The 57,671-nt window shown below is 37.9% G+C and carries 59 protein-coding genes, 1 other RNA gene and 2 other annotated features (1 of these 62 running past the window's edge); of the genes, 6 read left to right on the top strand and 54 right to left on the bottom strand.

The features are described 5' to 3' along the window. From WBG45_RS08490 to gpr, 17 genes are all read right to left on the bottom strand, one after another. A protein-coding gene (locus tag WBG45_RS08490) for a sporulation protein YqfD (protein WP_424413702.1) crosses the window boundary here: on the bottom strand, nucleotides 1-214 show its 5' end (the start). The gene continues 905 nt to the left of window position 1, outside the view; the window shows 214 of its 1,119 coding nt (coding positions 1-214); its start codon is at nucleotides 212-214; its stop codon lies beyond the left edge, outside the window. Continuing rightward, nucleotides 214-456 (bottom strand): hypothetical protein, encoded by a 243-nt coding sequence (locus WBG45_RS08485; RefSeq protein WP_024534469.1) that lies wholly within the window; start codon nucleotides 454-456, stop codon nucleotides 214-216. Before WBG45_RS08485 ends, WBG45_RS08490 begins: the two co-directional genes overlap by 1 nt. A gap of 51 nt (nucleotides 457-507) precedes the next feature. Further along, nucleotides 508-951, bottom strand: coding sequence for a hypothetical protein (locus WBG45_RS08480; protein ID WP_424413699.1), 444 nt, complete (start codon nucleotides 949-951; stop codon nucleotides 508-510). Between the two features lie 35 nt (nucleotides 952-986). Then, nucleotides 987-1,997 carry a flotillin-like protein FloA gene (floA, locus tag WBG45_RS08475; RefSeq protein ID WP_024534467.1) on the bottom strand — a complete coding sequence of 337 codons (1,011 nt, stop codon included), beginning with the start codon at nucleotides 1,995-1,997 and terminating at the stop codon, nucleotides 987-989. A 3-nt stretch (nucleotides 1,998-2,000) separates the two neighbouring features. Beyond that, nucleotides 2,001-3,323 (bottom strand): NfeD family protein, encoded by a 1,323-nt coding sequence (locus WBG45_RS08470; RefSeq protein WP_424413698.1) that lies wholly within the window; start codon nucleotides 3,321-3,323, stop codon nucleotides 2,001-2,003. Between the two features lie 481 nt (nucleotides 3,324-3,804). Next, nucleotides 3,805-3,978 carry a 30S ribosomal protein S21 gene (gene rpsU / locus WBG45_RS08465; protein WP_016426884.1) on the bottom strand — a complete coding sequence of 58 codons (174 nt, stop codon included), beginning with the start codon at nucleotides 3,976-3,978 and terminating at the stop codon, nucleotides 3,805-3,807. Between the two features lie 101 nt (nucleotides 3,979-4,079). Beyond that, complete coding sequence (gene deoC, locus WBG45_RS08460) at nucleotides 4,080-4,751, bottom strand: deoxyribose-phosphate aldolase (RefSeq protein WP_424413697.1); 672 nt, start codon at nucleotides 4,749-4,751, stop codon at nucleotides 4,080-4,082. 109 nt (nucleotides 4,752-4,860) lie between these two features. Next, nucleotides 4,861-5,598: a 16S rRNA (uracil(1498)-N(3))-methyltransferase gene (locus WBG45_RS08455; protein ID WP_424413695.1), complete on the bottom strand. Its 738-nt coding sequence runs from the start codon at nucleotides 5,596-5,598 to the stop codon at nucleotides 4,861-4,863. Between the two features lie 5 nt (nucleotides 5,599-5,603). Continuing rightward, a complete protein-coding gene (prmA, locus tag WBG45_RS08450; RefSeq protein ID WP_424413693.1) occupies nucleotides 5,604-6,551 on the bottom strand; it encodes a 50S ribosomal protein L11 methyltransferase in 948 nt (315 codons plus the stop codon). Between the two features lie 13 nt (nucleotides 6,552-6,564). Next, nucleotides 6,565-7,689 (bottom strand): molecular chaperone DnaJ, encoded by a 1,125-nt coding sequence (gene dnaJ, locus WBG45_RS08445; protein ID WP_424413691.1) that lies wholly within the window; start codon nucleotides 7,687-7,689, stop codon nucleotides 6,565-6,567. Between the two features lie 206 nt (nucleotides 7,690-7,895). Next, nucleotides 7,896-9,728, bottom strand: a complete 1,833-nt coding sequence (gene dnaK / locus WBG45_RS08440) for a molecular chaperone DnaK (protein WP_424413689.1) — start codon at nucleotides 9,726-9,728, stop codon at nucleotides 7,896-7,898. A 35-nt stretch (nucleotides 9,729-9,763) separates the two neighbouring features. Continuing rightward, nucleotides 9,764-10,336 (bottom strand): nucleotide exchange factor GrpE, encoded by a 573-nt coding sequence (gene grpE, locus WBG45_RS08435; RefSeq protein ID WP_424413687.1) that lies wholly within the window; start codon nucleotides 10,334-10,336, stop codon nucleotides 9,764-9,766. 17 nt (nucleotides 10,337-10,353) lie between these two features. After that, nucleotides 10,354-11,388, bottom strand: a complete 1,035-nt coding sequence (hrcA, locus tag WBG45_RS08430) for a heat-inducible transcriptional repressor HrcA (RefSeq protein WP_024534459.1) — start codon at nucleotides 11,386-11,388, stop codon at nucleotides 10,354-10,356. 93 nt (nucleotides 11,389-11,481) lie between these two features. Continuing rightward, the gene (gene hemW / locus WBG45_RS08425) at nucleotides 11,482-12,621 is read right to left on the bottom strand and encodes a radical SAM family heme chaperone HemW (protein ID WP_424413684.1); all 1,140 of its coding nucleotides are present in this window, start codon (nucleotides 12,619-12,621) and stop codon (nucleotides 11,482-11,484) included. A gap of 68 nt (nucleotides 12,622-12,689) precedes the next feature. Continuing rightward, nucleotides 12,690-14,513 carry a translation elongation factor 4 gene (gene lepA, locus WBG45_RS08420; RefSeq protein ID WP_424413682.1) on the bottom strand — a complete coding sequence of 608 codons (1,824 nt, stop codon included), beginning with the start codon at nucleotides 14,511-14,513 and terminating at the stop codon, nucleotides 12,690-12,692. Nucleotides 14,514-14,575: 62 nt separating this feature from the next. Further along, nucleotides 14,576-15,391: a stage II sporulation protein P gene (spoIIP, locus tag WBG45_RS08415; protein WP_424413680.1), complete on the bottom strand. Its 816-nt coding sequence runs from the start codon at nucleotides 15,389-15,391 to the stop codon at nucleotides 14,576-14,578. A 32-nt stretch (nucleotides 15,392-15,423) separates the two neighbouring features. Next, entirely contained in the window at nucleotides 15,424-16,473 is a 1,050-nt protein-coding gene (gene gpr, locus WBG45_RS08410; protein WP_424413678.1) for a GPR endopeptidase, read from the bottom strand. Nucleotides 16,474-16,681: 208 nt separating this feature from the next. Between gpr and rpsT the strand changes: the two genes are divergently transcribed. Further along, nucleotides 16,682-16,930 (top strand): 30S ribosomal protein S20, encoded by a 249-nt coding sequence (gene rpsT, locus WBG45_RS08405; RefSeq protein ID WP_024534454.1) that lies wholly within the window; start codon nucleotides 16,682-16,684, stop codon nucleotides 16,928-16,930. Between the two features lie 433 nt (nucleotides 16,931-17,363). On the opposite strand, the gene WBG45_RS08400 is transcribed toward rpsT, so the two are convergent. Continuing rightward, the gene (locus WBG45_RS08400) at nucleotides 17,364-17,804 is read right to left on the bottom strand and encodes a cell wall hydrolase (RefSeq protein ID WP_424413675.1); all 441 of its coding nucleotides are present in this window, start codon (nucleotides 17,802-17,804) and stop codon (nucleotides 17,364-17,366) included. A gap of 654 nt (nucleotides 17,805-18,458) precedes the next feature. Next, complete coding sequence (holA, locus tag WBG45_RS08395) at nucleotides 18,459-19,469, bottom strand: DNA polymerase III subunit delta (protein WP_424413674.1); 1,011 nt, start codon at nucleotides 19,467-19,469, stop codon at nucleotides 18,459-18,461. Between the two features lie 167 nt (nucleotides 19,470-19,636). On the opposite strand from holA, the gene WBG45_RS08390 reads away from it, so the two are divergent. After that, nucleotides 19,637-19,771 carry a YqzM family protein gene (locus WBG45_RS08390; protein ID WP_024534451.1) on the top strand — a complete coding sequence of 45 codons (135 nt, stop codon included), beginning with the start codon at nucleotides 19,637-19,639 and terminating at the stop codon, nucleotides 19,769-19,771. Between the two features lie 74 nt (nucleotides 19,772-19,845). On the opposite strand, the gene WBG45_RS08385 is transcribed toward WBG45_RS08390, so the two are convergent. The 12 genes from WBG45_RS08385 to WBG45_RS08330 all read right to left on the bottom strand — a co-directional run bounded on the left by WBG45_RS08385 (nucleotide 19,846) and on the right by WBG45_RS08330 (nucleotide 29,381). Next, the gene (locus WBG45_RS08385) at nucleotides 19,846-21,930 is read right to left on the bottom strand and encodes a DNA internalization-related competence protein ComEC/Rec2 (protein WP_424413672.1); all 2,085 of its coding nucleotides are present in this window, start codon (nucleotides 21,928-21,930) and stop codon (nucleotides 19,846-19,848) included. Between the two features lie 212 nt (nucleotides 21,931-22,142). Further along, on the bottom strand, nucleotides 22,143-22,724 hold the full coding sequence (locus WBG45_RS08380; RefSeq protein ID WP_424413670.1) for a ComE operon protein 2: 582 nt from the start codon (nucleotides 22,722-22,724) through the stop codon (nucleotides 22,143-22,145). Between the two features lie 73 nt (nucleotides 22,725-22,797). Then, nucleotides 22,798-23,367: a helix-hairpin-helix domain-containing protein gene (locus WBG45_RS08375; RefSeq protein WP_424413668.1), complete on the bottom strand. Its 570-nt coding sequence runs from the start codon at nucleotides 23,365-23,367 to the stop codon at nucleotides 22,798-22,800. A 214-nt stretch (nucleotides 23,368-23,581) separates the two neighbouring features. Then, nucleotides 23,582-24,319: a class I SAM-dependent DNA methyltransferase gene (locus WBG45_RS08370; protein ID WP_424413666.1), complete on the bottom strand. Its 738-nt coding sequence runs from the start codon at nucleotides 24,317-24,319 to the stop codon at nucleotides 23,582-23,584. Next, the gene (gene rsfS / locus WBG45_RS08365; protein WP_024534446.1) at nucleotides 24,319-24,669 is read right to left on the bottom strand and encodes a ribosome silencing factor; all 351 of its coding nucleotides are present in this window, start codon (nucleotides 24,667-24,669) and stop codon (nucleotides 24,319-24,321) included. The genes WBG45_RS08370 and rsfS overlap by 1 nt, the downstream gene beginning before the upstream one ends. 4 nt (nucleotides 24,670-24,673) lie before the next feature. Continuing rightward, the gene (gene yqeK, locus WBG45_RS08360; RefSeq protein ID WP_424413664.1) at nucleotides 24,674-25,237 is read right to left on the bottom strand and encodes a bis(5'-nucleosyl)-tetraphosphatase (symmetrical) YqeK; all 564 of its coding nucleotides are present in this window, start codon (nucleotides 25,235-25,237) and stop codon (nucleotides 24,674-24,676) included. Next, a complete protein-coding gene (locus WBG45_RS08355; RefSeq protein ID WP_424413662.1) occupies nucleotides 25,230-25,796 on the bottom strand; it encodes a nicotinate-nucleotide adenylyltransferase in 567 nt (188 codons plus the stop codon). The genes yqeK and WBG45_RS08355 overlap by 8 nt, the downstream gene beginning before the upstream one ends. A gap of 2 nt (nucleotides 25,797-25,798) precedes the next feature. Next, entirely contained in the window at nucleotides 25,799-26,098 is a 300-nt protein-coding gene (gene yhbY, locus WBG45_RS08350; RefSeq protein ID WP_424413660.1) for a ribosome assembly RNA-binding protein YhbY, read from the bottom strand. Continuing rightward, a complete protein-coding gene (aroE, locus tag WBG45_RS08345; protein WP_424413658.1) occupies nucleotides 26,085-26,927 on the bottom strand; it encodes a shikimate dehydrogenase in 843 nt (280 codons plus the stop codon). Before aroE ends, yhbY begins: the two co-directional genes overlap by 14 nt. A 13-nt stretch (nucleotides 26,928-26,940) precedes the next feature. Next, entirely contained in the window at nucleotides 26,941-28,044 is a 1,104-nt protein-coding gene (gene yqeH, locus WBG45_RS08340) for a ribosome biogenesis GTPase YqeH (protein ID WP_424413656.1), read from the bottom strand. Further along, nucleotides 28,041-28,562, bottom strand: a complete 522-nt coding sequence (locus tag WBG45_RS08335; protein WP_424413654.1) for a YqeG family HAD IIIA-type phosphatase — start codon at nucleotides 28,560-28,562, stop codon at nucleotides 28,041-28,043. Before WBG45_RS08335 ends, yqeH begins: the two co-directional genes overlap by 4 nt. A gap of 36 nt (nucleotides 28,563-28,598) precedes the next feature. Then, the gene (locus tag WBG45_RS08330; protein WP_424413652.1) at nucleotides 28,599-29,381 is read right to left on the bottom strand and encodes a phosphatidylserine decarboxylase; all 783 of its coding nucleotides are present in this window, start codon (nucleotides 29,379-29,381) and stop codon (nucleotides 28,599-28,601) included. A gap of 91 nt (nucleotides 29,382-29,472) precedes the next feature. On the opposite strand from WBG45_RS08330, the gene pssA reads away from it, so the two are divergent. Together pssA and sigK are read left to right on the top strand one after the other, a co-directional pair. Beyond that, nucleotides 29,473-30,012 carry a CDP-diacylglycerol--serine O-phosphatidyltransferase gene (gene pssA, locus WBG45_RS08325; RefSeq protein WP_024534439.1) on the top strand — a complete coding sequence of 180 codons (540 nt, stop codon included), beginning with the start codon at nucleotides 29,473-29,475 and terminating at the stop codon, nucleotides 30,010-30,012. An 84-nt stretch (nucleotides 30,013-30,096) separates the two neighbouring features. Next, the gene (sigK, locus tag WBG45_RS08320; protein WP_424413650.1) at nucleotides 30,097-30,846 is read left to right on the top strand and encodes an RNA polymerase sporulation sigma factor SigK; all 750 of its coding nucleotides are present in this window, start codon (nucleotides 30,097-30,099) and stop codon (nucleotides 30,844-30,846) included. Nucleotides 30,847-30,854: 8 nt separating this feature from the next. Here sigK and mtnN read toward each other — a convergent pair whose 3' ends face one another. From mtnN to cymR, 19 genes are all read right to left on the bottom strand, one after another. Beyond that, complete coding sequence (gene mtnN / locus WBG45_RS08315) at nucleotides 30,855-31,547, bottom strand: 5'-methylthioadenosine/S-adenosylhomocysteine nucleosidase (protein ID WP_424413648.1); 693 nt, start codon at nucleotides 31,545-31,547, stop codon at nucleotides 30,855-30,857. A 144-nt stretch (nucleotides 31,548-31,691) separates the two neighbouring features. Then, the gene (locus WBG45_RS08310) at nucleotides 31,692-32,456 is read right to left on the bottom strand and encodes a YrrS family protein (protein ID WP_424413646.1); all 765 of its coding nucleotides are present in this window, start codon (nucleotides 32,454-32,456) and stop codon (nucleotides 31,692-31,694) included. A gap of 284 nt (nucleotides 32,457-32,740) precedes the next feature. Next, the gene (gene greA, locus WBG45_RS08305) at nucleotides 32,741-33,214 is read right to left on the bottom strand and encodes a transcription elongation factor GreA (protein WP_424413644.1); all 474 of its coding nucleotides are present in this window, start codon (nucleotides 33,212-33,214) and stop codon (nucleotides 32,741-32,743) included. Nucleotides 33,215-33,301: 87 nt separating this feature from the next. Beyond that, complete coding sequence (gene greA, locus WBG45_RS08300; RefSeq protein WP_024534434.1) at nucleotides 33,302-33,778, bottom strand: transcription elongation factor GreA; 477 nt, start codon at nucleotides 33,776-33,778, stop codon at nucleotides 33,302-33,304. Nucleotides 33,779-33,887: 109 nt separating this feature from the next. Next, nucleotides 33,888-34,526 carry a uridine kinase gene (udk, locus tag WBG45_RS08295; protein ID WP_424413642.1) on the bottom strand — a complete coding sequence of 213 codons (639 nt, stop codon included), beginning with the start codon at nucleotides 34,524-34,526 and terminating at the stop codon, nucleotides 33,888-33,890. Continuing rightward, nucleotides 34,523-35,800, bottom strand: coding sequence for a peptidase U32 family protein (locus WBG45_RS08290; RefSeq protein ID WP_424413640.1), 1,278 nt, complete (start codon nucleotides 35,798-35,800; stop codon nucleotides 34,523-34,525). Before WBG45_RS08290 ends, udk begins: the two co-directional genes overlap by 4 nt. Before the next feature lie 18 nt (nucleotides 35,801-35,818). Continuing rightward, nucleotides 35,819-36,748, bottom strand: coding sequence for a peptidase U32 family protein (locus tag WBG45_RS08285; RefSeq protein WP_424413638.1), 930 nt, complete (start codon nucleotides 36,746-36,748; stop codon nucleotides 35,819-35,821). 5 nt (nucleotides 36,749-36,753) lie between these two features. Continuing rightward, entirely contained in the window at nucleotides 36,754-37,389 is a 636-nt protein-coding gene (locus tag WBG45_RS08280) for an O-methyltransferase (protein WP_424413636.1), read from the bottom strand. Between the two features lie 104 nt (nucleotides 37,390-37,493). Beyond that, entirely contained in the window at nucleotides 37,494-38,612 is a 1,119-nt protein-coding gene (mltG, locus tag WBG45_RS08275) for an endolytic transglycosylase MltG (RefSeq protein ID WP_424413634.1), read from the bottom strand. Nucleotides 38,613-38,711: 99 nt separating this feature from the next. Continuing rightward, nucleotides 38,712-39,011 (bottom strand): DUF1292 domain-containing protein, encoded by a 300-nt coding sequence (locus tag WBG45_RS08270; RefSeq protein WP_024534428.1) that lies wholly within the window; start codon nucleotides 39,009-39,011, stop codon nucleotides 38,712-38,714. A 6-nt stretch (nucleotides 39,012-39,017) separates the two neighbouring features. Beyond that, the gene (gene ruvX / locus WBG45_RS08265) at nucleotides 39,018-39,443 is read right to left on the bottom strand and encodes a Holliday junction resolvase RuvX (RefSeq protein ID WP_424413632.1); all 426 of its coding nucleotides are present in this window, start codon (nucleotides 39,441-39,443) and stop codon (nucleotides 39,018-39,020) included. A gap of 3 nt (nucleotides 39,444-39,446) precedes the next feature. Then, the gene (locus WBG45_RS08260; RefSeq protein ID WP_024534426.1) at nucleotides 39,447-39,713 is read right to left on the bottom strand and encodes an IreB family regulatory phosphoprotein; all 267 of its coding nucleotides are present in this window, start codon (nucleotides 39,711-39,713) and stop codon (nucleotides 39,447-39,449) included. A 90-nt stretch (nucleotides 39,714-39,803) separates the two neighbouring features. Then, entirely contained in the window at nucleotides 39,804-42,431 is a 2,628-nt protein-coding gene (gene alaS, locus WBG45_RS08255; protein WP_424413630.1) for an alanine--tRNA ligase, read from the bottom strand. A 41-nt stretch (nucleotides 42,432-42,472) separates the two neighbouring features. Continuing rightward, nucleotides 42,473-42,682, bottom strand: a binding site (T-box leader). 104 nt (nucleotides 42,683-42,786) lie between these two features. Beyond that, a complete protein-coding gene (locus WBG45_RS08250; protein WP_424413858.1) occupies nucleotides 42,787-43,443 on the bottom strand; it encodes an HAD family hydrolase in 657 nt (218 codons plus the stop codon). A gap of 168 nt (nucleotides 43,444-43,611) precedes the next feature. Further along, nucleotides 43,612-46,035 carry an ATP-dependent RecD-like DNA helicase gene (locus WBG45_RS08245; protein WP_424413628.1) on the bottom strand — a complete coding sequence of 808 codons (2,424 nt, stop codon included), beginning with the start codon at nucleotides 46,033-46,035 and terminating at the stop codon, nucleotides 43,612-43,614. A 27-nt stretch (nucleotides 46,036-46,062) separates the two neighbouring features. Then, on the bottom strand, nucleotides 46,063-46,719 hold the full coding sequence (locus tag WBG45_RS08240) for a tetratricopeptide repeat protein (protein WP_424413627.1): 657 nt from the start codon (nucleotides 46,717-46,719) through the stop codon (nucleotides 46,063-46,065). 18 nt (nucleotides 46,720-46,737) lie between these two features. Further along, the gene (gene mnmA, locus WBG45_RS08235) at nucleotides 46,738-47,859 is read right to left on the bottom strand and encodes a tRNA 2-thiouridine(34) synthase MnmA (protein WP_424413626.1); all 1,122 of its coding nucleotides are present in this window, start codon (nucleotides 47,857-47,859) and stop codon (nucleotides 46,738-46,740) included. Between the two features lie 93 nt (nucleotides 47,860-47,952). Further along, nucleotides 47,953-49,095: a cysteine desulfurase family protein gene (locus WBG45_RS08230; protein WP_424413624.1), complete on the bottom strand. Its 1,143-nt coding sequence runs from the start codon at nucleotides 49,093-49,095 to the stop codon at nucleotides 47,953-47,955. A gap of 124 nt (nucleotides 49,096-49,219) precedes the next feature. After that, entirely contained in the window at nucleotides 49,220-49,639 is a 420-nt protein-coding gene (gene cymR, locus WBG45_RS08225; RefSeq protein WP_024534419.1) for a cysteine metabolism transcriptional regulator CymR, read from the bottom strand. Between the two features lie 135 nt (nucleotides 49,640-49,774). Here cymR and WBG45_RS08220 point away from each other — a divergent pair, with 135 nt between their 5' ends. Next, the gene (locus WBG45_RS08220) at nucleotides 49,775-51,064 is read left to right on the top strand and encodes a replication-associated recombination protein A (RefSeq protein ID WP_424413622.1); all 1,290 of its coding nucleotides are present in this window, start codon (nucleotides 49,775-49,777) and stop codon (nucleotides 51,062-51,064) included. A 451-nt stretch (nucleotides 51,065-51,515) separates the two neighbouring features. On the opposite strand, the gene WBG45_RS08215 is transcribed toward WBG45_RS08220, so the two are convergent. From WBG45_RS08215 to hisS, 4 genes are all read right to left on the bottom strand, one after another. Then, on the bottom strand, nucleotides 51,516-52,280 hold the full coding sequence (locus WBG45_RS08215) for a tRNA threonylcarbamoyladenosine dehydratase (protein WP_424413620.1): 765 nt from the start codon (nucleotides 52,278-52,280) through the stop codon (nucleotides 51,516-51,518). A 96-nt stretch (nucleotides 52,281-52,376) separates the two neighbouring features. Continuing rightward, a non-coding RNA gene (gene ssrS, locus WBG45_RS08210) (6S RNA) lies at nucleotides 52,377-52,561 on the bottom strand. A 58-nt stretch (nucleotides 52,562-52,619) separates the two neighbouring features. Continuing rightward, complete coding sequence (gene aspS / locus WBG45_RS08205) at nucleotides 52,620-54,392, bottom strand: aspartate--tRNA ligase (protein WP_424413618.1); 1,773 nt, start codon at nucleotides 54,390-54,392, stop codon at nucleotides 52,620-52,622. Next, nucleotides 54,389-55,681, bottom strand: a complete 1,293-nt coding sequence (hisS, locus tag WBG45_RS08200) for a histidine--tRNA ligase (protein ID WP_424413617.1) — start codon at nucleotides 55,679-55,681, stop codon at nucleotides 54,389-54,391. Before hisS ends, aspS begins: the two co-directional genes overlap by 4 nt. 57 nt (nucleotides 55,682-55,738) lie before the next feature. Continuing rightward, nucleotides 55,739-55,977 (bottom strand) — a binding site (T-box leader). 116 nt (nucleotides 55,978-56,093) lie between these two features. Here hisS and WBG45_RS08195 point away from each other — a divergent pair. Beyond that, the gene (locus WBG45_RS08195; RefSeq protein ID WP_424413615.1) at nucleotides 56,094-57,656 is read left to right on the top strand and encodes an SH3 domain-containing protein; all 1,563 of its coding nucleotides are present in this window, start codon (nucleotides 56,094-56,096) and stop codon (nucleotides 57,654-57,656) included. Nucleotides 57,657-57,671 lie beyond the last annotated feature (15 nt).

Here is a 57,671-nt window from a genome sequence, read left to right as displayed (position 1 = left end):
TATCCGGTCTTGTAATATGAATAGGCAACTTATATTGTTTCCGAATTCGCCGAACGATTGCCAAATCTTTTTCATAAATGGTAAACATTGCACCTGATTGATTAGTAGATAATTTTATTATGTAAACTTTGTTTTCTTTTAGTGAATGAATAAATGGATATAACCGATCATGCGTCTTAATATGGCAAGTGATTTTTCGTCCATTATTAGCCATCAATCCATATCCATTTTCCGCAACTCAAGTCGTTTCAAGTCTCGGACCTTTATCGTAATTTCTTCTACATTCATGGAGTTAATAAGCGTGTCTATAGATTCAATCGTCAGCGTATAACCATTTCCACTAAGTTGACATAATTTCGGACTTAAAAGTTTTAATTCAAAAGGTCCATTAACACGGATGTTGTCAAAGTTGTCAATATGTATGAATGGAGTCAGTTGAAGATGATTGTTTAACAAATAAAAGACCTCCTTACCATTAGCATATGCTGATAGTAAGAAGGTCATGAGTTATCGTTTAGATTTTGGAGGAGCTAAGATCTCCGAGAAAATAATCGCTTGACGCAATTGATTCTCCGTTGATGGTACGAGACTAGCAGGATCAGTTGATTTATTGTATACAGCATCCGCTGATTGATGTGTAGAGAGTCTTCCTGGACGTCTAGTAGCACGTTGATCATCTTTCAACTGTTGGTTAGACGGTGAATTTTTCACTTGCTCCATTTGACTAATAACATCAGGTTTTGAATTTGTACGTGGTGATTGTCTTTCAGAAATTTGTTTTTGCACATCACCGTAAATTTCCTTAGCATAATCTTCGAGTTTCTTCATTTTTTGTTGATTTTGCTGATTAGGCATGAAAGGTTTTGTTTTCCCGCCGCCGTCATCTGGATTTTTACGTTTGGCAATAGCACTAATGATAAAGGTGATGATCGCAAAAATGATAACTTCCACTTTAAATCCCTCCTTCAAGGGCTAGCGAATCAGGATTAATCTTTAGTTAGATCATTTTTTGATTTGTCGCCACCGATTTTACTAATTGAATCACGCATACTTGTATCAGCTTGTAGATTTTTGTAATTCATGTAATCCATTACTCCGATATTACCTTCACGTAATGCTTCAGCCATAGCAAGTGGAATTTCAGCTTCTGCTCCAACCACTTTTGCACGCATTTCTTGAACTTTAGCAATCATTTCTTGTTCAGTTGCTACAGCCATTGCACGACGTTCTTCTGCTTTAGCTTGAGCGATTTTTTTGTCAGCTTCTGCTTGTTCTGTTTGAAGTTCTGCACCAATGTTTTTACCGATATCCACGTCCGCGATATCGATGGATAAGATTTCAAAAGCAGTACCAGAATCTAGACCTTTAGATAAAACAGTTTGAGAAATCATATCTGGGTTTTCAAGAACTTTTTTATGGTTCACACTAGAACCGATTGTTGAGACAATTCCTTCACCAACACGGGCAACGATTGTCTCTTCACCAGCACCACCTACTAGTCGATCGATATTCGCTCGTACTGTAATACGTGCTTTTGCTTTCACTTCAATACCGTCCATTGCGACACCTGCAATAAATGGCGTTTCAATTACTTTCGGATTTACAGACATTTGAACCGCTTCTAATACGTCACGACCTGCTAAGTCAATCGCAGCCGCACGTTCAAATGGCAATTCGATATTCGCTCTATGAGCTGCAATCAATGCATTAACAACACGGTCAACATTACCACCAGCTAAATAGTGGCTTTCTAGTTGATTATTTGTAACAGTAATACCTGCTTTATGCGCTTTAATTAATGGGTTAACGATACGAGATGGAATAACTCGACGTAGCCTCATCCCCACTAATGTTAAGATGCTAATTTTAACTCCTGCTGCAATTGCAGAAATCCATAACGCGATTGGTACAAACGTTAAGAAAATCGACAAAAGAATAAATGCGGCAATAATGGCAACTACAATACCAATTGTGCCTCCTGTAATTCCTTCAATCATGTTTTATTCCTCCCCTTCTTTAAACTCACGAACCACAGTACGAGAGCCTTCAACCTTAATAATTTTCACTACTTTATTCGAATCAATATAGCCACCTTCAGTGACTGCATCAATTCGTTCACCATCTAACATAATCGTTCCCGAAGGACGAAGAGGTGTCATACTTACCGCCATTCTGCCAACTAATTCGTAACGGTTGATGTTGGATACATAGCCATGCTCTGTATCTGTCGCATCGGTCAAAATAATTTTGTTAAAAAACTTAAGATTCTTTCCAAAGAATTTCACTATAATCACCATTCCTACAATTGCGACTAATAACGCGATTAACACGGAAATTCCCATGTGAACCACATTGCCTCCCGCAAGAAGTATACTGCCAATAATTAACGCTAAGCCTATTATACCCGCAATTGCCCCTGGTAGGAAAAGTTCGGCTATAATAAATGCGACACCGATGATAAACATAATGATTGATTCATATCCCGCAAGACCTGCGACCATATGTCCAAAGAAAAATAACCCAATAGCAGTTAACCCCATCGTGCCAGCTATACCGAAACCTGGCGAATATAACTCCACAATTAACCCTAAACTTGCTATTGATAAAAGAATAGGCACAATAATAGGATTCGTCACAAAACGGGCTACTTTCTCCGCAAACGTTTCATTTAAAGAAGTAACTGTCGCCTCCGAAAGATCTAATTTGGTGATTAGTTCTTCGAATGAAGCTACTGTTCCCTCTGAATATCCGACTTTTGCCGCTTCATTCGCTGACATGGTTAAGAGCTTTCCATCTGGCGCACGATATTCAGGTAAATCTACTGATTTATCAGCCATGGCAAGGGCATATTCAGGATCTCGGTTAGATGACTCCGCTGCTGTTATCATTGCAGCAGACCATGCGCTAACCGCTTTATCTTCAGCCGCATTTCCTGCACCGTCTATAACTGCTGCAGCTCCGATACGTCCACTAGGAACCATGTAAATTTTATCGGCATGTAAGGCTATAAAAGCACCAGCTGATAATGCATCACTATTAATAAAAGCTATAGTGGTTAAAGATGTTTCATCCATTAACTTCGCAATATCACCAGCTGTATCAACAAACCCACCAGGCGTGTCGATATCTAATATAACAACATCAGCTCCCGCTTCTTCAGCTTCTTCAAAAGCTCGTTGCAAGAATGCATATAAGCCTTTTTCGACTTCATTTTTTATTGGAATACGGTAAACTTCTGATGCGCTAACGGGCAAGCTAGGCAAAATTAGTAGAACAGAAATTAAGAGCAATAAATAGCCACTTATAACCCGTGTCCACTTCATAACGATCCTCCTTATCTATGTGACAAATCGGCTTCCATTAGTATGTACGGATGAATAGACAAAAAGATTCATATTTAATTAAATTAAAATGATTTTATATATATAGAAGTTAAACTGCGGTTGAAAAAATAATACGAAGACTAGCGAAATTTGGTTGTTTCGATGATGATTTGTTGGTATTGGCCATCCCCGATGAAGTTATTAAATTCTCATGTATCCAATTACTTGATTATTTCTTTCATTCTCGTTAAGTTTTCTTTCAATCACATTCTCTCTTTTTAGACAAAATAAAATAAGCCAAGAAATCAATAGATTTCTCGGCTTACATATTGGCTTTCTTTAGTCATCAAGTAGTACGTGTTATGAACGTAGGGATTAAAGGAATTGATCACTAACGTTTACGCGCATCTTCTGATTTCTTATTACGCTTTACGCTTGGTTACCATGAAAATCGCGATTCAAGCTTTCGTAAAGTTAAAAATTAGAATTTACGCTTACGCGCAGCTTCTGATTTCTTTTTACGTTTTACACTTGGTTTTTCATAAAACTCGCGTTTTCTTACCTCTTGTATTGTTCCACTTTTAGAAACAGTACGTTTGAAGCGGCGAAGAGCATCTTCAAGCGATTCGTTTTTGCGAACGACAGTTTTTGACATCTCTTTTTCCCTCCCTCCGAACACACGTCATACATAACCTAGTGTTATGTACTCCAAAATTATATCGTATCATATCATTTAGGTCAATACATAATCACTAATTAATAGTCTGAATTAGAAGTTAAGCCTTGCATAATTTGAACGCCAGAGCTTGCACCAATTCTGGTAGCTCCTGCTTCGATCATTTTTTGAACATCTTCTAAACTACGAACGCCTCCAGATGCTTTCACACCTAAGTCTGGACCTACTACTTCACGCATTAGTGCAACGTCTTCGAATGTTGCTCCACCAGTTGAAAAACCAGTTGATGTTTTAACAAAATCTGCTCCAGCATCTTTAGAAAGTTGACTTGCTACTTTAATTTCTTCTTTTGTTAACAAACAAGTTTCTAAAATAACTTTTACAATTGCTTTTCCTTTTGCTGCATTTACTACTGCTTCGATGTCGCGTTTAACTAAATCAAGGTCTTGTGATTTTAGTGCTCCAACATTTAGTACCATGTCGATTTCGCCAGCGCCATTGTTGATTGCATCGGTTGTCTCAAATGCTTTCGTTTCAGGAGTTGATGCACCAAGTGGGAAACCAATAACTGTACATACTTTTACAGGAGTACCTGTTAAAAGTTCAGCAGAGATTTTTACCCAAGTTGGGTTTACACAAACAGATGCAAATGTATATTCTTTAGCTTCTGCACATATTTTTTCAACTTGCTCTTTTGTAGCATCTTGTTTTAATAATGTATGATCGATCATTGACGCAATATTTGTAGTCAAATGGGTTCACCCTTTCGGAAGTTGTCCGTACCTCTTCATTTTACCATGATTCACGTTTCTTTTCATTAAAAAAATCCAGTACACAAAGAATGCACTGGATAACTAGATTTTATTCAAATTGATAAGACATTGCTGAAAGCACATAAAGTGGTGCTGTCTCCGCTCTCAGTATTCTTGGCCCAAGAGAAATAGAATGGAAACCATTACTCATTAAAGCATCTATTTCTTTTCTAGATAGACCGCCTTCTGGACCGAATACGACAAGAATGGATTGTTTGTCCTCAATTTTCGATAACATTTCAACAAACCTAGTTCTTTTTTCAAGTTTTGCATCTTCTTCATCAGCCACAAACAATACATCATATTTCGAAGAGTGCTTAAGAAGCTCTTTAAAAGATAAAATATCATGGATATTAGGCACGACATTTCGATGTGATTGTTCTGCAGCTTCTTTTGCAATTTTTTGCAAGCGCTGTTGCTTCTTGCTTCCTTTTTGAGCATCCCATTTCACAATAGAACGTTCACCTTCAAAGAGAATCAATTCATGCATGCCAAGTTCAGTTGCTTTTTGCGTAATCAAGTCTAATTTTTCACCTTTTGGCAATCCACAACAAATGGTAATCTTTTTTGGCAATTCATTTGAACGTAAAGAATCAGATGATTTTTTTATACGGACATCTTGACCGTCAAAAGCATCAATAGTTGCCTCAAAAGCTTGACCTTCAGACACAGCAATTATCGTGTTGCCTACTTGCATGCGCATCACTTTTTGAATGTGTTTGGCGTCATCACCTGAAATAACTGAAATGCCATCACTAAATGGCTCGGGAATAAAATATCTTTGCATCGACCTTATTCCTTTTCCGGTTTTTTTGAAATAATGGTAACCCAGTCTTCCATCATCATTACTTCTACAATAATGAATCCTGCTGCTTCAAGTGATTGCTTAACATCCTCTTTTTTCGCTCCAATAATACCAGAAGTGATAAACATTCCGCCTTCTTTCACGACTTGGAATGCATCATTTGTAAATGACATGATGATTTCAGCAAGTATATTTGCAACTACAATGTCAGATTGTTGTTCTACACTATCAAGTAAGTTGCCATGAACAACATTTGCAATATGCTGGACTTTATTTAATTGGACATTAATTTCTGCAGAACGCACTGCTACTTCGTCTAAATCAAGTGCGTGCACATGTTTAGCTCCTAGTAATGCAGCTCCTATAGCCAATACACCTGAACCGGTACCCACGTCCGTTACGTAGTCATCTGATTTGACTGTCTTTTCAAGTGCTTGTAAACACATAACTGTCGTAGGATGAGTACCTGTTCCAAACGCCATTCCTGGATCAAGTTCAATAATTAGTTCATCAGTAGACACTGGCTCATAGGTTTCCCAAGTAGGTACAATTGTAAAACGTTCTGAAATTTTTACTGGGTGATAGTATTTTTTCCACGCAGTCGCCCAGTCTTCTTCGTTCACTTCACTAATAGCGATTTCATTTTCTCCAACGTTGATACCATAGTTGCTAAGGTTTTTGATCGCGAGCTTCACTTCTTCTACGGTTTCACCTAAAAAACTAGTAACAGGTAAATAAGCTTTAAGAATAACTCCTTTAGCTGGGAAATCATTTGGATCTAATGCATAAATTTCACCGAACATATCTTGACGTTCACGTGCAAATTCCATTGAATCCTCAATAACTACTCCACTCGCTCCTGCTTCGTGCAAAACATTCGAAACTGCTTCTACTGCTTCATGTGTCGTATGAATAGAAAGCTCTGACCATTTCACCTGCGTCAACCCCTTAATCACCTTTAATTGTGCGTTTAATTTTATCAAATAATGAACTACCTTGTTCTTCCGGAATATCGCCGCTTATTTCAGCAAAATCACGCAGTAGTTGTTTTTGTTTTTCGGTTAGTTTGGCTGGTGTCATCACTTTTACTACTACATGTTGATCACCTGTGCCGTATCCATGAACATTTTTTACACCTTTTCCTTTTAAACGGAAAGTCGTTCCAGATTGCGTACCCGCTGGAATTTTTAATTTCACTTTACCATTAACCGTAGGTACTTCAATTTCATCTCCTAATGATGCTTGTGGGAAAGTCAATTTCAATTCGAAATAAATGTCATCTCCGTCACGTTCAAAACGCTCATGAGCTTTTACGCGGAATACAACATACAGGTCGCCAGAAGGTCCACCATTTTTACCTGGTTCACCTTGTCCTGTAACACGCAATTGTTGTCCGTCATCCACACCTGCAGGAATGGTAACTTTGATTTTTTTGCGTTTTGTGACTTTACCTTGCCCATGACAAGTAACACATTTTTCTTTAATAAGTTTCCCTGAACCTTGACAATGATGACAAGCACGGCGATTAACCATACGGCCAAACGGTGTGTCTTGTGTCACGTTTAGTTGACCTGTCCCTTGACAGTGATGACATGTTTCAGGAGTTGTACCAGGTTTGGCACCATTTCCTTTACACGTTTCACACGTTTCATCTCTAGGAATTTCAATTTCTGTTTCTTTCCCAAAAACTGCATCCATAAAATCAATTGTCATGGAATATTGTAGGTCTTCGCCTTTACGTGGTGCATTTGGGTCACGTCTTCGAGAACCTCCACCACCAAAGAATGAACTAAAGATATCTTCAAAACCAAAACCATCAGCACCGCCACCACCGAATCCACCAAATCCTTGGTTCGGATTAGCATGACCGAATTGGTCGTATTGTGCTTTCTTTTGATCATCGCTAAGTACTTCATATGCTTCTGCGATTTCTTTAAATTTATCAACTGCATCCGCTTCTTTGTTGATATCGGGATGGAATTGTTTCGACAATTTTCGATAAGCTTTTTTTATTTCTTCTTTGGAAGCACTTTTCGTTAGTCCAAGTACCTCATAATAATCTCTTTTATTCATCCGTCACACTCCTGCTCAAACTTTCATTCATGTCGCTAACTAATTTAGTCGCAACCATTTGTTTTTATTTTTAATGTTGATACTACTGCGAGCCATAAATGCACGATACGTTATATTGTAACACGCAGTTATCTTCAATGCCAAAGACATTGAAAAAGCCAAAGCTGGAAATCCAGGCTTTGACTTTTCGGTTGTAATAGTAGAAATTACTTTTTAACTTCGTCGTCGTTAACTTCTTCAAATTCAGCGTCTACAACGCCATCATCTGTTTTTGAACCTTCAGCACCTTCAGCTGCCTGAGCTTCTGCTGCTGCTTGTTCGTACATTTTCATTGTCAACGCTTGAACGATTTCATTCAATTTGTCTTTTTTCGTACGAATGTCTTCTAAGTTTCCTGCTTCAAGTGCTGCTGATAATTCAGCTTTAGCATCTTCAGCTTGTTTTTGTTCTTCTTCAGTAACTTTACCTTCAAGATCTTTTAATGTTTTTTCAGTCATGAAGACCATTTGATCCGCTTCATTTTTCAATTCAGCTTCTTCTTTACGAGCTTTATCTGCATCAGCATTAGCTTCAGCTTCTTTAACCATGCGATCAATTTCTTCGTCAGTTAAAGCCGTGTTCGATTGAATCACGATATTTTGTTCTTTTTGAGTTCCTAAATCTTTCGCTTTAACAGTTACAATACCGTTTTTATCAATATCAAATGTTACCTCAATTTGTGGAACACCACGTTGTGCTGGTGGGATATCCGCTAATTGGAAGCGACCTAATGTTTTGTTATCAGTTGACATTGGACGTTCACCTTGAAGAACGTGAATGTCTACTGCTGGTTGGTTATCAGCAGCTGTTGAGAATGTTTGAGATTTAGATGTAGGAATTGTCGTGTTACGCTCGATTAATTTTGTAAACACGTTACCCATTGTTTCAATACCAAGTGAAAGTGGAGTTACGTCAAGAAGAACAACATCTTTAACATCTCCAGTTAATACTCCACCTTGAACTGCTGCACCCATTGCTACTACTTCATCAGGGTTAACACCACGATGTGGATCTTTACCTGTTTCTTTTTTGATTGCTTCTTGTACCGCTGGAATACGAGTAGATCCACCAACTAAAATTACTTTGTCGATTTGTGCAGGTGTTAAATCTGCATCTTTTAACGCTTGGCGAGTTGGTACCATTGTACGTTCAACCAAAGAAGCCGTTAATTCATCAAATTTCGTGCGGCTTAATGTAATTTCTAAGTGAAGGGGACCTGATTCACCAGCAGTGATAAATGGTAATGAAACTTGAGTTGAAGTTACACCTGAAAGGTCTTTTTTCGCTTTTTCAGCAGCATCTTTCAAACGTTGCATCGCCATTTTATCTTTAGATAAATCAACACCGTTATCTTTTTTAAATTCAGTTACGAAATAATCCATTAGTAATTGGTCAAAGTCATCTCCACCAAGACGGTTATCGCCGGCAGTTGATTTAACTTCAAATACACCATCACCAAGTTCTAAAATTGATACGTCAAACGTACCGCCACCAAGGTCATAAACTAAAATTGTTTGGTCTTGGTCCATTTTATCTAAACCATATGCAAGCGCAGCTGCAGTTGGTTCGTTGATGATACGTTCTACTTCAAGACCTGCAATACGACCAGCGTCTTTAGTTGCTTGACGTTCAGCATCGTTGAAATAAGCAGGAACAGTAATAACAGCTCTTGTTACTTTTTCACCTAAGTAATCTTCAGCGTAGCCTTTTAAGTATTGAAGAATCATAGCAGAAACTTCTTGAGGTGTGTATTCTTTATCTTCAGCTTTTACTTTATGGTCTGTACCCATATGACGTTTAACCGATTGAATTGTGTTTGGGTTTGTAATTGATTGACGCTTAGCTACTTCCCCTACTTGGCGTTCGCCATTTTTAAATGCTACAACAGATGGTGTTGTACGGTTACCTTCTGGATTTGGAATTACTTTTGGTTCTCCACCTTCAAGAACTGCTACACATGAATTTGTTGTTCCTAAGTCAATACCGATAATTTTACTCATTTATAATTTCCTCCTAATAGGTTTAAAAGTTTATGTTATTCGTTTACTTTAACCATTGAAGGTCGAAGTACACGATCTTTGTATTTATACCCTTTTTGTAGCTCTTGTAAAATCATACCTGATTCTTTCGTGTCGTCCGTTTCCGTCATGACTGCTTGATGAAGATTCGGATCAAACATTACATCGTTTGCTTCAATCACTTGCAAGCCTTCTCTTTCAGTTGCTTCCACGAGTGTCTTGTAAACCATATCTAAACCTTTACGAAGAGATTGTGATTCTTCCGACGCCGTTTCAACTTGCATGGCACGCTCGAAGTTATCGAGTACTGGCAATAAATTTGAAAGCAAGTTTTGTGCTTTATATTTATCCGCCGCTTCACGGTCTAAATGCGCTCTGCGTTTAAAGTTTTCATAATCAGCACGCAAACGTAAATGACGGTTTGTTTCCTCATCTAATTGTTGTTGTAGTAATTGAAGTTCATTTGGTTCTTCTGTACCCTGTTCAACAGTAACTTCTTCAATAGAAGAACTACCTTGTTCTTCTTTACTTGTTGCAGACTCCAGGTCTTCGTTGTTTAAAACTGCTTCTTTTTCTTCAGATTGCGACAAATTTAATTCCTCCTTCTTTATCGTGAACCACGCAATATCCGTGTTAACTCACGAGACAAATCGCCACTCATGACATCTAATAAAGTGACTACTCGTCGATAATCCATTCTAGTTGGTCCAATAATTGCAATCGAACCCATTTGTTCTTCCCCTATTGAATAGGATGCTGTAATAACACTACAGTCTTCCATTTCCAAAAGGGTATTTTCAGAACCAATACGAATATGAATACCCGCTTGATTCGGTGAAAACAAAGTTGAAATTTGGTTTGCTTGATCCATCATCGTAATTAATCCACGTGCTTTATGCATGTCTTTAAATTCAGGATGATGCAACAGTTTGGATTTGCCGCCGTAGAATACTTTTTCTTCCTGAGGACTTGTAATTGCTGCCCCAAATGAAGACATGAGTTCACCGTATCGACCGATATGTTGTTTTAATAAAGCGGCCGTTTCTTTTTCAAGAGCACGTTGAAGTTCATGTAAGTGAACACCGGTCAGCTGTTCATTTAAAATGTTAACCATTTTTTCAATATCAGATGCGGTTAACCCTTGTGGTAATTGGAATAACCGATTTTCAACATGACCTGAGTCTGTAATGATGATGGCAACAGCCGAATCATTCGACAATGGCACAATCGAAAATCGTTTGACGCGATGCTTACGCACATCAGGACCAAGGAGAATTGACGTGTAACTCGTTAAATCGGACAATATTTTGGCCGTTTTCTGAATTACTTGTTCGGTCTCTGTAATTCTCTCTTGAAAAACTGATTGAATTTGTTGCATGTCTTCGGATGATGCAAGTTGAGGCGTAAGTAAATGATCAACATAAAATCGATATCCTTTTTCAGATGGAATTCGACCTGACGACGTATGCGTTTTTTCCAAATAACCCATCTCTTCTAAATCCGCCATTTCATTACGAATAGTAGCTGGACTAAATGAAACTTCCTCTTTTTTGGAAAGTTGCCTTGATCCTACAGGCTGAGCAGTTTGAATAAAATCATCTACTGTTACTTGTAGAATTAGCAATTGTCGGTTCGTTAACATATTTATCACCTCTGTTAGCACTCATCTCTTGCGAGTGCTAATACTATACATAAATTATCAAATCCATAGACAAAAGTCAACGAATACGATTACTTATTCAATTAAAAAAGATTGAAAAATTTCATTCCCAATAAATCTTCCTCTTTTAGTTAACGCAACCGCTTCATTTGTAGTCTGCATAGAACCATTATTCAAATACTTCGAAAGGACTTGTCCATAGACATCTTCGATGGATACACCGAATTTTTCTTGAAAATGATGCTTATTGACTCCATCCACTTTTCGCAAGCCTAAGAACATTTCTTCTTCCATGCTTTCTATAGGAGAAACTTCGTGAGTTGAATTAATAGGGAAATCTCCAGATGTAACTGCGTCCATATACTTTTTGATTGGTCCGATATTGGCATAACGATTGCCTCTAGCATAGCCGTGCGCACCGGCACCGAAACCAGCGTAAGAAACATTGTCCCAATACAAGTTATTGTGCATGGAATGATATCCTGGCTGCGCAAAATTACTGATTTCATATTGATGAATGCCTTTAGATTCCATTGCATCCATTAATACTTCATACATATCCGCTTCTAAATCTTCTCCAGGTAAAATCAATTTGCCTTTCGTCATTAAATTATAGAAAACCGTTTTCGGTTCTACTATTAATGAATAGGCGGAGTAGTGAGGCAAATCAAGTTCGAGTGCTTTTTCTAATGTATGTTTCCACTGTTCCATCGTTTGACCCGGTAAACCATACATTAAATCGATACTGATATTCGTAAATCCTATATCTTTTGCCATTTGAATGGTTTTGTAAACATGTTCATTTGAATGAGTACGTCCTAAACGATTTAAAATGTCTTCATCAAAACTTTGAACACCTAAACTTAAGCGATTGATTCCGTTGTTTTTCATGACGACTAATTTTTCATAGGTTAACTCATCAGGATTTGCTTCGCTCGTAAATTCTTGAAGATGGAGTTGGGGTAGATGCTGCTTTATAAGCTCAAAAAGACGTTGTAGTTGTGGGGCACTCAGTGCAGTAGGTGTACCTCCACCTAGAAAAATAGTTTCAATATGTAAGTGATCGCGATACTTTTCAACAAACATTTCCATTTCCATTCCAAGCGTTTCAATATATTCGTCTACGGGTTGATTTTTAAAGAACACTTTATTGAAATCGCAGTAATGACAAATTTGATGACAAAAAGGAATGTGAATGTATGCTCCCTTGATCATTTAAATTCCTTCTTTCTTATAGAAAAAGGAGGCCAACTAGTAGCCCCCAATTCATAACTATATGAGTATCAATCTTCGTCCATTTTCAAGACAGCCATAAATGCTTCTTGAGGAACTTCAACTGACCCAACTTGTTTCATTCGCTTCTTACCTTCTTTTTGTTTATCAAGAAGTTTACGTTTACGTGAAATATCTCCACCATAACATTTAGCAAGAACATTTTTTCGAATAGCGCTTATTGTCGAACGTGCAACAATTTTTTGACCAATAGCAGCTTGGATTGGCACTTCAAACTGTTGTCTCGGAATCAATTTCTTTAATTTCTCAACAATAATTTTCCCACGCTCATAAGCAAAGTCATTATGCACGATGAAACTTAAAGCATCCACTTGTTCTGCATTTAACAAGATATCCATCTTCACAAGTTTAGAAGGTTTGTATCCGATTAATTCATAATCAAATGAAGCATAGCCTTTTGTACCTGACTTCAATTGATCGAAGAAATCATAAACCACTTCTGAAAGAGGAATTTCATAAATAATGCTCACTCGCGTTTTATCAATATAATCCATCGTCATGAAATTGCCGCGTTTCTTTTGACAAAGTTCCATTACGACACCAACGTAATCATTCGGTACCATAATAGTTGATTTCACATATGGTTCTTCAATACGGTCAATTTTTTGTGGTTCAGGCATCATAGATGGGTTGTCCACTTTTTTAATTTCACCGTCTGTCATATGAACATCGTAAATAACACTTGGTGCGGTTGTGATTAAGTCGATATTGAATTCACGTTCTAAACGTTCTTGGATGATTTCCATATGAAGAAGTCCTAAGAATCCACAACGGTAACCAAAACCAAGAGCTTGAGACGATTCAGGCTCAAATTGCAAAGCTGCATCATTTAGTTCAAGCTTTTCAAGTGCATCTCGTAAGTCATTATATTTAGATGTATCGATTGGGTATAAACCACAGTAAACCATTGGATTCAGTCTTCGATATCCCGGTAATGATTCTGTTGCAGGGTTTACGGCACTAGTAATGGTATCCCCAACACGTGTATCCCCTACATTTTTAATTGCAGCAGTTAAGAATCCTACGTCTCCCACTGTTAATTCGTCACGAAGAGTTGCTTTTGGTGTAAACACACCCGCTTCAATTACTTCGAATTCCTTACCAGTAGCCATCATAAGGATTTTGTCTCCAGGACGAACCGTACCTTCCATTACACGAATATAAGCAATTACTCCGCGGTATGGATCATAAAGAGAATCAAAAATAAGTGCTTTTAATGGTGCCTCAGGGTCACCCGTTGGTGCAGGCACTTTTTCAACAATTTGCTCTAGAATGTCTTCGATACCAATCCCAGCTTTAGCTGATGCTAGTACGGCTTCAGAAGCATCTAAACCGATCACTTCTTCAATTTCTGCACGGACACGCTCTGGATCAGCTGCGGGTAAATCAATTTTATTAATGACAGGTAAAATTTCTAAGTCATTATCTAAAGCCAAATAAACGTTAGCTAATGTTTGTGCTTCGATACCTTGGGCAGCATCAACGACTAGAATAGCCCCTTCACAAGCAGCCAAACTTCTAGATACTTCATACGTAAAGTCGACGTGTCCAGGTGTATCAATTAAATGTAATGTATAATCTTCGCCATCTTTTGCTCGATAAATCAATTGAACGGCATTCAGCTTAATGGTAATTCCGCGTTCACGTTCTAAATCCATTGAATCGAGAAGTTGTGCTTTCATTTCTCTTGAAGTCAATGCTTTCGTTTGTTCTAATATACGATCGGCTAAAGTTGATTTACCGTGATCGATATGAGCAATAATTGAAAAATTCCTAATATTCTGTTGACGTTTATTACGTTCTTCTCGATTCATGCGTTGTCCACTCCTAATTAAACTACTTAAAATTATAGCAGTGAACACGCTTCACTTCAATGTTAGGTTGCTGTGTTATTTTCAAATACGACAGAAACCGCCTTTGCAATAACTGCAAGGGTTCGATTTATTTCTTCTTGTGTATTTTGAATTCCACCTAATTCAATCAAAATCGACTTCGATGATAAGTCTTGATTGTATATTCCGTTCCCATCGTCCTTGGTCTTTGTCATTACTCCACGAGATATATTTGGTACTATTTTATTCACTTCTGCTGATAGTGCTTTTGCATATGCTTCATTTAACTTATAGTTGGAATGTCCAGCACCTACTACGAATGCAATTCGAGCAAAAGACTCATTATTCGATTCAAGTGTGGTTATTTTATGTTTTGCAGAATCTCGATGAATATCCAGAACTAGATCATATGGTTTAGTGTTTAATTGTTTTTGTAAAACCGGCCGTATCGCAGCATAAGCTTGATAAAACGGACGATTTGTCACTTTCATTTCCTTCATATTATCGTACTGCAACAGGTCGACTTGAGCATTATTTAATTGAAAATGATGCGTGATTAAATCGCTTGTGTCTGTAATGTTAGTAGACGGATCATAATTGGCATTCACACCAATTACCTGTTTGACTATGGGATGATAGGCTTCATGTGAATGTGTGAACAATAATAGAACGTTAATTGGAGATGATTCTTCAACGACTGGTATTTCTTTTGTCACATTTGCAGCATATGCAACCGGTTGTGTTTCAACTTGTTTTGGTACATCTACTCCAAAAGCGAGAATAGGGATTTTAATCAGCAATATTGGTAGTAAAAATAAAAAAAGATAAAAACTCATGACCTTCTGCAGTGTTTTGCGCATTATTCACCCCTCCTCCTACAACTTACGTAGGATTAAGGAGAGATAGAACCAAAAACATCATCTTGCAACCATCTAGTTACGCCCGATTGAATCACTTCAGCATGTCTAATCACCCAAGTATCCGTTTCTTTTGGCGTTACAAATAATTGTTGGTGATGTGGTGGTAAAACTTCTTGTAACAAACCTCGTATTTCTTCAGATGACCACCCTGACCATTCACCAAAAATCGGTTTAATCGCTTCTACATCAATCGGCGCGTCTGTACTTCTTAACCATGACCCTACTGAAAGTGCGGATGAAGGATTTGACGCATTCCCTATTTGGCTAGAGATAACTTTAAAAACAGTTTCGATTGCTTCTACTACAAGGACAGGAGCATCAACGACCATTGGAACACCAATTGCTGTTACTGGAACTCCCAGAGATTCGAATGATATTTCATTACGTGCATTTCCTACACCCGAACCTGGATGAATTCCTGTATTTGTCAATTGAATGGTTTTACATAAGCGATCTTGATTCCTTGCAGCTAATGCATCAATAACGAGGATTAAATCAGGTTTCACTTTATCAGAAATGGCTTTTACAAACTCACCCGTTTCTAACCCCGTCTGTCCAGTAACACCAGGTGCATAAAAAACAACTGAACCATGTTCAAAAGGTAAAGAGAACATATCTTCATGGAAACGATCGATTGCCAGAGGGCCAATTGCATCTGGCGTGATGGTTCGATTCCCTAGACCAATTACGAGGATTTTCGACTGTGGCGATAACTTTAACTCATGGTGAATATCGTGCAATGATAAAATAAACTGTTGTTCGAGTTGCTCAAAACCTTCTGAATCTTCTGCTGTCAAGGTAGGCACAGACAACGTAATGTACGTTCCTTCCTTTTTGCCGATCGTTTCAGCTCCACTTGCGTCTGTTTCAATATGCGTAATAAGCACTCGGCCTTTACGCTCTTCGTTCATTTGAATTCCAGGTGTTTCGTATAAGGTATCTTTCTCTTTTTCTGTTCGATGCTGAACCACTTCGGTTGCTTCATCTATTAAATCTGTCCGCATTAAATTTAAATTACTCATCATTATCACCTCAAGAAAAGTTTGCCCAAGGTGTCAAGTAAATATTCTTTGCGTTAATCTATTGCAATTTAACTTTCGATTTGATATTATAATGCTTGTTGTATTGAGAATATTATCTAATACTTAAAGCAAACAGCGCTATTTAATTGCGCAAAGTTTTCAACTCGAGAATCTATGTATCTCGGACCTTTTTTAGGAGGTGAAGAACATGCCAAACATCAAATCTGCAATCAAACGTGTAAAAACGAATGCTTCTGCTCACGCACAAAACTCTCACACAAAATCTACAATGCGTACAGCAGTTAAGAAAGCTGAAAATGCTTCTCTTAACAACGAAGAAAACGCAAAAGACCTTATCCTTACTGCTATCAAGCAAGTAGATAAAGCAGCTTCTAAAGGATTAATGCATAAAAACACTGCGGCTCGCAAAAAGTCACAGTTAATGAAAAAAGCTTAATTACATGAAAAACCGGATTCGAAATTTGAATCCGGTTTTTTTGTGCTTAATTTAGTGTGTTTTGATGATTTTATTAAATAAATTGGATTTGTGAATGATGAACTTTATATATGTAAATGTAGAGCTATTGAGGTGACTTTGCGCGGTAGCCGGTATTACCTCAACCTTCGTCATTATTGTCTCATCTTTTCCTCTTATTGTCTTAACTATCCCATTCACTCCTACTTTCCTGCCTTTACTAAAAGCCACTATGTAAAATTAAAGTTAGTGGTTGATTTCCTATAAAAAAATCTCTTGGAAAATTGATTTCCAAGAGATTTTATTTGATGGTAGACATATAAAAAAAGGAAAACCTGCTAATCGGGAATTCCCTTTTTAATTTACGAGATAAAAAAATCAAAAAAACTCCAGATTTTAATAGCTCCTAGACAATCTATCCCATATAAACGCTGTCACACGTTCCAGCTATTGGTTCATAATAACAATGATTTTTAAATTGACCTGCAAAAGGTTGATTGTACCATGTTGGAGGGCAAGGTCCATATGGATTAAAGTACCAAAGAGCATATTTTCCTGGATGTTGTCTCCAAGAATCCAAATTCTGTTTTGCTAATCTTTTTTCAACTTCTCTCGCTCTCTGATAAAATAGATTCCCTTTTTGAACAGCTTCAAAAGAATAATTATTTCCTTGTACCTGAAAAATGACATCATTAATTGTTCTTACATCCTTAAAGTCTAAACAGTCTGCAACAGCACGGTTAACAATTACATTTCCAACATATAACATTCCTTGCTTTCCTTCACCTTCGGCTTCTGCTCTCATCATCCTAGCCATTAAGTCAACATCTGAACTCCGGTAATTTACTCTTGGCATTTATTCACCCCAAAATATTGTATGCAAAAAAGATTATTTTGATGTCATTGTTAATAAAATCAGGGTGCTTAGTTTTAAGTAAGGCGACAACTGTGGCATTCTTTTTATATCTTTCATCGGGAAACGAATCCTCATATTCTTTAACGATTCATTAACCTTCCTTTAACAAAGGCTAAATTTAAAAAAACGGTCAAAGTGCACCCTTTTAAGAAGAGTAACCATAGTAGCCTGTTGATTTCCGCTACGGTGGACGCTTTTCGGTGGCTGACTTCAGTCTCCTCGTCACTGCAAAAACATGTGCTCCTGTGGTTACTCGTCGCCACCTGCGCTTCAATCAACAAATATAGATGGCAACTAAGATATATGTTGGTTCTATCTCAGCTTAACTTAGAATCCTTTATTCGTGACTTAACAATAAGCAATTTATAGATTTTCTTGTTGGTTACTACTCACTTCATGGATTGTAGTGGAAGGCGGCGACTCCAGCGGGATTAGCGGGACAGGTGAGACCCCGCAGATCGCGAAGCGACCGAGGAGGCTCACCGCCCGCCCCGTCCAAAGCACCTGAAACCCTGGGTTTATGGAACTAAAATTATATACTTATCTAAAAAAAACGACCTGACTCGCCTTTAAAGCGAATCAGATCATTTTTCTTTATAGTCTATTCATCAAAAATAATTCTAATATTCGTTCTCGTCTGCCGCTACTCGTTTTCAATTGATAGTCTGCACCAGCAAGTCGGTGTAATACTTCTAGTAAACGATCTTCTCCAACCTTTTGTCTACTTTCGACAATTAATTTTACACGATATGGATTTACTTTTAATTGCTTCGCAATCGCTTGAGCGTGATACCCCTTTTTTTGCAAATAACGTACGTTGGACATTAAACGTATTTGAGAAGCAAGCAAGGCTGTTAACATAATCGGTTCTTCCTTTTGTCGTAACAAGTCATGATACACGGTTAATGCAGTCGCCGTATCTCCACGTAAGTAAGCATTTAGAAGTTGAAACGCATCTTGTTCTAAAGTGCGTGTCATTAACAACTCCACATCACTTTTCGTGATTTCTTGTTGCTCACCAACATAGGTAGCCATTTTATGTATTTCTGATTGCAATTGTACAAGATCTTGGCCAACAGTTTCGATTAATCTTGCAACCGCTTCATCTGTCATTACTTTTTGCTCATTCCCAACTGTAGATTTAACCCACACGACTAAATCATTGCCTTCCAGTGGTTTTGCTTCGAGTAATAATGCTTTTTCTTTCATTAGCTTTGTTACTTTTTTTCGCTCGTCTAATTTTTCATATGGCGCAATAAAAATTGTAATGGCTGTTTCAGACGGATGTTGCACCCAGCTTTCGAATGCTTTTAAATCATGATCTATTTTTTCTTTCCCTTTTTCCGTTGCTTTTAAAAAAGAGGCATTTTTGGCGATAATTAATTTTCTGTCCGTAAAAAATGGAATCGTATCTGCTTCTTCAATTACGTGTTGAACCGGCACTTCATCTAAATCAAAATAAAGGATATCCGTTTCTCCATCTTTATTGAGCGATTCTTTTATCCGACGAATGGTTTCGTCGAAGAAGTAATGCTCTGTGCCGACAAGAAGATAAATAGGACTGAAATCACCTTGCTGAATCTTTTTCCATACTTTTGAAAACATATTAAACCTCCTAATAACACATGCTTTACTAGTATACCTTAAATCTTATTACACTGGGGTTTGAACAAAATGTGTCTTTCTTCTGAAATCACGGAAAAAAACTCGTTGTTAATGGATTTTTTCTTAGTAATCACTTATAATTAATTTTGAATATAGGAGGGGTAGCAATGAACGAATTTGAAAAGAATGTCCAAACTAGACGTAACGATGTAGTGGACTCAGGTATTGGTTTCGTCGCATCTTTTGTCTTCTTCGCAGCGATTTTCACCATTGCGACTGTAATTGACTTCATAACAAAATAAGTAAGTAGAAAAATTCACAGCTTGCCCCCCATCGGAGCAAGCTGATGTTTTTCTTTTACGACCTAAGAGACTCGTCATTGCGATAAGTCTCTTTTTATTATGTCTTTTTCTAATGTCGTACGTATCGTCATTTCCTCTTTATGAAAACGGACATGTACGGAACCTACATCTGCCGTAGTCAAAGTAGGTAAGTTGTTTTCCTTAAACCTATCAATGATTTCCTGATGTGGATGGCCATAGCGATTATTTTTACCAGCTGAAAAAATGGTTATAGTAGGGGTTAGTTTGGTAATAAAATCGAGAGAGCTAGACGTTTTACTCCCGTGATGTCCCGCTTTTAACATTCCTAGGTTTTGCATTCCTTCATACTTTCTTAATATGTCCTCTTCCCCATCTTTTTCTAAATCACCAGTAAACAAAGCAGTTAATAGGCCGTGTTTCATATATAAAACAAGTGAATCATCATTGCCTTCATAGTCCCTATCTTGAGGTGAAACATACATAAATTGTGTATTTCCTACTTGCCAAGTAGTATCCGCTATTTGTTCTTTTATGTTTATATTTTGGGTTACTGCTGTTTGAAAGGCATCTTGTAAAGTTGGTTCATGAATCGCACCTGGTGTAACATGAATCTCTTCCACTTTTATTTCCTCTAAAATTTCTTCTGCCCCTTCGATATGGTCACTATCTGCATGTGTCCAAATAAATGTATCAATTCGGCGAATGCCACGACCTTTTAAAAATGGCACAATCACTTCGCGGCCAACTTCAAAAGGCGTGTCAGATTGTTTCCAAAATTCTTGGTCAAATCTTAGTAAGCCCCCTGCATCAATCAGAACCACACCTTGCTGATGTGGAAGTTCAATAACCGTCGCATCACCTTGCCCCACACTTATAAAAGAGACTTCAATGGAGGGATCGAGATAAGGCGTAATGTGAATAAGAAAAACCGGCACACCTAGAGTTAGTATGAGTTTTCGCATTGGAAGTCTAAGTTCTAAAACTAGGAAAGAAGTCATAACTCCTAAAAAAGACAAGATAAGTTGCCAATTAGACAATTTCCCAGGATTCCAAAGTTGGTAAGGAATCGACGCGATTTTCATGATGAATGTTGTCAAACTCAAGCGTGATGGTTCGTAAATCATAAAAAGAGGGTCCAATAAGAAAGGCATGACAAACGATAGAAGGAAAAATATTAAATTGACGGGCAAAATAACAACAGAAAATAGTGGCACAAAAACTAAATTAACGACAAAAGAGGATAATGAGATTTCATAAAAGTGAAAGAGAAGAATTGGGAATACCCCAATCTGACAAAGAAATGTAATCCAAAAAGATTGTTTAAGAACTGTTGTTTGAGATTTTAAGAAAGATGATGAATAAAGCAATGCAGCGGCAGCGACGTATGATAGTTGGAAACCAATTTGTAAGATAACACCTGGCTGTAAGAGTATAAATATCAGTATACTCAGTCCAAATGCATCTTCTATTGACAGCCGTTGATTCAATTGCTTAGAAAGAAGCAAAATTTCAACTACACCTACCGCTCTCCACACAGATGGCGCCCCACCTACTAAACACGCATAAATAGGTAAACAAATTAACAAACACCAAACGGCAATTTCTTTCCTAATCAGTAGTCTTAACATCGACTGATAAAAAATAAATGTTAAAAATGCCACATGCAAACCTGATATTGCAAATAAATGAGTGATTCCAAGTATTTGATAGGCACGTGTTTGTTGTGGATCCACATCATCTCGCAAGCCGAGTAATAAAGACTTTGCTTCTGGTTGAAGTGATAATGGAAAATAGGTCTCAATCTGCTTTTCCATTTGAAAACGTCTTTCAGCAATCCAGCCCACCACTCCAGTGGGCTCCGTGTTTTTTTGAAAAGAGGTAGCTTGCAACATCCCTGATGCCCCGTGGCTTGTCAAATACGTCTGCATGCTAAATGCATAGTCATGTGCTGGTGATGGCACTTCCGCAGCTTGTCCAGTCCATTTAAACGTCGTACTTGTTAAAGATTGTTGTTGAAACAACAACTTCTCTTGTTCTGAAGCAAACGTGTAGGTGATATACCATTTATCCTTTTTATCAGACATGACAAACCCACGTAATTTAGAACCGTTAATGGAGTGTGTAGAAGTCAATTTCATTAAACTGTTCTGCCCGACTTCACGTCGTTCAGGAAACAGTTGATGTTCACTATAAATTAAGAAAAAAATAGCTGTCAGTATGTAACTAAATATAAAGACGACTGGCCAGCGTTTCCAAACAAATAACAGAATAATAAATAGGTGTAATACTAAAATTAAAAGTGAACCGATTGCTGCAGTTGTTGAAAGGATTGCCGCAATTGCTAAGTATATTAAACGATGGTTCCAATAGTTTTGCCAAATAGATCGTTCACCTGCGCTTCGTATGAAGCCAATTCTTCAGCAGACACTCCATTCTCTCTTAATTTTTGAAGCATATCTAAATACAAAGTAATTTTTTTATCGCTTAAGAAATCGATTTTTCGTTCATCGAAAGGAACATGGACGACTTCTACATTTGCTTGCGCCAATAATTGAATCGCATATTCATTGTTCTTATAATTTTCCGCGTAATATAAACGTCGAATTCCTGCTTGAATAATAGATTTCGTGCAAGGCAAACATGGAAAATGAGTTACATATAGGTCAGCTTCATTTGTAGAAATACCATATTTCGAACATTGAAGTAAGGCATTCATTTCCGCATGAATCGTACGTACACAATGATGATCTACTACGTAACACCCTTGATCGATACAATGATCTCCACCTGAAATGGAACCATTATAACCACCAGCCATAATTCGTTTATCACGAACGATTGTCGCACCTACAGCTAACCTTGTACATGTGCTTCTCAGTGCTAGTAAATGGCTTTGTGCCATAAAGAATTGATCCCATGTTATTCGCTCCATAAAAACGCCCCCTGATTGTAAACTCTTCTATAGTTTAGTAGGAACACGTTTCTTACGTCAATTGATTGTGGTGTTAATTGACCGAAATAAAATCTTTTAAGTTTTCAAATGTCGAATCACCAATTCCTATTACGTCTTTAATATCTTCAATCGTTTTGAAAAGGCCTTTCTCTTCTCGGTAAGCAATAATTGCTTTAGCTTTAGATGGACCAATACCAGACAAGGTCATCAAGGTCGATTCGTCTGACGTATTAATATTGACGAGTGCAGATTGAGATTCTGAAGTACTCGGCGTAGTTGCAATAGTCATTGACACGTCAGATTCTCCGATTAAAGGCACATAAATAACCATTTCGTCGACTAATTTCGCAGCAAAATTCAATGCCTTTTCTTCTGCAGTTGGAAGTATGCCTCCAGCAAGTTGAAGCGCGTCTTGAACACGACTACCAGCAGGTAAAGTATAAACACCTGGCTCTTGAACTTGCCCTTTTACATCGACGACAACTGTTTGATTGCGTTCTTTTTCGATTGAGTTTGTTTCAGATGATTCTTCAGTTGGGATTGTACTTGCAATTGGGTTTTGGATGGTTTCAAGCGTACCGGCAATTGGGGGTGCCGGATTGTGGGAAAACGGTTTAAACAACAAAACAAACAATACTAAGGCAACACTTATCAGCGAGAATTTAGTTGAATGTTTTTTTAGCCATGCAGGATTCAGACTGGGTCATCCTTTCCTACAGGGAGCAATTCTTATAGAGCTACCCATACTATAAACGAAATGCGATTAATTGGAAAGTTTTTCTTCGATTTATAGATTAATAGGGCCAATTAAACAAAAAATCCCATGCAACAGTATATTACTTAGTTGCATGGAAAAAGATTCGTTCGCTATTCTCTTTTGGAGATTCAGTCGTCCAGTCTGCTGTTACGTTCACTTGCGAAAAACCTGCTTGACGTAAGCATGCCAGATAAGTATCTATTTCAAATGAACGTTGAAAATGACTTTCTTCAAAACGGTCATAAGAGCCCAGTTTATTTTTCATGAAGAATGTTAAATCGTGATAAACAGAATGCGGATGCTCTCCTTCTTCTGTATGCCAAATATAGGCGATTTGTTCATCTTCATAGGTAAACGGTCCATCTAGAAATAATTCATCCATTTTATAAAGTGAATGAACATCAAAGAATAACTGTCCACCAGGAGATAACGACTGATAAATGCCTTGTAATGTTTGCAGAACTTGATCTTCATCTTCTAGATAATTCAATGAGTCAATCGCAAGAATAGCTACATCCACATCGTGAAAGCCTTCTAAATCAGTCATAGATAAATGAAATAATGGGATATTATAACCTTCTTTTTGAAAACGGTCAGATGCCATCGCTAGCATCTCTTCTGACAAATCTACAGCCTGAACAACAAAACCCTGCTCTGCAAATTTTGCAGACAGGACTCCGGTTCCACAGCCAATATCTAATAAAGATTTGCCTCTAGCATTTTCAACACATGAAACTACCTTATGTACATAATCATCATAAGGAATATCAGTCATTAAAGCATCATAAATGTAAGCAAATTCTTTATAGCTAGACATTACGCTTCTAAATCGACTTCAATTATTGGTGCATCTCCCCATAAACGTTCCAAGTTGTAAAATTGGCGTTCGTCCTTATGGAATACATGTGCAACAACGTCACCCATGTCTACTAATACCCAACGTGCTGCGTCAAATCCTTCTAGACGTTTCACGTGGTAGCCTGCTTGTCCTGCTTGATCTGCCATTTCTCTTGCGATAGATTGAACTTGGCGATCTGAATTTGCATGACAAATTACAAAATAATCTGCAATCAAAGATACACCTTTCATATTTAATACGATAATATCTTCTGCACGTTTGTCATCTGCTGCTTTATAAGCTATTTCTAATAAAGTTGGTTCTGTCATTCAGTCATTTTCCTTTCGTAACCAAATCATTGTAACAATGAATGGAATCCGGATATACCGGTTGATTTTTTTTTATTAAAAATTGAATGGAATGCTTTACACAAGCCTTCATTAATAAATCGAGTCCTTGTTCTGCTTGTTGTCTTAATTCATCGACTCCTAGAAATTGTCGATTGGGTTCGATCATATCAGCACAATAAATGATTTTCTCAAGTTTGGACATGTATTTACGACCAGTGGTATGGTAGCAGATTGCATTTAAGACATCTTGATTTGTCACTCTAAATTCCTGTTGGGCAACATATGCACCTACAGGAGCATGCCACAATTCATGATGAAATGTTAAAAGTGTTGGGTCCATTTGTTGATCGATAATGGTTTGTTTCATCCAGTCTCGATCAGCAAATTTCACGACATCATGCAAAATAGCAGAAAGTTCTGCTTCTTTTTCATCTACCTCATACACTTTAGCCAAACGAATGGCCGTTTCCATTACACCTAAAGTATGCACAAAACGTTTTTCAGGCATTCTTGTACGTATAGCATTTAACAAATCGTCTTTATTCATACAATTTCTCCTGACGAATATAGGATTGTACACTTTCAGGAATAAGCAAGGAGACATCTTTGCCTTCTTTTACACGATTCCGTAGCATCGTAGAAGACAAATCAATTAACGGTGCTTCGATTAACGTGACAGGATATGTCGACTTTTCATCGTAGCCAGGACGACGAACACCAATCAATTGAATCTGTTTCACCAGCTCATCAATCTTGTACCACTTACTCAAAGAGGAAATCATATCTGCACCAATCAAAAAACTGAATTGCGATTGAGGTTCTTGCTTCTGCAATTCCATCATCGTATCGAACGAAAAAGACAAACCACCACGTTCTATTTCGATTGGTTCTACAGAAAAATAAGAGAACGACTCAATAGCAAGCTCCAACATATGAAGTCGCTGCTCACCTGTAGCAAGCTCAGCCGCTTCTTTATGTGGCGGTTTTGCATTTGGCATAAAACGGATTTCATCATAATCAAGTGCATGATACACTTCATTTGCCATAATTAAATGTCCAATATGTGGCGGATTAAATGTTCCTCCAAAAATGCACACTTTTTTCATCGTCAGCCTTTTGTAGGCAAGACGATTTTTTTATTGTTTTTAGATGGTTTATATAACACAACTGTTAAACCAATCAATTGAACTAAAAATGATTTTGTTTCTTTTGCTAATTGATCTGCGATTTCTTGTTTATCATCTTCACAATTTTGCAAAATGCTGATTTTGATTAGTTCACGAGTTTCGATCGCTTCTTCAATATGTTTGATTAAATGTTCATTTACTCCACCTTTACCTACTTGGAAAAGAGCTGATAAATGATGAGCTTCGCTTCGTAAAAAACGTTTTTGTTTACCTGTTAACATGTGGACCTCCTAATAGTTGTTCGACTTGCTCTATAGTTTGCTTCGTATCTGGTTTGCGATTTGTCCACTTGTGAAATGACAATGCTCCTTGGTGCACAAACATGCCTACTCCATTTAAACAACGTGCTCCTCGATCTTTTGCTTCACCCAAAAACGGCGTCAATAATGGATTATACACAATATCTGCAACAATTGCTGAAGATGTTACATTTTCCAGTGACAACGGCATGTCCACATTAGATGAAATCATGCCTGCAGGCGTGGTTTGTATGATGATTTGAAAGTTTGCAAGTTCCGCTTGTGCTTGCTCGAGAGATAAGGCTCGGCCATTCTTTAAATCATCGATTAACCGTTGTGCATTTGAAAAACTTCGGTTGGCACACGAAAGATTTACATATCCTCGCTCTTTTAAAGCAAAAGCAATGCCTCTCGCAGCACCACCTGCACCAATAATCAGAATCTGCAGTTCATGAAGATTTGGCCCCATTGCTTCTTCTAAAGAGTTTACAAAACCAGTGCCATCGGTATTGTAGCCAGTTAATGTGCCATTCTTTTCGACAACGACTGTATTCACTGCACCCATTAGTTCGGCTGAAGAATCAATATGATCTAAAAGTGGCAATATCGCTTCTTTATGAGGGATTGTTACATTCCAACCACTTGCACCGAGAGATTTTAAAGATTCAACAGCATCTACTAAGTTTTCTTTTTTGACATGCACCGGAATGTAAGTCGCATCGATGGTTAAATCGGAAAACCACTGACAATGCATACTTGGTGACATGGAATGAGAGATTGGATCACCGATTACAGCGTACCATTTTTTCAAAATCAACTGCCTCCTAAATAAGAGATGGACGAATTTGAATTTCCACACCTTTAGGCGCATAGGCTGCTATAACCACATTGGGTTGATTGACAGTAATCCAACCTAAGCCTGAAAACACAATATCAGTCTTTCCAGCTTTAATCGAAAACTCATGGCGTACTAATGGTGGGAATTGATCTTTAAATTCAGCAGAAGGTGGTGCTAACATTCCGCCTAGATGTTCTGCATATAAGTTATCCGCATTGTCCAGTTTAGTACGATGAATATTTAGCTCATTTGAAATATGAACTGTAAATGATGCTCGCTCACCTTGTATAAAATCAAATCGTGCTAGACCACCTAAAAACAAAGTTTGTCCTGCATTTAATTGGAATATCTTCGGTTTAATTTCATTCTTTGGCGTAATCCACTTGAGTTCAGATGAATCTAAGTAATGCGCCATTTGGTGGTGATTAATAATGCCTGGCGTATCATATAATGATTGGTTATCATCTAAAGGAATTTCGATTAAATCAAGAGTAGTTCCTGGGAAATGAGAAGTAGTTATAACTTCTTTCTCGCCGGTTACTTGTTTGATGATACGGTTAATAAATGTAGACTTACCAACGTTTGTACAACCTACTACATAAGCATTCTTACCTTCACGTAGGCGATCAATTGCTTCCATTGCTTCTACCATACCAGTACCTTTGTGAGCACTAACTAACATCACTTCGACCGGTTTTAAGCCTAGTTTTTTAGCTTCTTGTTGTAACCATTTAATAACGCGATGTTTCTTAACTGATTTAGGTAGTAAATCTACTTTATTGGCGATCAGTAATATTGGATTATTCCCCACGAAGCGGTGTAATCCTGGCAACCAGCTACCATTGAAATCAAAAATATCGACGATTTTTACGATTAGTCCTTGTTCATTGCCAAGGCTATTTAAAATGCGTAAGAAATCATCATCTGTTAATGAGACCGGCTGTAATTCATTGTAATTTTTCAATCGGAAACATCGTTGGCAAATCATTTCTTCTTTTTCTAATGATGATGGTGGTGCATATCCAGGTTCTTTTGGATCTACTGTTTGTATTTGAGTACCGCATCCGATACAAGTTGGTATAGTTGTCAAACTTCTTCCTCCCAAGTCACAAAGCCTCTTCTTTTTAATGCTTTAAATATTCTTCTCTCAACCAAACGATTAAATCGTGTGAAAAAACCATCAGATTTAGCAACAGGTAACACTAAAATGGTATGTAATTTTATGCGATTACCACCTACAACATCCGTTAATAGTTGATCGCCTATTACGACCACTTCTTCACGTTTTACATCCATTGTATTAAGAGCTTTAATAAATGCTTTACCCATTGGTTTACGGGCTTTATATATGAATGGAATTCCGAGTGGATCTGCAAAAGATTTAACTCGTAGTTCACTGTTATTAGATACAATTGTTACTTGAATCCCAGCATCTTTCATACTTTTGAGCCAGTTCACCAATTTCGGTGTTGCATCTGGTCTGTCCCATTCGACAAGTGTATTGTCTAAGTCTGTTATGATTCCACGAATTCCTTTTTCAATCAATCGTTCTGGTGAAATATCAAATACACTTTTCACAAATTCACTTGGTAAAAATTTTTTATACACCGTGACACACTCCGTTCAACCTTTTTTCTGTAATGATTATAACATACTACCGATTTTCTCACCCACTCGTACTCGACTTCCTGCAATAATGGCTGAATCCATTTGAAAAGCATTTTTTTCGAACAGCAAAACTACGGTCGAACCAAATGTGAAATAGCCTATTTCTTCACCTTTTTTCCAATCTCGAGATTGATTAGTCAGTTGAATTGAATTTACAAGCATGGCTCCAACACTTACGACAGCGCAAGTTTTGGAATTTGGACACACCAAATGTGTAATTTGACGATAATTCCCACTGATTGGTGTTTTTCCATAAGTTAATCCTGCTTGATTCACAGGATATGATTTTTCTCCGAGTGTCACTTGTTGTTTAACATGACCGTCAACAGGGCTATGTATTCGATGGTAATCTGCGGGACTCAAATAAAACACCATATACGTGCCATCTATATATTTAGAGGCATGTTCAACGTTGCCGAGAAGATCAGTCAGTGTATACGATTTTTCTTTCACTAAAAATGTCCCATTTGACGTAATGGCACCGGCAGATTCTACTTTAGCATCTACAGGACTAGTAGCAACCATATCTCCCTCAACAATTGGACGATGTTGAGCATCAATTTTTCTAATAAAAAAATCATGTAATGTTGGAAAAGCCTCAACAGATTGTGAAACTTCTCCCATATGTATTCCGTATGTACGTATATATGATGGAATAATTTTGCGACTTATTGGTGATTTAGCAAAACGTTGTATCGCTAGGGAAGACCATTTCCCATTCGTTAATTCAATAAGTGATTGGTACACTCTCTGTCTCACTTAATCCCTCCTGTTCTAAATATGTTCTACCTTTTTTTAGTTGAAAGAAGTATAATGAACTAATACTGTAAACACGAAGGAGTCTCGTCCATTGTTTCTATTTCAACGACTGGATCACACAATTAAAAAAATGAAAACACAAGCAGCAAATATGATCACCATTGGTAATTTATCATTTGGTGGTGCCTCCATCATGACCACTTTAAATGAAAATTATAGTTATAGCGTTTTGTTTATCTTTATCGCGGCTCTTCTCGATCGATTCGATGGGATGGTTGCCCGTAAATTAGGGCAAGAATCCGAGCTTGGTAAACAACTCGACTCCATGAGTGATATTATCTCATTCGGCGTTGCACCTGCAATACTTATCTATATGGTGGATTTATATGAATTTGGAACAGCTGGAATGGTCCTTACCATCATTTATATTGCATGTGGAGCATTTCGCTTAGCACGCTTTAATATTATGGATTCAGATGGCTACTTTACTGGACTCCCTATAACAGCTGCAGGAACGATTCTAACACTGTCGTATTTTGGATTGTCCGTATTCGCACCAGTTTTTTATATGTTCCTCATGCCGATTTTGGCCATTTTAATGATTAGTACATTCACCTTGAAAAAAGTGTAACGACCGCAAATTGCGGTCGTTTTTTTCATGCATTTAGAAGCTCAATCATATAGTGACAAAAGACGACATGGAGGTGCACGCATCATGAGTAGTTTATTGTCTGCTGTCCTACAACTATGGATTGAAATCCCTGCTGTTCTTGGTTACTTGAAAGGTCAGGCGTTTAGAAAGCCCCTCTCACTTGAAGAAGAAGCCATATATGTGGAGCGTTGTTTAGCTGGTGAAGAAGAAGCGAAACATGAATTAATTGAGCGTAATATGCGATTAGTTGCACACATCGTCAAAAAATTCCATCCAAAACACGAACAACTCGATGATTACATTTCTATTGGCACAATCGGATTAATGAAAGCTGTAGCAAGTTACACTCCTGATAAAAAAACACGCCTGGCTACCTACGCAGCACGGTGCATTGAAAACGAAATTCTCATGCATCTTCGTTCACAGAAAAAAGTACAAAAAGATGTTTCACTCTATGAACCGATTGGGACCGATAAAGACGGCCATTCTCTCCAAATTACAGATCTCCTACAAACCGATGAAGATACCGCACAACAAACCTTAGAACAAAAAGAGCAAATGGCAAGACTATATCGGCATTTGGATCGGCTTGAAAAACGTGAAATTGAAATTATTGAGCGTAGGTATGGCTTACATCAATTCGAACCTATGACTCAAAAACAAATTGCTAAACAATTAAATATTTCAAGGAGTTATGTCTCGCGAATTGAAAAGCGTGCTTTAGTTAAACTATACCAATTGTTTAAACATGAAAAAAACTCTTTCGATTCACTGGAAATCGAAAGAGCCTCCAATCAACAGTCTAAATATTAACATGAACTCTATAATTTGCTAATCACATGTAACACGATTTGAGTTGAATGTTCAGCAGCAGTTGGTAAGAATTCGTCAAAACTAATCGAAGATTCTTTTCCTGCGATATCGGACAAAGCACGGATAACAACAAATGGTACGTCAAATTGATGACACACTTGCGCCACAGCGGCTGCTTCCATCTCCACTGCCTTCATGTGAGGGAAGTGTTTTCGAACGCTCTCAACACGTGCAGGGTCGCCCATAAACGAATCCCCTGTTGCAATTAGACCAGATGCAGATTGATGTTGGCCTAATTCTTCAACTGCCTCTTCTGCAAGTTTACGAAGTTTAGCATCTGACATGAAAGCTGCAGGAAGGTCAGGAACCTGTCCCATTTCATAACCGAATGCCGTTACATCCACGTCGTGATGACGTACTTCATCAGAAATTACGATTGCTCCAACTTCTAATAGAGAATCAAATCCACCCGCAGAACCTGTATTGATTACGGCTTCAGGTTTGAAATGGTGTAGTAAGATGGCTGTAGACATCGCTGCATTTACTTTACCAATACCACTTTTTAGTAATACGACGTCATGACCTGCATATGTACCTTCTGTATATTCACTATTTGCAATGACTGTAGTGTGTGGATTTTCAATGGCTAAACGTAAAGCTTCTACTTCTTGTTCCATTGCGCCGATAACTGCTATTTTCATTAATGTCCGCCTCTTTTCTGGTTAGAAACACAAATTAAACACTTGAAAGTGGAACCTATGTTTTAAAAAATTGTTCTTCGGATAATTTCTGACTCTTGCTGTGGAAAAACACTTCCCTAAAAATAATAAAAGCGGCGCCGAAAGTCAATAGGCGCCGTCTAATGTTTTTAAAGTTTCCATTTTTTCAGGTTTCCAGCCTTCACCGTCAACCCACTGTAAATATACTCGATATTTTTCTTCTTTATTTTTTGAAGAAACAACACCTATGGATTTTTGAGGACTACCACCATTTTGAATAATCCATACAATCATGTTGTCCGCAGATAATCCAGTTGTATAAGATATTGCTTGCAGTTTTTCTGTCCAGTCAACATGCCCTTCACTGTACACTGACGTATGTTCACCAGATTGTGAAGTACCAACTGGTTTCCATGCAGTGTTAACCACTCTTTCAGCTACAATTGGGTCATCTGAAGGAGTTGAAGTAACGGTACCACCAGTAGTTGGATCTTCTTTCTCAGATTCCTTTTCTTTTTCTTTTGCTTCGTCTTTTTCTTTAGCTTCTTCTTTAGCTTTAGCTTCTTCTTCCTTAGCCTTTGCTGCTTCTTCCTTAGCTACCTCAGCATCTTCTTCGTCAGATTCAATTTCTTTAGAACCTACTTCTTCTGCAGACTCATCTGCCTCGGGAACACCTGTTGCTCCTGGTTCGTTCTGAGCATTGCTCACTTCTGACTCAGATTCTTTTGTATTAGCTTTTTCTGCATCATCATTACCAAGAAAAATAAATCCACCAGTAATAACAATTAAGACAAGTACTAGACCTATAAGTACATTTAATATTTTGTTCGTGCTATTTGGTTTATTTGGTCGATTACTTCTTGAGGTATATCGACGCTGTGTGTTTGCCATGTGCGTACTCCCCCTTATATACAGCATAATAACATAAATGGTCATGACAAATTAGACGTAGAGATTAAAGAAATGTTTCATTTTCGTGAAAATTTGACCGAACTCGGCTATCTTTTCTTGAGATTGGGATTTCATCCAAATACTACCTCGTTGATTTATTGGAAAAAGCATTTTGGTTGCAACTTTCGTGATTTCGTTGCAACTTTATCGATTTCGTTGCAACTTTCGTGATTTGGTTGCAACTTTTGCGATTTAGTTGCAACTATCCAATTACCTCCTAAATTTTAAACGATCGACTTAATTTGAATCGTTATTTTCCCGCTCGGTATTGTCACTTCAACTTGGTCTCCAACACGTTTGTCTAAAACTTTTTGAGCAATGGGTGAATTACTTGAAATGCTTCCTCCTAGAGGGTTTGCTTCAGCCGATCCAACAACGGTGTATGTTTCAAGTTCCCCATCAGGCATTTCTTTAATGGTTACTGTACTTCCTATCTGAACAATTTGTGAGTCAAGTTTAGAAGTATCAATGATCTCTGCATTACGAATGATTGTTTCTATTGCAATAATGCGACTTTCTACAAACGCTTGATCTTCACGAGCTGTTTCATAATCCGAGTTTTCGATTAATCCAAAACAACGAGATGCTTTTATACGGGCTATTACTTCTTTTCGTTTAACAGATTTTAAATGGTCCAGTTCTTCTTGTAAATTTGTCAGACCAAACTGAGTGATTGATTGTTTCTTTTCAATTGTCATAATTATTCTCCTTTACTATGGAAAACGATAAGTGAAACAGATTGAAAAAACCCACTCCCGTTTAAAGGAGTGGATTAAGAATTCATATTAATTTATAGACGTAATTTTAACGTCCATTTCGCCGCCTGGTGTTAGTACTCTTACTTGATCACCGACTGAACGGCCGATTAAGCTTTTAGCGATTGGTGAATCGTTTGAAATTAAACCTTCAATTGGGTCTGCTTCCGCTGATCCAACGATTGTATAAGTCTCTTCTTCACCATCTGGAACTTCAATAAAGGAAACCGTTTTCCCTAAAGATACGATATCGTTGTCTTGCCCATTACCTTCGATAATGACCGCATTACGAATCATAGATTCTAAAGTTACAATACGTCCTTCAACGAATGCTTGGTCTTCTTTTGCAGAATCGTACTCAGAGTTCTCAGATAAGTCTCCGAAGCTTCTCGCAACTTTAATACGTTCCACAACTTCTTTACGTTTTACAGTTTTCAAAAAATCTAATTCGTCCGCTAACTTTTGCTTTCCAGCAACGGTCATTGGATATTGTTTTTCAGTTGCCAATTACTTTCACTCCTTCAACTACTTGCTAGCTCATAAAAATAATATGCCTGGTCGAGTCTGAATATGAGGCATAATATTTAGATAATATTGTCAGTCTGTCACCATCATATTACACAATGATATCAGATTCAAGAATTGTTTTAATTTTTGTAACCATCAAATCTATTGCTACTTGGTTCTGTCCACCCTCTGGAATGATGATGTCTGCGTACCGTTTTGTTGGTTCAATAAATTGATTATGCATTGGTCTCACTACTGATAAGTACTGTTCCACTACAGATTCTATAGAACGTCCACGTTCATTAATGTCTCTCATTATGCGTCGAATGATGCGTAAATCAGAATCCGTATCCACAAATAATTTGATGTCCATTAATTCGCGCAATCGCTCATCTTCTAAAACCAAAATACCTTCTAATATAATAACATCTTGAGCTTCAATTACAATTTTTTCGGGCGAACGTGTATGAATCTCGTAATTATAAACAGGTTTTTCAATGGCTTGTCTATTTAAAAGTTGATTAATATGTTCAATAAGTAAATCATTATCAAATGCATGAGGATGGTCATAGTTCGTTGCTAGACGTTCCTCAAAATGTAAATGACTTTGATCTTTATAATAGTAATCTTGTTCGATTACTACAACTGATTTTTCTTTATAGACGTCATAAATAGCCTTGGTAACACTTGTTTTCCCTGAACCAGAGCCACCAGCGATACCAATAACAATCGGGCGCTTAAATGTCATCGTACAAGCTCCTTTCTCATCATGTTATTTGGTCGTACGGGGATGTCGGATTTAAATCGCACAATTTGCAATGGGTGACGTGCTACATCCAGGTTGTTTCCCTTTTCATCCCATAAATCTGTAATAGTCATGCGGAAATTTTCGATACCTGGTCCGAAAAATTCTACTTCCTGACCTTTTGTAAAATAATTTCGTTGTTGCAGCGTGATCATTTTTGTTTCGTAATCATAATCCATCACAAGACCAATAAAGTCTGTGGATGTCTTTCGACCATGTACACCATACATTTGCTCTTCAAACGTAGGTTCTTCTTCAAAGAAAGCAGTTGCTGCATCACGGTTTGCGCATTTTTCAAGTTCTTCCAACCATTCGCGTTTAATACGGAATTTTTCTGGATCAGCACAATATTCATCAATTACTTTTCGATATACGCTGACAACAGTTGCTACATAATGAATAGATTTCATTCGACCTTCGATTTTTAGCGAATCGATCCCTAGCTCAATCATCCGTGGAATTGATTCGATTAATTTCAAATCTTTAGGACTCATGGCAAAAGGTGCGTCCCCTTCAGCAAATAAAGGGTCTTGTATACCGTCTTTCATTTCATACAAATCATAATCCCATCGACAAGATTGGCAACAGCCACCTCGATTTGAGTCACGAGCAGTCATATGATTTGATAATGTGCATCGGCCACTATACGCAATACACATAGCTCCGTGTATGAAAGCTTCAATTTCAATATCAACTTTTTCTTTCATTTCCTGGATTTCGTCTCCACTTGTTTCACGAGCAAGGACGACACGGTGTAATCCTTCATCTTTCCAGTATTGCACCGCTTTCCAGTTCGACAAAGATTGTTGTGTACTTAAATGAATTTCAAGTTTAGGTGCGTAACTACGACAGGTTTCGATAATTAATGGATCAGCAACAATAATACCTGTCACACCTGCAGTCTCAATATCTATCAAATACTCTGCTAAACCATCCATATTTTCATTATGAGCAAAAATATTGGTTGTCACATAAATTTTCGCATCATAGTTTTTGGCAAATTCAACAGCTTCACGCATTTCATCTATAGAAAAATTACCTGCATTAGAACGTAGTCCAAATTCACGTCCGCCGATAAACACCGCATCTGCACCATAATGAATGGCAATTTTTAGTTTTTCTAAATCTCCTGCAGGAGCAAGGAGTTCAGGCTTTTTGACTATGACGCGTTTGCCATCAATAATTTTACTAATTCGGTCATGTTCTAGAATTGCCATTTCGACTTCTCCCTTTCCTTAATACACGGTCTCTTTGAAGAAGAATCCGGTATCAAGTGGGCGAATTTCCGGTTGTATTTCTTCAACTTCCGCTAATAAATCATTTTTCATTTCATCATATACCTCAGATGATTCCATATAGGCATCAATTGCTTGTCTATAGAGATTTGTCACTTTCGTCACATATGGAGCCTCTTGCAAAACACCGTCAATTTTAAATGAGTCAATTCCCGCATCAATTAGCTCACCCAACTCGTCAATGATGCACATATCGTTTGGACTGAAAATATGCGTGCCATTTGCATCTTCAAAAATTGGGTATTTATTTGCTCGTTCTTTATCGTGTAAAAACATGTTTTTCTGACTAGTGCGATTCTCAATTTCCATCGCTTTATCTTGATATAAAAAGTAATTACCTAGTAGTGACCGTTTAGATTGAAACATGCAGGTCATGCCATGTACTTGTAATTCTATAGCTACTTCAGCATTTTCTTTAATCTCTATTACTTCATCCATGCTTAATTCTCGAGCCAATACAGCACGATTTGCACCGCGTTTCCCCCAATAGTTAGCTGTGAACCAATTCGTTGCAGTCATTTCTGTGTTCCAGTGAAGTGGAACTTGTAGGTCTGCTTCACGTTTAACCATCACCACTGCAGGGTCTCCATAAGTAATTCCATCCACACCGCAAGACTCTAGTTTTTCCATGTATGGACGTAATAAATCCACACGATTATTATGATAGAGTGCATTCATAGCCACATATACTTTCTTATTGGCAGCGTGTGCAAGGATAACTGATTTTTCAATATCGTCAATAGTAAATTCTCCCGCTAACCGCAAACCAAACTGTTGCTCTCCAACTAAAAAAGCATCTGCACCAGCCTCAATTAATTGTTCGATATGGGCAACAGATTGTGGTGTTACCAGTAATTCTGGTTTTTTCATGATTGTCACCTCTTTATACTAATCGTAATTCCATCACCAATAGGTAGGAATGTTGTTTCATATTCTTCATGGTTCATTAGCCACTTTGTAAAGTGTTGCAAATTACGGACCATCGTTCGTTTTCTTCTAGGAACTTCTTTAATATCTATTTCTGTAAACCCATGCATGAGCATATTATCACAATAAATAACACCACCGCTTGGAACGAGTGGTGAGTATTTATCAAAGAATCGTTGATATTGACCTTTTGCAGCATCTATAAATAACGCATCATAGTGACTCTGGGAAAAGCTATTGATATCAATATCAAGTGCATCGCCATGCAATAATTGAATTCGGCTGGTCAATGCGGCTTGTTCCACATAACTTGAAGCTAACTGGAAACGACCTTCATCTTTTTCAATGGTAGTTATAACAGATTCAGGCAATGTAAAGGCCATTCTAATTGCCGAATAACCAATAGCTGATCCAATTTCTAAAATAGATTTCGGTTGTTGCATACGCAAAAATTGCAAAAGCGATTCAATCGCAACCAGTTCCATTATAGGAATGTGGTGCTCTTTAGCGAATTGTTCCATATTAGAAAGAAAATCTGATTTTTTCTTAATATAAGTAGTGATATAGGAATGTGAAGTTGTCATGTCCATTTTAACTCCTTTAATGCACAAAAATTACACCCCATCTTATCATAAAAAAAGAAGGAAAGCGATAGGCTTCCCTTCTGGTTGTGACAATCGTGTCACGTTTAACGCAAATATTTTTCGATTTTCGCTAAATGTTCTTTATATGTTACGGAAAAATGATTTTTCCCTTGTTTGTCTGCTAAGAAATACACATAGTCAGTTTCCGAAGCATTTAACACAGCGTTGATTGATGCACTCCCTGGATTTGAAATTGGACCTGGTGGCAAACCTTGTACTTTGTATGTATTGTAAGGATGGTCTATTTCTAAGTCATCATACAGTACGCGATCCTTATGTTCACCAAGTGCATAAAGAACCGTTGGATCTGTTTGCAAAGGCATTTTCTCTTTCATTCGGTTATTAAATACACTAGCGATTGTCTCTCGATCAGTATCTGCTGTCGCTTCTTCTTCAAGTAGTGAAGCAAATGTCAGTAACCAGTGGACTGATTTCTCTTTCTCTTCAAGAGTATCCATATGTGTAGTCATCGTTTTAGCTGTTGTTTTCAACATTTCATCAACAATAGCTTCCAAAGTTGGGTTTTCTTCATAATAAGAATAAGTTGCTGGGAATAAGTATCCTTCTAAATCATGACGTAATTTTTCTCCTTTAATCTCGTCAGTCAGTAGATCAGGATATTTAGCAATCATCTCATCGATAAATTCTTGATTTGTTACTAGTTCCATAAACTCTTTAGCACTATACGATGTTTTTTCTTCCACCCTTAAAGAGATTTCTTCAAGAGTTCGTCCCTCAGGAATAGTCATGCTAAAGACTGGCTCTCGATAAACTTTACCAGTTTTCAAACTTTTAATTAACTCGTCAAGTGTCATAGATTTAGATAAATCATATTTACCTGCTTGGAAATCAGATTCATTATTAAACTTCGCATAATACTTGAATACTCGAGCATCTTTAATAATTCCATTTTTCTCAAGTAACCCTGCAATCGAATCAAGATTCGACCCTATTTCGACATTTACCGGAATTGTGTCTTCTGCATTTTTGTCGACAGGTTGTAATGCACTTTTAACATATTTGTATCCGCTGTACCCAGCAATTCCTCCAACTATTAATACAATTAGTACAATAACGAGAACAATTCTTCTTACAATTTTTACCTCTTTTTTCTTTTCTTTCATACGATTAAACATAATGTCTTTTTTTGATTCTTTTTCCATGGGTTACCCCCCTCTATCTGACATTTATTATACAAGATTTTTACACAAAAGAAAAAGGCGGAATGATTTGTCATCATTCCGCCTTATTTTTAGTGAAGATTATTTTTCTTCTTCTTCTTCATCTTCTTCTTCTAAGAATGTGTTTAACATTTCTTCGATCATTGCCCACTCTTCGTCAGACTCGATTGGCATAAGTTCGCCGTCGTTACCGTCTTCAGATGGTGTGAAAGCAGAAGCATGAATTTCAATTTCTTCGTTTTCATCTTCTTCAGCACCTATTGGATAGTAAAGTACATAAGATTTGCTGAATTCTTCAGATTCAAATGTAAATAGAATCTCGCATAATTGTTCAGTACCGTTATCATCAACTACTGTAATGTTTTGTTGTCCGTGGTCCATGTTCGATCACCTCTTAATAGATTGACTATCTAAATAGCCTTGTAAAATCATCATTGCAGCCATTTTATCAATGACTTCTTTGCGTTTTTTTCGACTGACATCTGCACTAATAAGCATTTTTTCTGCAGCAGACGTAGTTAAACGTTCGTCCCATAAAATTACAGGTTTATCGAATGTTTGACGTAACAATTCTGCATAGTGTTCAGATGCTTCAGCACGGGGGCCAATCGAATTGTTCATATTCTTTGGATATCCAACCACAAAAGACGATACTTCGTGCAACTTCATTAATTCAGCGATTCTTTCGATGCCAAATACTTCATTTGCTTCGTCAATTTTAATAGTTTCAATCCCTTGGGCTGTCCAACCGAATGCATCACTAATTGCGACGCCTACGGTTTTAGTCCCAACATCTAAACCCATTACTCTCATACACTATGCCTCGTTATTCTTCTTGATGTAAAACTTAACAAGTTCTTCCAGAATCTCATCTCGCTCGAGCTTTCGGATTAAATTTCGTGCATCCTGATGGCGAGGAATATATGCCGGATCACCCGAAAGTAAGTAACCGACTATTTGATTAATTGGGTTATACCCCTTCTCTTCAAGCGCCGTATGGACATGAAGCATAACTTGCTTCACTTCTTGTTCCATAGACTCTTCCGGAAAATTAAACTTCATCGTCTTATCAAATGAATTCATGATCAGCACCACGCTTTCGGAGTTAAATCTAATTGTCTTGTACAAGCATATTTATAATACTTGTTAAGTATAACCGATTTCAACTATTTATTAAACGGATTCGACATAATCATACACAGAATGTAGTGCACCTTCAAGTTTCGACGAATCTTTTGCGCCAGCCATAGCCATATCTGGTCGACCGCCACCTTTACCATCACACTGTTCAGCCACATGTTTCACAATATTTCCTGCATGATATTTTCCACCACTTAAATCACTTGTGACACCTGCTATTAGCATTACTTTATCGCCTTCAGATGCACCTAAGACGATAACAGCTTTAGTCATCTTAGATTTTAAATCGTCCATCATTTGACGAAGTTGGTTATTGTCTTTTACTTGAACGCGTGATGATAACACAGTAACACCATCAATTTGTTGTGTCTGTTCTAAAATTGAAGACGCTTGGCTATTCGCAATCTTAGCTGATAATGATTCATTCTCTCGTTGAACTTGTCGAAGTTCTTGTTGCAACCCTTGAACGCGAGCAACCAATTCTTTTGGATTAGCTTTCAATGAAGCTGAAGCCTCTTCTAAGACACTTTCTTCCTCTTTAACGAGTTGATATGCCGCTTTACCAGTTACAGCTTCAATTCGTCGTGTACCAGCACCAATACCGCTTTCACTTACAAGTTTAAAGAAACCAATTTGTGAAGTGTTTGTCACATGACATCCTCCACAAAGTTCAAGCGAATATTGATCAATTGAAACAACACGCACTATTTTCCCATACTTTTCACCAAATAGTGCCATCGCACCCATTTGTTTTGCTTCATCAATTCCGTGGAAACCAGTAACCACTTGAATATCTTCCCATATCTTCTCGTTTACTTGTCTTTCAATTGTCACTAGCTCTTCTTTCGTCACTTGCCCAAAATGAGAGAAGTCAAAACGCAAGCGATCTGGACCAACATATGAACCTGCTTGATTCACGTGAGTTCCTAACACATCTTTTAATGCTTGGTGCAATAAATGTGTAGCTGTATGATTTTTAACCGTTGATTTGCGTAATGTTTGATCCACATTCGCCGTAACTTCAGCACCTGTCGTCAATTCGCCAGACTCAATAATCATGGTATGAAGATTTTGACCATTTGGAGCTTTTTGAACATCTTTGACAAAGCCTTTGAATAAGTCATTTTCAATGTGGCCGTGATCGGCAATCTGTCCACCACTTTCAGCATAGAAAGGAGTTTGATCTAGTACAACTTTAACTTCATCACCTTCTTGTGCTTGTTCCACTAGTTCTCCGTCTTTTACGATGACTAAAACTTTAGCAGAAGCAACAACTGTGTCATAGCCAATAAATGTACTTGTTTCTTTAATATTACCTAAAACTTCAGACTGTACTTGCATAGAGTCTACATCTTTACGAGCTGATCTAGCACGAGTTCGTTGTGCTTCAAGCGAAGCCTTAAACCCTTCATGGTCAACAGTCATGCCTGCTTCTTCAGCATATTCTTCCGTTAATTCTACTGGGAAACCATACGTATCATACAAACGGAAAGCGTCACTACCTGGGATCACCGTTAAGCCTGCAGCCTGTTGACTAGAAATAACAGTTGATAAAATTCCAAGACCATCTTGTAGAGTTTCATGGAAACGCTCTTCTTCATTTTTAATGACACGCATAATGAATTCTTTTTTTGCTGTAACTTCAGGGTAAAAGTCATTCATTATTTCCCCAATAATCGGCACTAATGTGTACATAAATGGGCGATCAATACCTAAATTTTTACCGAAACGTACAGCGCGACGTAACAATCGGCGTAATACATACCCGCGACCTTCATTTGAAGGAAGAGCGCCGTCCCCTATAGCAAAAGCAACTGTGCGAGTGTGATCTGCAATGATTTTAAATGCAAGGTCATCCTCAACGCTGTTACCATATTCTTTACCAGAGACTTCTTGTGTTTTGTTGATAATCGGCATAAATAAATCTGTATCAAAATTTGTCGGTACATTTTGTACGACACATGCCATACGCTCAAGACCCATTCCCGTATCGATGTTTTGCTTAGGAAGTGGCGTGTATGTGTGATCTGGATTGTGGTTAAATTCCGAGAAAACTAAGTTCCAAATTTCTAAATAACGATCATTTTCTCCACCTGCATACATTTCAGGATCTGTTAAATCATTGCCATAGCTCTCGCCTCGGTCATAAAAAATTTCTGAGTTTGGACCACTTGGACCTTCACCGATATCCCAGAAGTTACCTTCTAAACGAATAATACGTTCTTCAGGAATCCCAATTTCATCGCGCCAAATTGCATACGCTTCCTCGTCTTCAGGGTGGACCGTAATAGATAATAATTCAGGATCAAATGCCATCCATTTTTCGTCAGTTAAAAATTCCCACGCCCAGTGAATTGCTTCTTTTTTGAAGTACTCTCCAATTGAAAAGTTTCCTAACATCTCAAAAAATGTATGGTGTCGAGCAGTTTTTCCTACATTTTCAATGTCATTTGTACGGATCGATTTTTGAGCATTCGTGATGCGTGGATTTTCAGGAATCACGCGTCCATCAAAATATTTTTTTAATGTAGCGACACCACTATTAATCCAAAGAAGTGAATTATCGTTGATCGGCACGAGCGGCGCACTTGGTTCTATTGCATGCCCTTTTTCAATAAAGAAATCTAAATACATTCGTCGAATTTGTGCTGCTGTTTTCATTATTATTCCTCCTTAAAATAGAAAAAGCCCTCAATCCCTAAAAAAGGGACGAAGGCTTCAATTCGCGGTACCACCCTAGTTACAGCAGAACGTTCTCTGCTGTCTCTCGATTATGCCTTAACGCGGCTTACGACAGTGATTAGCTGCACTCAAGAGTAGCTTTCCATCCATAAACTTGAAGGTTCTTTCAGCCAAGGAACCTTTTTCTTTTGCAAGCCTCAAAGATGTACTTTCTCCATCAACGTTTTCATTCATTTGTTTAGAAGTATAAAAAATAAATGGCTTTGTGTCAATTCTCTTTTGCAAAGCACATGAAAATACTCCATTTTTTCGTTATTGCAATTAAACGTGAGCTCTATTTTTTACTTAACTCTTTAAGAATATACGCCAAAGGTCGTTCTGCCATCGAAGACAATCTCAGACTGTGATCTTCAAATGCTAAATTGGTTGTTACCGGGTTAGGGAAAATAACACATTTCAATCCAGCCGCTCGTGCTGCTTTTAATCCATTTAAAGAGTCTTCAAAAGCGACGGCTTCATCTGGGTTCACACCGAGTGCGTTTATGGCTTGAAGATATAATTCTGGGTCTGGCTTCACAGTCGTAACATCATCTCTTGTTTTGATTACTTCAAAGTAAGAAATAATGTGAAGCTGGGTTAAATATTTTTCTACCCAATCCCGTTTTGAACTGGAAGCCAATCCAATTTTCAATCCCGATTCTTTGGCTGCGATCAAATAATCTTCGACACCTTCTCTTAAATTAGGCTGACCAATCTTTTCGTGAAATAGTTGTGATGCCAACTCTCTAATTTCAGAAATCGTTGACGATTCTTTTATATTGTCCAAAATATATTTATCCAATACCGTATCATCTGTGCCAATGACTAATGCAAATTGTTCAATCGTCAAGTTCACTTCATGCTGGAATAAAGCTTCCTTATAAGCTTCATACCACACTGTTTCTGTATCAATAATCAGTCCATCAAAATCAAAAATAACTGCTTTTAACATTCTGGGCACCTCGTTTGAAAGTTTAGTCAATTTTACAAAATAATTAATTTCCATAAATCCACTCTCCTACCTCGGATTCCCAATTAATTATCAATAGTAATCATAACAAAAACACACGTTTAAATACAATTCATGTAAATAAACGTGTGTTTTTTATACAACTTTTCATCATTCAGCCATTTCTTCTAAAAAGTCATATGGCGTAGTCCCATTCATACCAACCAGCGGATGAATTTTCAAGTGATTGCTGGCCGTCAAGGATACTGGCCCTTCATTTTCACTCGTATCTTCGTCTTCGACAATCGGTTCGGTGACTGGTACATTTTCTTCACTCAAACGATCCTTAAGTGAAGTTAAACGTGCCAAATCATCAGTCCGTTCGATGCCGAATTTAAAAACATCTGCGTCTCCGCAAAGAATCAAGAAATTCTTCGCTCGCGTAATGCCTGTGTACAACAAATTGCGGCGAAGCATTTTCATGTAACTACGGACGACCGGCATTATAACAATAGGAAATTCGCTTCCCTGAGATTTATGAATCGAACAACAATAAGCAAGGGTTAGTTGACCTAAATCATTACGTTGATAGGTCACTTCAATGCCTTCAAATGACACAACCATCATATCTTGTTTTTCAACATTTTCATTCGCTTTAGAAATACTAATAACTTCACCCATATCGCCGTTATACACTTGACTTTCCGGTTGGTTAACGAGCTGCAATACTTTATCGTTAATCCGATACGTGGTTTCCCCGAACACTAATTCTTTACGTTTTTGCGTATCATTTGGATTAACCATCTGTTGGATCATTTTATTTAATGCATCAATTCCAGCCGGACCTTTATACATAGGAGCTAGGACTTGTAATTCTTTAATTGTATGGCCTTTGGCTAAGGCACTTTTTATGACTTGTTCCACAACTTTCGGTATTTGTTCCGGTCCAGCTTTAATAAAGGAACGATCGGTCGTCTTTGCGGTAATATTAGGCGGCAATTGACCCTTTTTCATTTGATGCGCTAGTTCAATAATCGATGAGCCGGCAGATTGCCTGTAAATATCTGTCAACTCTACAGTTGGGATGCGTTTTGAAGCGAGTAAATCCTTCAAGACTTGACCCGGTCCAACCGGGGGCAATTGATCTTGGTCACCCACAAAAATAACTTGAGCACCTTCAGGAATAGCTTTTAATAATTGATGTGCTAGCCATGTATCGACCATCGACATTTCATCAATGATGATGAGTTTGCCATTAATATCTCTTTCAGATTCTTCTTCCTTTTCCTGTCCGGTAAAGCCGAGTAAACGATGTATCGTCATAGACGGTAGACCTGTCGATTCATTTAGACGCTTCGCGGCACGACCCGTTGGCGCTGCTAAAATAATCGGGAAAGGTTCTTGCTTTTTCGCATAGTCTTTAGGATCGAGAGTTAAGCCATGTAATTCTGCGTATACTTCCACTAGTCCACGAACAACCGTCGTCTTCCCTGTACCTGGACCTCCAGTTAATAGCATGACTGAAGCGTTCATACCGAGTTCTATCGCAGCAATTTGAGTTTCTGCGTACGTAACACCTAGTCGCTCTTCAGCATCTCCCAATGCTTTTCTTATTTCAGATGTAGGAAAACCAGTTCTTTCTTGTTGTTCCGTCAGCAATGTTTCGAGTTTCGAGGCGATTCCAACTTCTGAAAAATACAATGATGGTAAGTAAAAACGTGACATTTCGCCAGCTAATTTTCCTTCTTCAACCAATTCAATACATGCGTTTGAAATCGCGTCAAAAGGAACTTCTTCAAATTGACTAGACTCGAGTAATTGTTTAACGTTTGGCAAAATCTGTTCTGCATGTAAATAAACATGACCGTCACTAAGAGAAGCTGCATTTAATAAATGGAAAACAGCCGCTTTAATACGATCAGGATGTTTACCAGTAAGACCTAATTTTGAACCTAGTTCGTCCGCACGATGAAACCCAACACCTTCAACGTCTTCAATAAGTCGGAAAGGATTTTTCATTAGCACATCGATTGTTTCTTCGCGATAAGTTTGGTAAATACGCATAGCAAGCTGTGGTCCAAAACCCCATCCATTCAATTGAATCATGACACGTTCTAACCCAAGATTTTGTTCAAGTGTATAGCGAATCGTCTCTTTTTTCTCTTTTGCAAGCCTAGGAACTACATCAAGAGCTTCAGGGTCATCTAAAATTAGTCGAATCGCATCTTTGCCAAGCTTTTTAACAATGGTTTCAGCTGTTTTTCTACCAATTCCATGGAACAAATCACTCGATAAATAATGAATAATGCCTTGTTCAGTTTCAGGAACGTCTTTTGCAAACGTTTCAACTTGAAACTGTGTTCCATACTTTGGATGTTGCTTAATTTGTCCTGTAAATCGATAGCTGTCTTCATTCATTAATTGAGGGAAATAACCGGTTACGATAATTTCTTTGTCTTCGTAGGTTGAATTTGTCTCATCGATTTTGAGTTTGACAATGGAGAATAAGTTAGTGGAGTTATGAAAAATAGTGACGACAGGTTTGCCTTTAATAAACATCTCTTCTTTTTGAAATAAATCGATTTGATTTGGCAAAACTGTCGCCTCCTAAAATAGTAATCGTTATTTTCTTAATGCAATCATGTCATGTACATAACGAGCTTGATCGAAGTTTGGTTGCAAAGTGAACGCTTGTTTTAAATGATATAGCGCATCATCAGTGCGATCTGTAGATACCGCATATAAAACACCTAGATTGTAATGTGCATCTGCATTGTTAACGTCTTCAAGAATTACATACATAAATTCAGGTTCAGCTTCTTTAAACATTTCTAAAGCAGCTAATCCAATACCATAAGATAAGCGGATTTGAACGTCAGTTGGGTCAAGTTCAGCAGCTCGCTGTAAATACGGTAGTGCAAGTTTCGGATTTTCTAAACGTTCGAAACATTTACCTAACATAAAGTAAGCATCTGCACCTTGAATTTCAAATTTAATTGATTTTTCATAGAGTTTTGCTGCCTCTTCATAACGTTCTTGTTCATAATACAAATTGGCTAGCCCATAAAATGCAGTAGCTGCCGTTGGGTCAAGTGTAATTGCCTTTTGAAAAAAACGCTCCGCTCGTTCTGTTTCGTTCATTCGAGCTAACAAATTCCCAAAGTTAATATAACCTAGTGGATTATTTGGTTCTTCTTCAATAGAGTTATTAAAATGCACCACTGCTTGTTCATAATCCTTATTTTGAATGGCTGCAATGCCAAGTTCTAATTCATTCATCGTCTCACTCCTAATCCATTAACCAACGTAAGTTAATTTTTTTCCGTTTTTCATAACCTCATCGATTGTACCGCCACCTAAACAAATGTCCCCATCATATAAAACAACAGCTTGACCTGGTGTAATAGCGCGCACTGGTTCAGCAAATGTAATAATGGCTCCGTTAGAAGGAGTTAATTCTACTTCTACTTTAATGTCTTCTTGGCGGTATCTGAATTTAGCTGTACATGAGAATGTTTTGTTTTTTGGTTCAGTTGTTGTAAAGCTCATATTTACTGCCGTTAATTGATCAGAAAATAACGCTTCATGGTGTATATTTTGCCCAACAAGTAATTCGTTTTTTTCGAGATTTTTCCCAAGAACAAACCAAGGATCTCCTGCTCCGCCAATGCCTAAACCTTGACGTTGACCGATTGTGTAATACATTAATCCGTCATGACGTCCCATTTTCACGCCATCCATCGTTACCATTTCACCAGGTTGAGCCGGTAAATATTGGCTTAAGAATTCCTTGAAATTGCGCTCACCAATAAAGCAGATTCCAGTAGAATCTTTTTTAGTTGCTGTTGCAAGTCCCGCTTCTGCAGCGATTTCACGAACCAATTTCTTTTCAAGATGGCCAATTGGGAACATAACTTTTGATAATTGGTCTTGAGACAATTGATTTAAAAAGTATGTTTGATCTTTGTTATTATCAAGTCCACGAAGAAGTTGAGTTTCCCCATCTACTTCTTTTACTTGAGCGTAATGGCCAGTCGCTAAATAATCAGCGCCTAAACTCACCGCGTGCTCTAAGAACGCTTTAAACTTAATTTCTTTGTTACACATTACGTCAGGATTTGGCGTTCTACCGGCTTTATACTCTTCTAAGAAGTAAGAGAATACTTTATCCCAGTACTGTTTTTCAAAGTTTACCGAATAATAAGGAATACCGATTTGATTACATACTTTAATAACATCATCATAATCTTCAGTAGCTGTACATACACCGTTTTCATCAGTGTCGTCCCAGTTTTTCATAAAGATTCCGATTACATCATAACCTTGTTGTTTTAATAAATAAGCCGCAACGGATGAATCAACACCACCCGACATGCCAACAACGACACGTGTATTTGCAGGATCTTTTAGTTGTTGCATGATTTTCACCTTTTCTATTTTATATTTTTTTATTAAAAAGGAGCATCAAAATAAATCAACATGCTATTTTGAGCGGACTTTTGAAGATTCTTTCTATTTCACAAGTCGTTTGACTATAGTAGCTGTTATAATAGCCGCTTCTTTTACTTCCGCATCCGTTATCCCGTAGCCAAAGCTAAAGCGAATAGAATTACGTAATTCACTTGCCTCTTCGCCGTACATAGCGACTAGCACGTGAGAAGGATTAATTGAACCCGCTGTGCATGCTGAACCACTCGAAACACTCAATCCCGCCATATCTAAATTAACGAGTAGTGATTCGACGTCGGTACCTACAAAGCTAATATTCAGGATATGTGGAAGCATTAATTGTTCATCACCATTTACTTTAAAATCAACTTCAGCTTGTCCAAAAATTGAAATCATTTCATTTTTATAGCGATGATATTGTTCGCGTTTTTCTTCCATCGATTGTTGCGAGATAGAAACTGCTTCAGCAAACGCCAAAATACCCGGAACATTTTCAGTTCCAGCACGACGCTTTCGCTCTTGTTGCCCGCCAAAGAATTGCGGTGATAACTTCGTTCCTTTTCGTTGATATAAAAACCCAATCCCTTTAGGACCATTAATTTTATGTGATGAAACTGATAATAGATCGACTTGTAATTGATCAACTGAAATTGGTAGCAATCCGTATGCTTGAACAGCATCTGTATGGAACGTTGCCTTGTGATCTTTTAATAATTCGCCAATTTCTTGAATTGGTTGTATAGTACCCACTTCGTTATTACCAAGCATGATGGTCACTAATATGGTATCGTCACGTAATGCTTGTTTCACATCTTCGACAGAGACTCTTCCCTGTGGATTTACAGGTAAATAAGTGACATCAAATCCTTCCTTCTCAAGCTTTTCACATGCTGTAAGAACCGCATGATGCTCAATCTGAGAAGTAATAATATGTGAACCTTCATGTTTTCTAGCAAATGCGGTACCAAAAATCGCAAAGTTATCGGCTTCCGTCCCGCCACTTGTCAAAATAATATCCTGGTCTTTCGCACCGATGCTACTTGCTAACAATTGTCTTGCGTTATCTAATTGTTTCCGCGCTTCACGACCAGTCGCATGAATGCTCGAGGGATTGCCATACGTTTGCTCCATGGTTTCCATCATTTTTTTAATTACTTGTGGATGTACGGGTGAAGTGGCTGCGTGGTCTAAATAGATTCTATTCATGTCGTACTCCTTTATTAATTATTCAAAAAGTCGCCCATTACATTTGCAAAAGGAAACAGCAGGATTAGCTTGTTATTGTCATAAAGATCCTATTTCCGCGTCTCTTTTCTTTTTGAATAAAAATTTAAATATAAAACATATAGCCATCATCAGACGGGGATTCACTGTATTTGGCTAAATCTTCGATTGTCGTCGTATCTAATACAGTCTTCACTGCATCTCGAATGCGTGACCATAATTCTCGTTGTGGAGGAGCTTCGTTCTCAATGCCTTCAACAGGTTGAATCGGTCCTTCTAAAACACGAATAACATCCCCAGCAGAAATTAAATGTGGGGGTTTTGATAGCTTATATCCACCGTGTGCCCCTCGGACACTCTTTACAAGTCCAGAGTTACGTAGTGGAGAGACTAATTGTTCTAAATACGCCTCGGATAAATCATTTTCTGATGCTATTTTACGGAGTGGCACAGGACCTTCTCCAAATTGTTTGGCCAGTTCAATCATGATCGTTAAACCATATCGACCTTTTGTCGAAATTCTCACGTTATTCACCTCTATAAATCCTCTAAATTCATTTACATAGTATAGCACATTTCCGACTAATCGCCTTTGAAATGACTTTTCACAAGTGACCACGTATAATAGAGAACAAATGTACGAATTTAGGAGGTGCATCGATTGCAAAACGAACCACTTGCTTATCGAATGAGACCACATAAAATAGATGAAATCGCTGGTCAACAAGACATTATTGGTAAACACACACCCTTATATAGAATGATAGAAAATGGACATGTTCCGTCCATGTTGTTGTATGGTGAACCAGGAATTGGCAAGACATCTCTTGCTTATGCTATCGCCGGAACTAGTAATCTTCCATTTATTGCGCTCAATGCTACTCGTTCAGGCAAAAAGGATATTGAAGACGTTGTTAATGAATCACGCGTTACTGGAAAAGTGTTATTGTTTTTGGATGAAATTCATCGTTTCAATAAACTACAACAAGACACCCTCCTCCCTCACGTTGAAAATGGTTCGATTGTGTTGATCGGAGCGACAACTGAAAATCCTTTTCATGATGTGAATCCTGCCATTCGTTCTCGTTGCGGGGAAATTAAACAACTGAAACGATTAACGTCAGATGATTTATTAAAACTTATACAACGTGCTTTGAGTGACGACAAGCGCGGCCTTGGACGACAGAAGATTGAAATATCACAACAGCAACAATTAAAAATTGCGGAATCCGCAAATGGCGATGCTAGAAAAGCGTTAACCATACTAGAATCTGTCGTTTCTGCTTCTGATGAAGAAGACGGTGTCACCGTCGTTGACGATGCATTACTTCAAAACTTGGTGGACCGTATCGGGGTCTTTGGAGACAAAAAAGGTTCTCATTTCTACAACTTATTGTCCGCTTTGCAAAAATCCGTACGAGGAAGCGATGTAAATGCAGCGATGTATTATTTAGCACATCTGCTTGAAAATGGTGATTTAGTTGCTGTGTCAAGACGTCTACTCGTGATGGCATACGAAGATATCGGGATTGCGAATCCTGCTGTAGGTCCTCATGTTCTCGCAAGTATTCAAGCTGCAGAAAGATTAGGACTTCCTGAAGCCCGTATTCCATTAGCAAATGCCGTTGTTGAAATGTGTTTATCGGAGAAATCAAACTCTGCATACAAAGCAATTGATGCCGCTATTGCTTCCATCCATGCAGGTAAAGTCGGCGATATTCCAAGTCATTTAAAAGATACACATTACGCCGGAGCGGCCGCTCTTGGTCACGAAGGATATCAGTATCCACACAATACGCCGATTGGTTCGTTCGGCGGTTGGGTCAATCAAACGTACTTGCCAGATAACTTGGTCGGAACGAAATACTATGACCCGGTTTTAGCTGGCGAAGAAAAGAAACTCGCTGGTATTTATCAAAAGTTAGAGAGCTTTAAACAAAAGAAGAAGTAAATCGCTGGGAGTAGCGATTTACTTCTTTTTTTGGTTTGGAAAGGCGGCATGGAATTAGGAGGGAATTAGGAGGGAATTGGATAGTTGAGAAAATAAACACAAAAGTTGCGACTTTAGAGCAACAGATTAAAAATGGACGTTGATTAAAACATCAGCTTCATTAACAATTGGAGAATCTTAATTTGTCAGCCCAACGCTTACGCGATGGCCTGCTTTTTTGCGAGAGAATCGAGTGGGAATTAGGAGATATTTGGATAGTTGCAACGAAATCTTGAAAGTTGCAACGAAAAAAGAAAAGTTGCAACCAAATCGTGAAAGTTGCAACCAAATGAAGAAAGTTGCAACGAAACCACAAAAATAGTCCTAACTATTTGAACCCGCTCCTTTTAACCAGTCATTTCACATGAAATCAACGAAAAAGACGACCATTTCTGGTCGCCTTCCATTAGTTCTAGTTCGTACGCACTCGATTAACTGGAATTTCTTTTGTTATGTCATTTATTACCCAGCTCGCTGCTACTAATCCAGCTACAGAAGGAACAAAGGCATTTGATGATGGTGGCATCTTCGCTTTACGAATTTTTGCATCTGGTTTTCCAACCGTCTCTACGACATCTTCTCTGACTATGATTGGACTTTCATCTGAAAAGACAACCGGAATCCCTTTGTAAATTCCTTCTTTACGCAGTTTTTTGCGAATGACTTTCGCTAATGGATCTGTATATGTTTTTGAAATATCTGCAATTTTAAATCGAGTAGGATCTGTCTTGTTTGCTGCACCCATACTTGAAATAATTTTCACACCACGTGTTAAACATTCTTTCATTAAATGTATTTTATAAATAATCGTATCGGAAGCATCAATTACATAATCCACATTGTGGCTGAAGAACTCCTCATATGTTTCTTCGGTATAAAACATGTGTAAATCATGTACTTCACACTGAGGATTAATATCTAAAATTCGTTCTTTCATGACTGCTGATTTCGAACGCCCTACGGTTGAAGTGTACGCTACTAATTGGCGATTAATATTAGTAATATCGACATTATCTTTATCTACCAATATGATCTTTCCAACACCGCTTCTTGCACATGCTTCGGCTGCAAATGACCCAACGCCACCTATACCTAAAATGGCAACTGTTGTATTTTTAAGAAGATCAACACCTTCTGAACCTATTGCTAATTCATTTCGAGAAAACTGATGTAACATGTAATGCCCTCACAATCTGTATCGTTTTAGTCGGGATTATACTCAATAAAAACCCCCTAGCTCGAAAAAAGCTAGAGGGATTATACATAATGTAGGACGAATCCCAATCGTGCCGTCATTATGAAGCGTATCGTTTTGAACCCGCACACAGCAGGTGGGTATCCACTTTATAACTTTAAAGGTCCCCTGGGGGCATGTTTGCCATTACAAAAGGAGGATTCCCTACGATAAAATAGTTCGGTCAAAATCGATGTGGCAATTAACGAACACATCAGGATTCGTGTTACCTGTATAGTATCATATCCATTTTTAGAATACAACTATCTAATCCTATTATATTTAACTTTTCTGAATACTTACTTTTAAAGATAAATCTTTCAATTGAGCTTCTGAAACAGCACTTGGTGCCTTTGTTAAAATGTCGCTTGCACTAGCAGTTTTCGGGAACGCAATCGTGTCACGTAAGTTTGTACGTCCTGCTAATAACATGACAATTCGGTCAAGACCTAATGCAATACCACCATGAGGAGGCGTTCCATATTCAAAAGCCTCGAGTAAGAAGCCAAATTGAGCGGTTGCTTCTTCTTTAGAGAATCCAAGGATGCTAAACATTTTTTCTTGAATGTCGCGTGAATAAATACGTAGTGATCCACCACCGAGTTCATAGCCATTTAACACCATGTCATATGCTTGTGCGCGTACTTCTGCAGGATTAGTATCCATTAATTCGATGTCTTCTACAAATGGCATTGTGAATGGATGGTGAGCTGCGTAGTAACGACCATCTTGCTCGTCATATTCAAACAACGGCCAGTCAATTATCCACAGGAATGCAAACTTGCTTTCATCAATTAATTGAAGTTCTTTTCCTAATTTCAGACGAAGAGCTCCCAGTGAATCAGCTACAACTGATTTTTTATCAGCTACAAATAATAATAAGTCTCCTGCTTCAGCTTGAAGTGCATGAGCTAATTTCTCTCCTGCTTCGCCCTCGAAGAATTTCGCAATTGGTCCTTTTAGTCCTTCTGCATCAACTTTTAGCCAAGCAAGACCCTTCGCACCATGTCTTCCGGCAAACTCACCTAGAGCATCGATGTCTTTACGTGAATAGTTGTCAGCTTTGCCTTTAACATTAATTGCTTTTACTTGTCCGCCACTCTCAACAGCTCCAGCAAACACTTTAAATGATGATTGTTTTACTAGAGCAGAAACATCTTGTAACTCTAAACCAAAACGGACATCTGGTTTATCTGAACCAAAACGGTCCATTGCTTCAGTGTATTTCATGCGTTGGAAAGGAGTTTCAATGTCAATTCCTTTAACATCTTTTAAGAGTTTTTTCATCATGCGTTCGTTCATTTCTAAAATGTCATCCATAGACATGAAACTCATTTCCATGTCTATTTGTGTGAACTCAGGTTGACGGTCTGCGCGTAAATCTTCATCGCGGAAACAACGAGCGATTTGGTAATACTTATCAAATCCAGACACCATCAACATTTGTTTAAATAATTGAGGTGATTGTGGCAACGCATAAAATTCTCCGTCATGCACACGACTTGGAACTAAGTAATCACGTGCTCCTTCTGGTGTTGATTTCGTTAAAATAGGTGTTTCAACTTCAATAAATGTTTCTTCATCTAAAAATCGACGAATCGATTTTGATACATCAGAACGCATTTTTAAAATGTCATACATCACTGGACGACGTAGATCTAAATAACGGTATTTTAAGCGTAAGTCTTCCCCAACATCACTTTGGTCTTCTATAGCAAATGGTGGGTTTTTAGCTTCATTAATAATGGTCACTTGTGAAGCTTGCACTTCAATTCGTCCAGTTTTCATGACTGGATTCACTTGAGATTCTTGACGAGCAACTACTTCACCCGTTACTTCAACTACATACTCATTGCGTAAGCTATCTGCAACTGCTAATGCTTCTGCTGAAATGGCTGGATTAAAAACGATTTGTACGATTCCTGTGCGGTCACGAAGATCCACAAAAATAAGTCCACCAAGATCACGTCTTTTTTGAACCCATCCTTTTAATACGACTTGTTGCCCAATTGCTTGTTCTGCTACTTCTCCACATGGATGTGTACGTTTTGTCATGCTAATTCCTCCGTTGCTTTAGATGCGATTTCAGTAAAGTTTTCGACTATTTCTTCAAACGTCAATTGTTGTTGATTACCATTCGCTAAGTACTTTAATGAAATTTTGCCCGTTTCAAGCTCATTGTCCCCGATTACAACCGAAAACTTAGCATTTAAACGATCAGCTGATTTCATTTGGGCTTTTATTTTACGATCTAAATAATCCATTTCTGCGGAGATATTGTTTTGACGTAGCTGTGAGACAAATGACACTGCTTTATCTTTCGCTGCTTCACCCATTGCCACTACATAGACATCAAGTGTAGGAAGGTTTTCAAAATTCCCTCCTTCTGCTTCTAAAGCTAATAACAATCTTTCAATGCTCATACCAAAACCAATACCCGGAGATTCTGGACCACCTAAATCTTCAACTAAACCATTATAGCGACCACCACCAGCAAGTGTAGTGATAGCACCGAACCCTTCACCCTCGCTCATAATTTCAAAAGCAGTGTGATTATAGTAATCGAGTCCGCGAACTAAATTTGGATCGACTTCATATTTAATGTTTAAAATTTCTAGGTAATGTTTAACTTTTGCAAAATATGCAGCAGAATCTTCATTTAAGAAATCTGGTAAATTCGGCGCTGTAGCCAGTAAAGGATTATTACGATCCACTTTACAATCAAGAATACGTAATGGGTTTTTTTCTAATCGATTTTGACAATCCGAACAAAACTCTTCAATATGCGGTGAGAAGTGCGCAATTAATGCACCACGGTGTGCTTGTCGACTTTCGGTATCACCTAGCGAATTGATTACTAACTTTATCTTTTTCAATCCAGCTTTTTGATACACACTCATTGCTAGTGCCATGACTTCTGCATCTATACTTGGATCTTTACTACCAATTGCTTCAACTCCAAATTGAACGAATTGACGATAGCGACCTGCTTGTTGACGTTCATAGCGGAACATAGGTCCTGTGTAATATAGTTTTACGGGTTGATTTGCTAAACCAAATAATTTATTTTCGACAAAAGAGCGAACAACGGGAGCTGTTCCTTCAGGACGTAAAGTTAATGAGCGCTCTCCTCTATCGGTAAATGTGTACATTTCTTTTTGGACGATATCGGTTGTGTCACCAACACTTCTCGTGAAAAGTTCAGTATGCTCGAAAATCGGCGTTCGAATTTCTTTGTACTGAAACAATCGACAAGTATCACGAATAAGTTCTTCAACTGCTTGCCACTTTTCAGTTTCACCTGGTAATAAATCTTTTGTTCCTCTTGGCACATTAATCGACATATTAATGGCTCCTTTCTTATATCAATATAAAAAAGCTCCCGCCCCTTGCGCACATACGCAAGGGACGAGAGCTTTTGTAAGCTTCCGCGGTTCCACCCTAGTTGACACAAAGTTCGTGTCCTCTCAAATCCGGATAACGGCCGGTCCCGTTTTCGCCTACATTACTTCAAAGAGTATTTCGACGAAAAGCCTTTCAAGTGTTGTTCACTGAGTGCTTCTGTAGGAAAGATTTCAGCCACGTCTTTCCCTCTCTTAACAGCGTGTTAAACAGTTACTTTCTTGGTCATTGGCACTTTGTTTGATTCAGATTATACCTTATCTTAATGACTGAACAATAAGATGTCAACCTTTTCTCAAAAAGTTATAGTCTTTTTGCTGAACAGTCTTTACAATGTACACAAGGAGGTATTTTATGCGAAAATTTCAACTTCGACAAAATGCACAAATTTTTATTGGACTTATTCTATTATTATCTCTAATTCTCCCTTCACTTACACATGCCAATGGTGAAAATATTCAATCGACCGTATCAAACCTCCATATGAGATCTGGCCCTGGTCTTGCGTATCCAATTATTGGCTCTCTAAAAATGGGAGATCAAATGAGTGTTCTCAAAAAACAAGGTGAATGGACTAAAGTGCGTCGTGGATCTGCTGAAGGTTGGGTGGCTTCATGGTACACCAAACAACTAGGTCAAAAAGCCAGACAATCTGAACAACTCATTGTGTCCAAAGTTGACCGACTAAATGTTCGTTCACAAGCCTCGGTTGGTGCTGCTGTGCTTACACAAATGTCAGCTGGTGATCAAGCGAAACTTATCGCGAATCATGGCAAATGGGTCGAAATTTCTTATAACCAAATTAAAGGTTACGTCGCAAAAGAATACATAACTATTCAAACGAACAAGACACAGACTACTACACCAAAAGTGAACAATAGTAATCAATTTGAAGTCTCTGTGAATAGCTTAAATGTTCGCTCTAAACCTGACTTGACAGCAAAGAAAGTGATGATTGTAAAAAAAGGTGAACGTTTTAAAGTCCTTGAAAAGCAACATAACTGGGTAAAAATCGAACTACCTGGTAAAAAAACAGGTTGGGTTTATTCTTTCTATGGAACTCTAGTTGCATCTAATGGGAATACTCCTGAAAAATCGCAGGAAAAACAGCCAAAAAATTCAATATCGAAAAAAGTTTCAATTGTATACAATGGTACAAACTTACGATCTTCCCCTTCCACTTCAAGTGAGGTAGTCTATCGAGCGAATGCTGGTGAATCATTCGAAACCATTGCACAAAGTGGTGATTGGTACCAAGTTAAATTACCGAAGGGTTCAAAAGCATTTGTAGCTAGCTGGGTTGTTTCTACAAATGCACCTAAAAAAGAAACTGAAAAACAACAGTCGAAAGTAAACCGAAAAAAAGGCACTCTAAATGGCCTAACACTTGTTATTGATCCTGGCCATGGTGGCAATGACAGTGGAACGACTGGCGCACGCGGCACACATGAAAAAGGTATTACGCTTCGTACAGCTGAATCATTAGCTAGTAAACTTCGTTCTGCAGGCGCTAATGTCGTCATGACACGAGATTCAGATGTCTATGTTGATTTGCGTAAACGTGTCTCAATTGGCCACCAATTAGCAGCAGATGCATTTATTAGCGTTCATTACGATGCTACTGATAGCAGTTCAATAAATGGATTCACTACGTATTACATGCATGGCTACCAAAAAGAACTTGCAAAAAGTGTTCATAGATCTCTTGGAGAAAAAATCAATTTGCGTGACCGCGGAGCTCAGCCTGGTAACTACTTAGTTCTTCGGGAAAATCGTCAGAAAGCCATTTTGATTGAACTTGGTTTCTTAAGTAATCCCTCTGAAGAAAGAACGTTAACAACTGAAAAATTCAGAGAGCAAGCGACTCTAGGGATTTATAATGGTGTCGTCAACTTCTTTGATACTCAAGCAAACTAAAAAACTCGTCCGAGA

Origin of the sequence: Paenisporosarcina sp., assembly GCF_049671445.1 — a bacterium.
Lineage (GTDB): Bacteria > Bacillota > Bacilli > Bacillales_A > Planococcaceae > Paenisporosarcina.
The sequence above is the reverse complement of the archived record's forward strand: the minus strand, read 5'-3'. Positions and strand labels throughout refer to the sequence as shown.

What these genes read in the sequence shown, in the direction of transcription:
- WBG45_RS08260 (WP_024534426.1), bottom strand. Translation starts at nt 39,713, where the DNA reads ATGAATTCATTTGATAAGACGATGAAGTTTAATTTTCCGGAAGAGTCT.
- hrcA (WP_024534459.1), bottom strand. Translation starts at nt 11,388, where the DNA reads ATGTTAACGAACCGACAATTGCTAATTCTACAAGTAACAGTAGATGAT.
- WBG45_RS08390 (WP_024534451.1), top strand. Translation starts at nt 19,637, where the DNA reads ATGAACGAATTTGAAAAGAATGTCCAAACTAGACGTAACGATGTAGTG.
- holA (WP_424413674.1), bottom strand. Translation starts at nt 19,469, where the DNA reads ATGTTTTCAAAAGTATGGAAAAAGATTCAGCAAGGTGATTTCAGTCCT.
- WBG45_RS08250 (WP_424413858.1), bottom strand. Translation starts at nt 43,443, where the DNA reads ATGTTAAAAGCAGTTATTTTTGATTTTGATGGACTGATTATTGATACA.
- WBG45_RS08385 (WP_424413672.1), bottom strand. Translation starts at nt 21,930, where the DNA reads ATGAAATTGACTTCTACACACTCCATTAACGGTTCTAAATTACGTGGG.
- aspS (WP_424413618.1), bottom strand. Translation starts at nt 54,392, where the DNA reads ATGACAAAACGTACACATCCATGTGGAGAAGTAGCAGAACAAGCAATT.
- WBG45_RS08355 (WP_424413662.1), bottom strand. Translation starts at nt 25,796, where the DNA reads ATGAAAAAAGTGTGCATTTTTGGAGGAACATTTAATCCGCCACATATT.
- dnaK (WP_424413689.1), bottom strand. Translation starts at nt 9,728, where the DNA reads ATGAGTAAAATTATCGGTATTGACTTAGGAACAACAAATTCATGTGTA.
- mltG (WP_424413634.1), bottom strand. Translation starts at nt 38,612, where the DNA reads ATGGAAAAAGAATCAAAAAAAGACATTATGTTTAATCGTATGAAAGAA.
- WBG45_RS08370 (WP_424413666.1), bottom strand. Translation starts at nt 24,319, where the DNA reads ATGTCTAGCTATAAAGAATTTGCTTACATTTATGATGCTTTAATGACT.
- hisS (WP_424413617.1), bottom strand. Translation starts at nt 55,681, where the DNA reads ATGTCGATTAATGTGCCAAGAGGAACAAAAGATTTATTACCAGGTGAA.
- WBG45_RS08310 (WP_424413646.1), bottom strand. Translation starts at nt 32,456, where the DNA reads ATGGCAAACACACAGCGTCGATATACCTCAAGAAGTAATCGACCAAAT.
- mtnN (WP_424413648.1), bottom strand. Translation starts at nt 31,547, where the DNA reads ATGAAAATAGCAGTTATCGGCGCAATGGAACAAGAAGTAGAAGCTTTA.
- WBG45_RS08400 (WP_424413675.1), bottom strand. Translation starts at nt 17,804, where the DNA reads ATGCCAAGAGTAAATTACCGGAGTTCAGATGTTGACTTAATGGCTAGG.
- WBG45_RS08285 (WP_424413638.1), bottom strand. Translation starts at nt 36,748, where the DNA reads ATGAAAAAACCAGAATTACTGGTAACACCACAATCTGTTGCCCATATC.
- WBG45_RS08290 (WP_424413640.1), bottom strand. Translation starts at nt 35,800, where the DNA reads ATGGCAATTCTAGAACATGACCGAATTAGTAAAATTATTGATGGCAAA.
- gpr (WP_424413678.1), bottom strand. Translation starts at nt 16,473, where the DNA reads ATGAGTAATTTAAATTTAATGCGGACAGATTTAATAGATGAAGCAACC.
- greA (WP_424413644.1), bottom strand. Translation starts at nt 33,214, where the DNA reads ATGACAATTGAAAAGAAACAATCAATCACTCAGTTTGGTCTGACAAAT.
- spoIIP (WP_424413680.1), bottom strand. Translation starts at nt 15,391, where the DNA reads ATGCGCAAAACACTGCAGAAGGTCATGAGTTTTTATCTTTTTTTATTT.
- yqeK (WP_424413664.1), bottom strand. Translation starts at nt 25,237, where the DNA reads ATGAATAAAGACGATTTGTTAAATGCTATACGTACAAGAATGCCTGAA.
- floA (WP_024534467.1), bottom strand. Translation starts at nt 1,997, where the DNA reads ATGATTGAAGGAATTACAGGAGGCACAATTGGTATTGTAGTTGCCATT.
- alaS (WP_424413630.1), bottom strand. Translation starts at nt 42,431, where the DNA reads ATGAAAACAGCAGCACAAATTCGACGAATGTATTTAGATTTCTTTATT.
- rsfS (WP_024534446.1), bottom strand. Translation starts at nt 24,669, where the DNA reads ATGACAGAACCAACTTTATTAGAAATAGCTTATAAAGCAGCAGATGAC.
- sigK (WP_424413650.1), top strand. Translation starts at nt 30,097, where the DNA reads ATGAGTAGTTTATTGTCTGCTGTCCTACAACTATGGATTGAAATCCCT.
- rpsT (WP_024534454.1), top strand. Translation starts at nt 16,682, where the DNA reads ATGCCAAACATCAAATCTGCAATCAAACGTGTAAAAACGAATGCTTCT.
- yhbY (WP_424413660.1), bottom strand. Translation starts at nt 26,098, where the DNA reads ATGTTAACAGGTAAACAAAAACGTTTTTTACGAAGCGAAGCTCATCAT.
- mnmA (WP_424413626.1), bottom strand. Translation starts at nt 47,859, where the DNA reads ATGCAACAACTAAAAGATCCTGCAAATACACGTGTCGTTGTTGGCATG.
- WBG45_RS08280 (WP_424413636.1), bottom strand. Translation starts at nt 37,389, where the DNA reads ATGACAACTTCACATTCCTATATCACTACTTATATTAAGAAAAAATCA.
- WBG45_RS08455 (WP_424413695.1), bottom strand. Translation starts at nt 5,598, where the DNA reads ATGCAAAGATATTTTATTCCCGAGCCATTTAGTGATGGCATTTCAGTT.
- dnaJ (WP_424413691.1), bottom strand. Translation starts at nt 7,689, where the DNA reads ATGAATAAAAGAGATTATTATGAGGTACTTGGACTAACGAAAAGTGCT.
- hemW (WP_424413684.1), bottom strand. Translation starts at nt 12,621, where the DNA reads ATGATCAAGGGAGCATACATTCACATTCCTTTTTGTCATCAAATTTGT.
- WBG45_RS08240 (WP_424413627.1), bottom strand. Translation starts at nt 46,719, where the DNA reads ATGAATGAATTAGAACTTGGCATTGCAGCCATTCAAAATAAGGATTAT.
- WBG45_RS08195 (WP_424413615.1), top strand. Translation starts at nt 56,094, where the DNA reads ATGCGAAAATTTCAACTTCGACAAAATGCACAAATTTTTATTGGACTT.
- WBG45_RS08470 (WP_424413698.1), bottom strand. Translation starts at nt 3,323, where the DNA reads ATGAAGTGGACACGGGTTATAAGTGGCTATTTATTGCTCTTAATTTCT.
- WBG45_RS08380 (WP_424413670.1), bottom strand. Translation starts at nt 22,724, where the DNA reads ATGGAGCGAATAACATGGGATCAATTCTTTATGGCACAAAGCCATTTA.
- udk (WP_424413642.1), bottom strand. Translation starts at nt 34,526, where the DNA reads ATGACATTTAAGCGCCCGATTGTTATTGGTATCGCTGGTGGCTCTGGT.
- WBG45_RS08230 (WP_424413624.1), bottom strand. Translation starts at nt 49,095, where the DNA reads ATGAATAGAATCTATTTAGACCACGCAGCCACTTCACCCGTACATCCA.
- rpsU (WP_016426884.1), bottom strand. Translation starts at nt 3,978, where the DNA reads ATGTCAAAAACTGTCGTTCGCAAAAACGAATCGCTTGAAGATGCTCTT.
- WBG45_RS08215 (WP_424413620.1), bottom strand. Translation starts at nt 52,280, where the DNA reads ATGTTACATCAGTTTTCTCGAAATGAATTAGCAATAGGTTCAGAAGGT.
- WBG45_RS08270 (WP_024534428.1), bottom strand. Translation starts at nt 39,011, where the DNA reads ATGGACCACGGACAACAAAACATTACAGTAGTTGATGATAACGGTACT.
- ruvX (WP_424413632.1), bottom strand. Translation starts at nt 39,443, where the DNA reads ATGAGAGTAATGGGTTTAGATGTTGGGACTAAAACCGTAGGCGTCGCA.
- lepA (WP_424413682.1), bottom strand. Translation starts at nt 14,513, where the DNA reads ATGAATCGAGAAGAACGTAATAAACGTCAACAGAATATTAGGAATTTT.